Annotated in this window: 48 protein-coding genes and 1 pseudogene (1 of these 49 cut by a window edge); 23 read left to right on the forward strand and 26 right to left on the reverse strand. The window is 67.9% G+C overall.

What is annotated here, in order from left to right; all coding sequences use genetic code 11:
- Positions 1-251, reverse strand: a pseudogene (locus tag QRO93_RS03935) (AraC family transcriptional regulator); the annotation flags it as partial.
- A 188-nt stretch (positions 252-439) separates the two neighbouring features.
- Between QRO93_RS03935 and QRO93_RS03940 the strand changes: the two are divergent.
- Complete coding sequence (locus QRO93_RS03940) at positions 440-2572, forward strand: TonB-dependent receptor (RefSeq protein WP_180878628.1); 2133 nt, start codon at positions 440-442, stop codon at positions 2570-2572.
- A 110-nt stretch (positions 2573-2682) separates the two neighbouring features.
- On the opposite strand, the gene QRO93_RS03945 is transcribed toward QRO93_RS03940, so the two are convergent.
- Positions 2683-3159 carry a MerC domain-containing protein gene (locus QRO93_RS03945; protein ID WP_180878627.1) on the reverse strand — a complete coding sequence of 159 codons (477 nt, stop codon included), beginning with the start codon at positions 3157-3159 and terminating at the stop codon, positions 2683-2685.
- A gap of 32 nt (positions 3160-3191) precedes the next feature.
- On the opposite strand from QRO93_RS03945, the gene QRO93_RS03950 reads away from it, so the two are divergent.
- The 8 genes from QRO93_RS03950 to QRO93_RS03985 all read left to right on the forward strand — a co-directional run bounded on the left by QRO93_RS03950 (position 3192) and on the right by QRO93_RS03985 (position 9837).
- Complete coding sequence (locus tag QRO93_RS03950; RefSeq protein WP_053449876.1) at positions 3192-3725, forward strand: DUF2796 domain-containing protein; 534 nt, start codon at positions 3192-3194, stop codon at positions 3723-3725.
- Complete coding sequence (locus QRO93_RS03955; RefSeq protein WP_053449875.1) at positions 3722-4417, forward strand: ATP-binding cassette domain-containing protein; 696 nt, start codon at positions 3722-3724, stop codon at positions 4415-4417. Before QRO93_RS03950 ends, QRO93_RS03955 begins: the two co-directional genes overlap by 4 nt.
- A complete protein-coding gene (locus QRO93_RS03960) occupies positions 4410-5663 on the forward strand; it encodes an ABC transporter permease (RefSeq protein ID WP_180878626.1) in 1254 nt (417 codons plus the stop codon). The genes QRO93_RS03955 and QRO93_RS03960 overlap by 8 nt, the downstream gene beginning before the upstream one ends.
- Positions 5664-5665: 2 nt before the next feature.
- Positions 5666-6226 (forward strand): DUF3299 domain-containing protein, encoded by a 561-nt coding sequence (locus tag QRO93_RS03965; RefSeq protein ID WP_180878625.1) that lies wholly within the window; start codon positions 5666-5668, stop codon positions 6224-6226.
- Positions 6216-6842, forward strand: a complete 627-nt coding sequence (locus tag QRO93_RS03970) for a DUF3299 domain-containing protein (RefSeq protein ID WP_180878624.1) — start codon at positions 6216-6218, stop codon at positions 6840-6842. The genes QRO93_RS03965 and QRO93_RS03970 overlap by 11 nt, the downstream gene beginning before the upstream one ends.
- Positions 6842-7588, forward strand: coding sequence for a hypothetical protein (locus tag QRO93_RS03975; protein ID WP_285303957.1), 747 nt, complete (start codon positions 6842-6844; stop codon positions 7586-7588). The genes QRO93_RS03970 and QRO93_RS03975 overlap by 1 nt, the downstream gene beginning before the upstream one ends.
- A 154-nt stretch (positions 7589-7742) precedes the next feature.
- Positions 7743-9275, forward strand: coding sequence for an MFS transporter (locus QRO93_RS03980; protein WP_053509218.1), 1533 nt, complete (start codon positions 7743-7745; stop codon positions 9273-9275).
- A gap of 4 nt (positions 9276-9279) precedes the next feature.
- Entirely contained in the window at positions 9280-9837 is a 558-nt protein-coding gene (locus QRO93_RS03985) for a TetR/AcrR family transcriptional regulator (RefSeq protein WP_180878622.1), read from the forward strand.
- Positions 9838-9924: 87 nt separating this feature from the next.
- Here QRO93_RS03985 and QRO93_RS03990 read toward each other — a convergent pair whose 3' ends face one another.
- Positions 9925-10803, reverse strand: a complete 879-nt coding sequence (locus tag QRO93_RS03990) for an AraC family transcriptional regulator (RefSeq protein ID WP_180878621.1) — start codon at positions 10801-10803, stop codon at positions 9925-9927.
- 106 nt (positions 10804-10909) lie between these two features.
- On the opposite strand from QRO93_RS03990, the gene QRO93_RS03995 reads away from it, so the two are divergent.
- Positions 10910-11446, forward strand: coding sequence for a carboxymuconolactone decarboxylase family protein (locus tag QRO93_RS03995; protein WP_008264612.1), 537 nt, complete (start codon positions 10910-10912; stop codon positions 11444-11446).
- A gap of 39 nt (positions 11447-11485) precedes the next feature.
- Here the strand turns inward: QRO93_RS03995 and fdhD are convergent, their stop codons facing one another.
- A complete protein-coding gene (fdhD, locus tag QRO93_RS04000; protein WP_164086385.1) occupies positions 11486-12334 on the reverse strand; it encodes a formate dehydrogenase accessory sulfurtransferase FdhD in 849 nt (282 codons plus the stop codon).
- Positions 12335-12579: 245 nt separating this feature from the next.
- Here fdhD and QRO93_RS04005 point away from each other — a divergent pair, with 245 nt between their 5' ends.
- Both QRO93_RS04005 and QRO93_RS04010 read left to right on the forward strand, forming a co-directional pair.
- Positions 12580-14865 carry an FdhF/YdeP family oxidoreductase gene (locus tag QRO93_RS04005; protein ID WP_180878620.1) on the forward strand — a complete coding sequence of 762 codons (2286 nt, stop codon included), beginning with the start codon at positions 12580-12582 and terminating at the stop codon, positions 14863-14865.
- Positions 14866-15341: 476 nt separating this feature from the next.
- The gene (locus QRO93_RS04010; RefSeq protein WP_180878619.1) at positions 15342-15881 is read left to right on the forward strand and encodes a DUF411 domain-containing protein; all 540 of its coding nucleotides are present in this window, start codon (positions 15342-15344) and stop codon (positions 15879-15881) included.
- Between the two features lie 97 nt (positions 15882-15978).
- On the opposite strand, the gene blaL1 is transcribed toward QRO93_RS04010, so the two are convergent.
- The 4 genes from blaL1 to QRO93_RS04030 all read right to left on the reverse strand — a co-directional run bounded on the left by blaL1 (position 15979) and on the right by QRO93_RS04030 (position 20823).
- Positions 15979-16851 carry a L1 family subclass B3 metallo-beta-lactamase gene (gene blaL1, locus QRO93_RS04015; RefSeq protein ID WP_180878618.1) on the reverse strand — a complete coding sequence of 291 codons (873 nt, stop codon included), beginning with the start codon at positions 16849-16851 and terminating at the stop codon, positions 15979-15981.
- A gap of 95 nt (positions 16852-16946) precedes the next feature.
- Entirely contained in the window at positions 16947-19370 is a 2424-nt protein-coding gene (locus tag QRO93_RS04020) for a TonB-dependent receptor (protein WP_180878617.1), read from the reverse strand.
- 80 nt (positions 19371-19450) lie between these two features.
- Positions 19451-20302, reverse strand: coding sequence for a FecR family protein (locus QRO93_RS04025; protein ID WP_180878616.1), 852 nt, complete (start codon positions 20300-20302; stop codon positions 19451-19453).
- Positions 20299-20823 carry an RNA polymerase sigma factor gene (locus QRO93_RS04030; RefSeq protein ID WP_053449863.1) on the reverse strand — a complete coding sequence of 175 codons (525 nt, stop codon included), beginning with the start codon at positions 20821-20823 and terminating at the stop codon, positions 20299-20301. Before QRO93_RS04030 ends, QRO93_RS04025 begins: the two co-directional genes overlap by 4 nt.
- A gap of 202 nt (positions 20824-21025) precedes the next feature.
- Here QRO93_RS04030 and QRO93_RS04035 point away from each other — a divergent pair, with 202 nt between their 5' ends.
- Positions 21026-21292, forward strand: a complete 267-nt coding sequence (locus QRO93_RS04035) for a hypothetical protein (protein WP_180878615.1) — start codon at positions 21026-21028, stop codon at positions 21290-21292.
- A 9-nt stretch (positions 21293-21301) separates the two neighbouring features.
- Positions 21302-22480 carry a low temperature requirement protein A gene (locus QRO93_RS04040; protein WP_164086393.1) on the forward strand — a complete coding sequence of 393 codons (1179 nt, stop codon included), beginning with the start codon at positions 21302-21304 and terminating at the stop codon, positions 22478-22480.
- Here QRO93_RS04040 and QRO93_RS04045 read toward each other — a convergent pair.
- Genes QRO93_RS04045 through QRO93_RS04055 form a run of 3 tightly spaced genes read right to left on the reverse strand, consistent with a single transcriptional unit; the run spans position 22477 to position 26624 of the window.
- A complete protein-coding gene (locus tag QRO93_RS04045; RefSeq protein WP_285303958.1) occupies positions 22477-23910 on the reverse strand; it encodes a hypothetical protein in 1434 nt (477 codons plus the stop codon). The two genes, QRO93_RS04040 and QRO93_RS04045, sit on opposite strands and share 4 nt — an antisense overlap.
- Before the next feature lie 16 nt (positions 23911-23926).
- On the reverse strand, positions 23927-25426 hold the full coding sequence (locus QRO93_RS04050; RefSeq protein ID WP_285303959.1) for a DUF6384 family protein: 1500 nt from the start codon (positions 25424-25426) through the stop codon (positions 23927-23929).
- A gap of 1 nt (position 25427) precedes the next feature.
- Complete coding sequence (locus QRO93_RS04055; RefSeq protein ID WP_180878613.1) at positions 25428-26624, reverse strand: cell surface protein; 1197 nt, start codon at positions 26622-26624, stop codon at positions 25428-25430.
- Between the two features lie 304 nt (positions 26625-26928).
- On the opposite strand from QRO93_RS04055, the gene QRO93_RS04060 reads away from it, so the two are divergent.
- Positions 26929-27363, forward strand: a complete 435-nt coding sequence (locus QRO93_RS04060; protein ID WP_180878612.1) for an EamA family transporter — start codon at positions 26929-26931, stop codon at positions 27361-27363.
- A 52-nt stretch (positions 27364-27415) separates the two neighbouring features.
- On the opposite strand, the gene QRO93_RS04065 is transcribed toward QRO93_RS04060, so the two are convergent.
- From QRO93_RS04065 to QRO93_RS04090, 6 genes are all read right to left on the reverse strand, one after another.
- On the reverse strand, positions 27416-28057 hold the full coding sequence (locus tag QRO93_RS04065; protein ID WP_180878611.1) for a response regulator transcription factor: 642 nt from the start codon (positions 28055-28057) through the stop codon (positions 27416-27418).
- Positions 28050-29105, reverse strand: coding sequence for a sensor histidine kinase (locus tag QRO93_RS04070; RefSeq protein ID WP_180878610.1), 1056 nt, complete (start codon positions 29103-29105; stop codon positions 28050-28052). The genes QRO93_RS04065 and QRO93_RS04070 overlap by 8 nt, the downstream gene beginning before the upstream one ends.
- 231 nt (positions 29106-29336) lie before the next feature.
- Positions 29337-30077: an MgtC/SapB family protein gene (locus QRO93_RS04075; protein ID WP_180878609.1), complete on the reverse strand. Its 741-nt coding sequence runs from the start codon at positions 30075-30077 to the stop codon at positions 29337-29339.
- Between the two features lie 30 nt (positions 30078-30107).
- Positions 30108-32867 (reverse strand): magnesium-translocating P-type ATPase, encoded by a 2760-nt coding sequence (mgtA, locus tag QRO93_RS04080; RefSeq protein WP_180878608.1) that lies wholly within the window; start codon positions 32865-32867, stop codon positions 30108-30110.
- Positions 32868-32930: 63 nt separating this feature from the next.
- Complete coding sequence (locus QRO93_RS04085) at positions 32931-33230, reverse strand: hypothetical protein (RefSeq protein ID WP_006447714.1); 300 nt, start codon at positions 33228-33230, stop codon at positions 32931-32933.
- A gap of 321 nt (positions 33231-33551) precedes the next feature.
- A complete protein-coding gene (locus tag QRO93_RS04090) occupies positions 33552-33857 on the reverse strand; it encodes a hypothetical protein (RefSeq protein ID WP_164086400.1) in 306 nt (101 codons plus the stop codon).
- Positions 33858-34105: 248 nt separating this feature from the next.
- On the opposite strand from QRO93_RS04090, the gene QRO93_RS04095 reads away from it, so the two are divergent.
- The 4 genes from QRO93_RS04095 to QRO93_RS04110 are packed head-to-tail and all read left to right on the forward strand — an operon-like array spanning position 34106 to position 40438.
- Positions 34106-35284 (forward strand): efflux RND transporter periplasmic adaptor subunit, encoded by a 1179-nt coding sequence (locus QRO93_RS04095; RefSeq protein ID WP_258010883.1) that lies wholly within the window; start codon positions 34106-34108, stop codon positions 35282-35284.
- Positions 35281-38394 carry a multidrug efflux RND transporter permease subunit gene (locus QRO93_RS04100; protein WP_285303960.1) on the forward strand — a complete coding sequence of 1038 codons (3114 nt, stop codon included), beginning with the start codon at positions 35281-35283 and terminating at the stop codon, positions 38392-38394. Before QRO93_RS04095 ends, QRO93_RS04100 begins: the two co-directional genes overlap by 4 nt.
- Positions 38391-39080, forward strand: a complete 690-nt coding sequence (locus QRO93_RS04105; protein WP_014037326.1) for a heavy metal response regulator transcription factor — start codon at positions 38391-38393, stop codon at positions 39078-39080. Before QRO93_RS04100 ends, QRO93_RS04105 begins: the two co-directional genes overlap by 4 nt.
- Positions 39077-40438 (forward strand): heavy metal sensor histidine kinase, encoded by a 1362-nt coding sequence (locus tag QRO93_RS04110; protein WP_180878606.1) that lies wholly within the window; start codon positions 39077-39079, stop codon positions 40436-40438. The genes QRO93_RS04105 and QRO93_RS04110 overlap by 4 nt, the downstream gene beginning before the upstream one ends.
- 9 nt (positions 40439-40447) lie before the next feature.
- On the opposite strand, the gene pip is transcribed toward QRO93_RS04110, so the two are convergent.
- On the reverse strand, positions 40448-41407 hold the full coding sequence (gene pip, locus QRO93_RS04115; protein WP_180878605.1) for a prolyl aminopeptidase: 960 nt from the start codon (positions 41405-41407) through the stop codon (positions 40448-40450).
- A gap of 133 nt (positions 41408-41540) precedes the next feature.
- On the opposite strand from pip, the gene QRO93_RS04120 reads away from it, so the two are divergent.
- Complete coding sequence (locus tag QRO93_RS04120; protein ID WP_180878604.1) at positions 41541-44951, forward strand: ATP-binding protein; 3411 nt, start codon at positions 41541-41543, stop codon at positions 44949-44951.
- A gap of 105 nt (positions 44952-45056) precedes the next feature.
- Here QRO93_RS04120 and QRO93_RS04125 read toward each other — a convergent pair whose 3' ends face one another.
- Entirely contained in the window at positions 45057-47192 is a 2136-nt protein-coding gene (locus QRO93_RS04125; RefSeq protein ID WP_404830594.1) for a TonB-dependent receptor, read from the reverse strand.
- A 303-nt stretch (positions 47193-47495) separates the two neighbouring features.
- Here QRO93_RS04125 and QRO93_RS04130 point away from each other — a divergent pair, with 303 nt between their 5' ends.
- Both QRO93_RS04130 and QRO93_RS04135 read left to right on the forward strand, forming a co-directional pair.
- On the forward strand, positions 47496-48080 hold the full coding sequence (locus QRO93_RS04130; protein ID WP_180878602.1) for a TetR/AcrR family transcriptional regulator: 585 nt from the start codon (positions 47496-47498) through the stop codon (positions 48078-48080).
- Between the two features lie 53 nt (positions 48081-48133).
- A complete protein-coding gene (locus QRO93_RS04135) occupies positions 48134-49246 on the forward strand; it encodes a DNA glycosylase AlkZ-like family protein (protein WP_238581795.1) in 1113 nt (370 codons plus the stop codon).
- Positions 49247-49314: 68 nt separating this feature from the next.
- On the opposite strand, the gene QRO93_RS04140 is transcribed toward QRO93_RS04135, so the two are convergent.
- The 5 genes from QRO93_RS04140 to QRO93_RS04160 all read right to left on the reverse strand — a co-directional run bounded on the left by QRO93_RS04140 (position 49315) and on the right by QRO93_RS04160 (position 54758).
- Positions 49315-49593, reverse strand: a complete 279-nt coding sequence (locus tag QRO93_RS04140) for a DUF3325 domain-containing protein (RefSeq protein WP_053449847.1) — start codon at positions 49591-49593, stop codon at positions 49315-49317.
- The gene (locus tag QRO93_RS04145; RefSeq protein ID WP_164086406.1) at positions 49590-51200 is read right to left on the reverse strand and encodes a PepSY domain-containing protein; all 1611 of its coding nucleotides are present in this window, start codon (positions 51198-51200) and stop codon (positions 49590-49592) included. The genes QRO93_RS04140 and QRO93_RS04145 overlap by 4 nt, the downstream gene beginning before the upstream one ends.
- Entirely contained in the window at positions 51197-51496 is a 300-nt protein-coding gene (locus QRO93_RS04150; protein WP_053449845.1) for a DUF3649 domain-containing protein, read from the reverse strand. The genes QRO93_RS04145 and QRO93_RS04150 overlap by 4 nt, the downstream gene beginning before the upstream one ends.
- Before the next feature lie 52 nt (positions 51497-51548).
- Positions 51549-53726 (reverse strand): TonB-dependent siderophore receptor, encoded by a 2178-nt coding sequence (locus QRO93_RS04155; protein WP_180878601.1) that lies wholly within the window; start codon positions 53724-53726, stop codon positions 51549-51551.
- Positions 53727-53921: 195 nt separating this feature from the next.
- Positions 53922-54758, reverse strand: a complete 837-nt coding sequence (locus QRO93_RS04160; protein ID WP_180878600.1) for a siderophore-interacting protein — start codon at positions 54756-54758, stop codon at positions 53922-53924.
- Positions 54759-54927: 169 nt separating this feature from the next.
- Here QRO93_RS04160 and QRO93_RS04165 point away from each other — a divergent pair, with 169 nt between their 5' ends.
- Positions 54928-55542 carry a TetR/AcrR family transcriptional regulator gene (locus QRO93_RS04165; protein ID WP_180878599.1) on the forward strand — a complete coding sequence of 205 codons (615 nt, stop codon included), beginning with the start codon at positions 54928-54930 and terminating at the stop codon, positions 55540-55542.
- Between the two features lie 20 nt (positions 55543-55562).
- Here the strand turns inward: QRO93_RS04165 and QRO93_RS04170 are convergent, their stop codons facing one another.
- Positions 55563-56483, reverse strand: a complete 921-nt coding sequence (locus QRO93_RS04170) for an ABC transporter six-transmembrane domain-containing protein (protein ID WP_053449842.1) — start codon at positions 56481-56483, stop codon at positions 55563-55565.
- Between the two features lie 179 nt (positions 56484-56662).
- Positions 56663-56863: the final stretch of an ATP-binding protein gene (locus tag QRO93_RS04175; RefSeq protein ID WP_180878597.1), read on the reverse strand. It continues 876 nt past the right edge of the window; the window shows 201 of its 1077 coding nt (coding positions 877-1077); its start codon lies off the right edge, out of view — the gene reads right to left on this strand; the stop codon is at positions 56663-56665.

Consider the following 56863-nt stretch of genomic DNA (forward strand, 5'->3'; position numbering starts at 1 on the left):
TCGCCAGGCAGGACCACGGTGAACTGGCCCGGTCGCCACGGGGCCTGCAGCACGCCGATGAGCGTGCGCTGCTGCAGCCAACCCCCGCCGGCCATGGCCATGCCCAGTCGCAGTTGCTGCGGATGCCCCATCTCGCCTTCGCTGGCCTCGAAGCGGTGGCGCAGCAGGACCACCGCCCCGTCCGGGCTGACGTGGGCGGCCGCAGGCTGGGGGCCGGTTTCGCGCAGCAGCTGGTCGGCGAGGGCGGGCATCACAGATCCGGAAATGGAGCGGCGCTGCCGCGAATGGAGTGGCGGGATGGCGCGAATGTTACAGGATAACACTCTTGACCCGCGCTGCCGCCGCCCGCGCGTCCGCCTTTCCATCCGTTGAGGTCCGTCCGTTGAAGTCGTCCACGCCTGCTGCCGCCCTTGTTGCGGCATCCCTGCTCATTCCTGCCATGCCCGCGCTTGCCCAGCAGGCCGACCCGGCCACGCTTGACGGTGTCCGTGTCACCGGCTCCAAGCGCGATACCCCGTACCTGAAGAGCGACCTGTCGGTCACCGTGCTTGATCGGCAAGCGCTGAAGGAGGCCGGTGTCACCGAGTTCCGTGACCTCGACAAGCTCGCCCCGAACGTGAAGTTCAATGCGATGGGCCAGCTGAGCAACATGTTCATCTCGATCCGCGGCATCGAGTCCAATCCGTTCCTGGTCAACCGTGCGTCGGTCTATATCGATGGCATTCCGTTCCGTGAACTGAGCAATGCCGTGCTCAACCAGGTCGAGTCGGTGGAGGTGCTGCGCGGCCCGCAGGGCACGCTGTATGGCGCCAACAGCGAGTCCGGCCTGGTGCTGGTGCGCACGCGCGGTCCGGCCGATGCGCGCGAAGGCGAACTCAATGTGCGCAGTACCTGGTTCGGCAATGGCAATGGCACGGCACTGGATGGATTCCTGGCCGGCCCGTTGAGCCGCGATGGCCGCCTGTCCGGCTCGGTGGCGTTCATGGGCTCGGACGAGGATGCCTACCTGAAGAACCTCACGCCCTCCGGGGCGCGCGGCAGGGTGGGCGAGGGCTACCTGCAGGGCAAGCTGCGCTGGCGGCCGAGCGACTACGTTTCGGTGAATGCACTGGCCTACCATCTGCGCACCCGTGCGCCGGGCATGTTCGAGTACGAGTACCTGCCGCTGGATACCGGCCTGTACAACCGCACCTACGGCACCTCGCTCAACGGTGGCCGTCGCGCCGGTGATTTCACCTACATCAATGACGCACCCAAGCGCACCGGGAAGGATGAGTCGGTGGCGGGCCTGAGCGCGCAATGGCAGCTGCAGGCCGGCACGCTGGACGTGGCCGCCTCCTGGCGGAACGAGGAAGTGACCTCGGCCGGCTACGACTTCGACATGACCCAGAGCGCGGCACTGGCAGGCCGCATCTACGACCGGAAGAACGAATGGACGGCCGAGGCGCGCTTCAGTTCGCCCAGTGACCAGGCGCTGACCTGGATGGCCGGTGTGTCGACCTACCGCAACAGCAAGGATTCGATCCTGGGTACGTTCGTCGGCCCTGCGCTGCGCGGGCTGGACAGCTACAACCTGGCGCCGCGGCAGACCTCGAAGGGGGAGGACTACAGTGTGTTCGCCACCGCCAGCTACACCTTCCCGTCGCTTCCGCAACTGACCGCAAGTGCGGGCCTGCGCCATGAGCAGGCGCGGCGTTCCACCGAGCAGCGTGCCGGTGCGCTGGATCTGGGTGCCGGCGGCCGCGTGCTGTACCGCGATGCCGCGCTGGCGCATACCTTCTCGGCGACGCTGCCGCGGGTGTCGCTGCGTTACGACGCCACCGACGACCTGTCGTTCTATGCGGCCTCGGCCAAGGGCTACATTCCGGGCGGCTTCAATCTGGCCGCGGCGCAGAGCGATGTGGTCAACGACAAGGTGCTGCGCTATGAGTCCGAGCGCATGTGGAGCCATGAGCTGGGCTTCAAGATGAACCTGGCCAGTGGCCGTGGCCACATCGGCGGTGCGCTGTTCCATATCACCTCGGACAACTGGCAGGAGATCCAGGTGGCCACCGATGCCAACGGCCGCCCGATCTCGTCGGACTACGTGGGCTCGGATGCGTCGATCCGTTCGCGCGGCGCGGAACTTGAAGGCGTGTTCGAGGTGATGCCCGGCTTCACCCTGATGGCCAACGTGGGCTATGTCGATGCGAAGTACACCAGGCTGTGGGTCAGCGTCGACCAGAACCTGGCCGGCAAACGGGTCAAGCTGACCCCGCATTACACCGGCTATCTGGCGGCGCGCTACCAGTTCCAGTCCGGTCTCTACGCGCGGCTGGAATCGCAGTTCACCGGTTCCAGTGCGCTGGACGAACGCAACCGCGCGTTCCAGCCGGCCGTCGCGGTGCTGGGCGCGCAGCTGGGCTATGAGCGCGGGCCGTGGAGCACACGCGTGTTCGTACAGAACCTTACCAACAAGCGCCGCATCAACGGCCTGATATTCGACAACCTGGCGTTCGGCCGCGACGGCAACTACTACGGCCCGGTCGACAGCCCGCGCATCTTTGGTGCGGAAGTCGGCTATCGCTTCTGACGAGGCGGGGACGCCGGCCAGCGGCCGGCGCTACCGGTGGTGGTGCGGCGCGGACGGCCCGCGCTTCCAACGACAGGTAGTGCCGGCCGCTGGCCGGCATCTTCGAGCCGCTACCGATGGCTGTGCAGTGCCCGCCGGTTGCCAATATGCGCACAGGCCAGCAGCACGCCACCACAGGCCGTTGCCACCCCATGCCACAGCAGCGATTCCTTCAGCGGCAGGTACAGCGACGCCGACAGCAGCAGGCCGGCGCCCACGCAGGCCAGCCGCAGCGGCCACCTGCGACCATGCCGGCGCAGCCCCGCCGTGGTGCTGGCCAGCGCCAGCGCCGAGGCCACCAGCGCGAACAGCCACTCCCAGCGCGACATCATCAGCAGCAGCGTCATCGCGCCATGGCCGGGGTGCTGGAACGAGCGCAGCGCCATCATCGCGGCCGGCACGAACGCCAGCAGCAATGGCAGGGCGACGCAATGGGCGGCGCAGGCCAGCGACAGCCAGGCACCGGCCAGATCGAGGCGGGGATGCCAGCGTGCCGAAGCTGGCGGCTGGGCCAGGGCCCTTGCGGGCATCGAGGGGATATGGTCCATAATGTTACAGAGTAACAATTGGAGTCTCCCCCATGAAGCTTCCCGCTGCTTTTTTCCTGCTGCTGGCTGCCAGCGCCGCGCAGGCCCATGACGTCCGCCAGCTCGGTGCGCACGTGCACGGCCAGGCCACTGTTGATCTCGCGCTCGATCAGGGCGTGCTGGAACTGGCCCTGCAGGCGCCGGGTATCGGCATCCTCGATTTCGAGCGACCGCCGGCCAACGCCGCTGAGCGGGCATCGCTGGCACGCGCCACCGCGGTGCTGAAGAGTGGCAGCTGGGTAACGCTGCCGACGGCGGCGCATTGCCGGCTGGCCCGCAGCGATGCCAGCGCCGAGGGCTTCGATGCGACCGCCGCGGCACCGGCTGCCGGGCAGCACCGTCACGCCGGCTTCAGCGCCAACCTGCAGTACCGCTGTGCCAATCCCGCGGCGTTGCGCGCCCTGGTGATGCGCCTGCCAGCCGTGTTCCCAGGCCTGCACGAGGTCATCGTCAACACCGCAACCGATCGTGGCCAGGGCCGCAGCGTGCTGACCGCCACCCAGCTGCGCGTGGTACTGGCGCCGTGAGCAGCGCTGCGCTGATCAGGCTGGATGAGGTGCAGTTCGGCTATGGCCTGCGCCTGGTGCTGGACATTCCGCAGCTGTGGATCGAGCAGGGCAGCAGCGTGCTGCTGCGTGGGATCAGTGGTGGCGGCAAGAGTACGCTGCTGGGTCTGTTGGCCGGGGTGCTGCTGCCTGGCAAGGGCCGCGTCGAGGTGGCCGGGCAGGCGTTGCAGGCGATGCGAGGCGCCCGCCGCGACCGCTTCCGCGCCGACCACCTGGGCGTGATCTTCCAGCAGTTCAACCTGCTGCCGTTCCTCAGTGTGCGCGACAACGTTGCGTTGGGCCTGCGCTTCTCGCGCCTGCGCAGCGAGCGCATCAGCGGGCCGCTGGACGCCGAGATCGCGCGCCTGCTGGGCGCCCTGCAACTGGACCCGGCGCTGATGCAACGGCGCGCGGGCACTCTGAGTGTCGGCCAGCAGCAGCGCGTGGCGGCCGCACGTGCGCTGATCGGCCGGCCGGCGGTGCTGCTGGCCGATGAACCGACCTCGGCGCTGGACCGGGAGGCCGCCACGGCCTTCCTGCAGTTGATGTCCGCACAATGCCAGGCGGCCGGCACCACCGTGGTGGTGGTCAGCCATGATGATGGCCTGCAGCCGCTGTTCGACCGCACGATTGCCCTGGCGGAGATCAACCATGCAGGTGGCGCCCATGCTTGAGCTTGCCTGGGCCAGCCTGCGCAGCCGCGCGTTGAGCGTTGGCCTCACCGTACTGGTGATCACCCTCAGCGTGGTGCTGTTGCTGGGCGTTGAACGCGTGCGCGCACAGGCGCACGAGGGCTTCGCCAGCACGGTGTCGGGTACCGACCTGATCGTCGGTGCGCGTTCGGGGCCGGTGAACCTGCTGCTGTATTCGGTGTTCCATATCGGTGACCCGACCAACAATGTGTCCTGGCAGTCCTACCAGGAGCTGTCGGCGCTGCCGCAGGTGAAGTGGGCGGTGCCGTTGTCACTGGGTGACTCCTGGCGTGGCTACCGCGTGGTCGGCACCAGTGGCGGCTACTTCGATCACTACCGTTACGGCGCCGGTCACGCGCTGGCCTTCGCGCAGGGCCGGCCGTTCGACGATCTGTACGATGCGGTGATCGGGGCCGAAGTGGCCGCTGCGCAGCGGGTCGGCCTCGGCGATGAGATCGTGCTGGCCCACGGCACCGGCGCGGTTACGCTGGCCACCCATGCCGACAAGCCGTTCCGCGTGGCCGGCATCCTGCAGCGCACCGGCACGCCGGTGGATTCATCTGTCCTCGTCTCGCTGCCGGCCATCGAGGCGATCCATGTGGATTGGCGATCGGGTGTGCAGCTGCGCAGCCAAAGCGTCAGCGCCGAGCAGGCGCGTCACCTGGATCTGACCCCGACCAGCATCACGGCGTTCATGCTCGGCCTGAACTCGCGCATCGCCACCTTCTCGGTGCAGCGCAGGATCAACGAGTACCCGGAAGAGGCGATGCTGGCGATCCTGCCGGGCGTGACCCTGCAGCAGTTGTGGCAGTCGCTGGGCACGGCCGAACGTGCCCTGCAGCTGATCAGCGCGATGGTGGTGCTGCTGGGCATGGTGTCGCTGGTGGCGCTGCTGGTTTCGACCCTGCAGGAACGGCGGCGTGAGATGGCCGTGCTGCGTGCGATCGGTGCGCGGCCGGGTTACATCGCCGCCCTGCTGGTGGTTGAAGCGGTGGCGACCAGCGCGTTGGCCTGCGTGCTCGCGCTGGCGGCGCTGGCCGTGGCCAGCCTGGCGGGCCGCGCGTGGGCGCTGACCAGCTTCGGGCTGTCGATCACCCATGTCTGGCCGGACGGCCGCGAGCTGGCCTGGGCCGCAGGCGTGCTGGTGATCAGCGCGGCGGCCGGGCTGGTGCCGGCGCTGCTGGCCTATCGGCGCACGCTGGCCGATGGCCTGTCGCCGGGAGGCTGAGCATGCGCTGCTTGTGGATGTTGCCGATGCTGCTGTTCCTGGCTGCCTGCGAGCGGCCGGTGGATAGCGGCGTGCAGGCGCTGCCGCCGTCGCCGGTGATCGACCGCAGTGGCGCCGTGGCTGCGGGCACGGCTGAAGAACAGGAGCTGGACTGGCTGCAGATGATGCCGGGCGATGAGCTGGCCGCGCTGGAGCGGGGCGAGGGCCCCGAGGTCGAGCACAACGGCAACCGGCGCATGCCGCAGTTCGGCACCTTCCGCACCGTGGACGCGGTGCTGGAACGGCCGGTGCGCCTGCCGGGCTACGTGGTGCCGCTGGCCAACGCGCAGGACGGGCGCCTGACCGAGTTCCTGTTCGTGCCGTATTACGGCGCCTGCATCCACGTGCCGCCGCCACCGCCCAACCAGATCGTGCACGTGCTGCTGCCGCGCCCGATCGACATGCCGGACATGTATTCGCCGTTCTTCCTGGCCGGCACCCTGCGCGCGGAGCGGCTGGACGACGACCTGGCCGGTTCTGCCTACACCATGCGCGATGCGCACCTGAGGCCCTATGAACCGTGAGCACGTCGCCATGCTGGTGGGCTGCCTGTGCCTGGCTGGCTGTACGCAGCCGGTGCCGAACGCCGCACCTGTCAGCACCGCGCAGACCGCGCATTCCGCGCAGCCAACGGTGGCCGATGCTCCCATCAACCGCTGGGATGCGCTGCGGCCCGATGAAGTGACCTATCAGCGGCCGCCGCCGCAGATCGGCCTGTCACGCAATGGCATGGACGGCGTGGGCGGTTTGATCGACGACACCGGTTCCGGCACGCCGCCGGGGCAGGAGATCGACCATTCCAGCCCCGACCGCGCCAGGCAGTTCGGCTCGTCGCAGGTGGTCGATGCCGCCGATGGCCGCGCTGTGGATCTGGACGGCTACGTGGTGCCGCTGGGCACCAACGACGCCGGTCTGGTCGACGAACTGCTGTTCGTGCCGTTCTACGGCGCCTGCATCCATGTGCCGCCACCACCGCCGAACCAGATCATCCATGTGACCCTGGCCACGCCGATCGCGCTGGGCGACCTGTGGGACCCGTACCGGCTTGCCGGCCGCCTGCAGGTGAAGCGCTTCGATGCGGATATCGCCAGCGCATCCTACGACGCCGCAGCGGCAACGCTGACGGCGATCCACAACTGATGCGTGCGCGCTGGGTCATCGTTGCGGGCGTGCTGGTGAGCGGCGTGGTGTTGGCCATGTGGTGGCAGCGGCGTGCCGCGGTCTCCGAGCCGCCGACGATCGCGTTCCCGGCGCCCGCGGCGGATGCGCGCCAGCGCATCGAACAGCGCCTGATCGAAGAACCGGCCTTTCGCAACGACGTGCTGTTCCTGTTGGCGGCCACGCTGCGTGATCGCTGCCAGCCAGCACAGGCGGGGCTGCTGGCGCGCATGGCCAATCGTGCGTCGCTGCCGGTGCTGGCGGCGGTCAGCGCGGTGACCCTGCAGGATCCCACGCTCGACCGGCCGATCTACCAGTACATCCAGCATCGCGCCGATGCCCTGCGCTGTGGCCAGCCGTTGCAGATGCCGCTGGCGGCGGGCCGCAGCATGGACGTGGACATCGAGCAGTACGCGCGCACCTTCCCCGACAGTTACTTCGATCCGCAGCGCAGCAGTGAACCACGTGACTTCGCTGGCCTGTCGTTGCAGCAGCGCGCCGGCAATGCCTGCAACAGCGTGGTGTATTCGGTGCTGCCGCTGGGCGGCACCGACTGGCGTTGCAGCAGCCTGCGCGCCAATGCACGCGGGCGGGTGCGCGGCCTGTGCGAGGACGAACTGCGCCGCCAGCACGGCGGCATCGGTGGCGAGCTGGACATGGCCGTGGGGCAGGGCATGCAGGCGGCCGTGGTGTCCGCGATTGCCGCATTGCCGGAAGACTGCCGGTGAGTGTTTACCCGTAGAGCCAGGCCATGCCTGGCTGGGGCGCGCGGTCGCGCAGGCGTGCCTCTACAGAAGCTGAACCGGTCAATTGCGAAGATCATAACTATACAGGATATCCGGTATAGTTATGGTGGTACTTCACCCCCATCAGGTTTCCCCCATGGCTCTGTCCCAGCCCTTGGCCGGTGCTCCGGCCCTGTCGCGCGCCCGCCGCTGGGCGCTGTTGTTTACCGTGGCCGCCGGCTTGCTGCTGGTCACGTTGGACAACTCCGTGCTCTACACCGCGCTGCCCACCCTGACCGAAGAACTGTCGGCCAGTGCCGGCCAGGCACTGTGGATCATCAATGCCTATCCGCTGGTGATGGCCGGCCTGCTGCTCGGCGCCGGCACGCTCGGCGATCGCATCGGCCACCGCCGCATGTTCCTGATTGGCCTGGTGGTGTTCGGCGTTGCTTCGCTGGCTGCGGCATTCGCCGATAGTGCGGCGCAGCTGATCGCTGCGCGCGCGTTCCTGGCGGTCGGTGCGGCGGCGATGATGCCGGCCACGCTGGCGCTGATCGGCCTGAGCTTCCACGAAGAGCGCGAGCGCAACATCGCCATCGCGATCTGGGGCTCGGTGGCGATCGTCGGCGCCGCGCTCGGCCCGATCATCGGTGGCTGGCTGCTGCAGCATTTCTGGTGGGGCTCGGTGTTCCTGATCAACGTGCCGGTGGTGGTGGTCGCCTTCGTGGCCACGCTGCTGCTGGCGCCGGAAGGCCAGCGCGATACCTCGCGCCCATGGGATCTGGTGTCGTCGGTGCTGGCGCTGGCTGCGCTGTCCGGGTTGGTGTTGGCGATCAAGTCGCTGATCGCCACGCCGCCGTCGTACGCGCTGGGCGCCGGCGCGCTGCTGCTGGCGGTCATCAGCGGTGCGGCGTTCGCGCGGCGCCAGCAGCAGCTGCCGTACCCGCTGCTGGACTTCGCGATCTTCCGCAATCCCGCGTTCCTGGCCGGCACGCTGTCGGCGGTGTTCACCCTGTTCGCGATGGCCGGCCTGCAGCTGGTCACCACCCAGCGCTTCCAGCTGGTGGCGGGCTTCACCCCGTTGCAGGCGGGCCTGCTGGTCTCGGTGGCGGCGCTGGGCAGCCTGCCCAGCGCGTTGCTGGGCGGCAGCATCCTGCACCGGGTCGGCCTGCGTCCGCTGATCTGCGGTGGCCTGGCCGCAGGCGCGGTGGGTGTCGGCGTGGTTGCGTTCGGCTTCCCGCACGGCCTGGGCTGGGTGGTGGCCGGCATGGCCATCACCGGCTTCGGCATGGGCTCGGCCATCTCGGTGGCGTCCACCGCCATCCTCAATAATGTGCCGGCGCACCGTGCGGGCATGGCCTCGTCGGTGGAGGAAGTCTCCTACGAATTCGGTGGCCTGCTGGCGGTGGCGATGCTGGGCAGCCTGAGCGCGGCGATGTACAGCGCCTTCCTGCCGGCCTCGGCCGATATGCCGGCGCTGGCACGCGAGGGCTTCACCCAGGCCCTGCATGTGGCACGCGAGAGCGGGCAGGGCGAGTGGTTCACGCTGGCCACGGCTGCGTACGACCGCGGCTACCAGATCGTGCTGCTGGTGATCACGGTGATGCTGGCGGTCGGTGCGACGATCATCGCGCGCCTGCTGCGCGGCCGAGTCGGCAGCCGCGAGGGCGCGGCCGATCGCGTAAAATGATGCGATGAGAACCAGCAAGCGCGACCGCATCCTCGACGCCGCCGTCAACGTGATCAATCGTGACGGCGTGCGTGCGGTGACCTTCGAGTCGGTGGCGGCCGAGGCCCAGCTGACCCGCGGCGGCCTGCTGTACCACTTCCCCTCGCGCGAGGCGCTGCTGCGCGGCATCGACGAGCACCTGGTGCAGGCCTGGGAAGCATCGATGGAAGCGCTGCTGGGCAAGAGCGCCGGAGAAGCGACGGCGCTGGAGCGCTATCAGACCTTCGTGCGGGTGTCGGCGCAGAGTGCCACCCGTGCCGAGCTGATGTTCATGCTCGAATCGGCCGACCCGGATGCCGATGAGCGCCCGTGGGGCCCGGCGGTACGCCGCTGGGCGCCGTTGCCGCCTCCACCCGGGCAGGACGACCCGGCCGCGCTGGACAATTTCGTGGCGCGGCTGGCGGCCGATGGCCTGTGGATCTACGAAGCGATGTACGAAGGGCAGCTGGATGAAGGCGTGCGTGCCCAGGTCGCCGAACGCATCGCCGGGTTGCTGGCCAAGTCCGGTGGGGCGGCCGGCTAGACCATCGGCCATCGCGCGGGCATCGCTCTTGGTAGAGCCGACCGCTGGTCGGCTGCCATGTAGCGTCGAGCCATGCTCGACGGCCTTTCAGGCAAGGCCGGCCAGCCACGCCCGTGGCGATGCCCCCAGCCGCTTGCGGAAGGCCTTCGACAGCGACGCGGTATCGGCAAACCCCACCTCGATGGCGACCTGCTTGACCGCCACGCCCGCCCGCAGCTGCGCGCAGGCCAGGCTCAGCCGCCAGTCCAGCAGGTAGCTCGCAGGCGTCGCCTGCATCACCTCCTTGAACACCGCCGCGAAGGCGCTGCGCGACATGCCGGCGGTGGCGGCCATGCGCGGCAGCGTCCATTCGTGCTGTGGCGCCTGATGCATGGCGACCAGCGTACGCGCCAGCCGTGCATCGGACAGGCCGCGCATCAGCCCATGGCTGACACCCGCTGCATCCGGGTGGTCGACCACCCAGCGCAGGATCTGGATCAACGCCACTTCGAACAGGCGGTTGGTCAGCAGCCGTGAACCACAGCGTTGGCGATCAGCCTCGGCAAACAGCAGGTGCAGGGTGTCGTCCAGTTCGCTGATCGCAGCCAGCGGCACCACCATCACCGGCGGCAGTGACTGCACGATCGGATTGCGCGCACCACCATCGAAATCCAGCGTGGCGCAGGTGAAACCCGGTCCCTCCAGCGGCGCGTTGTGGAACACGTGGTGCAGCGGCTGCGGGTACAGCAGCAGGCTGGGGCTGTCGATCTTCAGTCGTGGCAGTGCGGTATCGCCATCGGGATGGCGGACCTCCATCTCGCCCTGGCGAAGGATGTGCAGGAACGCGCGCCCGGGCTGCGGCGCGAACACGTGCCGCCCACACAGCGGGCCGCTGTGGAACAGCGCGGCCTGTACGCGGAAACGTTCAAGCAGCGAGGACAGGCGGTCAGGCGCGGAGGTATCCGTCTGGGTTGTAGAAGCGTTCATGGACGAATGGACAATACAAGCGGCCGATATGGCCTGATATGTCCATGGAGTCTACCTAGGATGGCCGGGTCGTCCAATCCCGGGCGCTTTCCCAAGGAGATCCACCATGTCCCGTGTCCCCCTGATCGATGCATCCGCCACCACCGCCGACCGCCAGGCCCTGCTGGGCCAGGTGCATGCCGCCTTCGGTGCCACTCCGGCGATGTTCCGTGCCGTGGCCAATTCTCCGGCCGCGCTGCAGAGCATGTGGGGGGCGTTCGGCGCGCTGGGCGCTGGCCGGCTGTCCCCGTTGCTGGGCGAGCAGATCGCCGTGGCCATCGCCAACCGCAATGCCTGCGAGTACTGCCTGGCCGCACACACCGCGCTGGGCCGCAAGGCCGGCGCCAGTGGCGAACAGATGGCCGCCGCGCAGATCGGCCAGTCCAGCGATCCGGCCACGGCCGCCGCACTGGACTTCGCGCTGAAGGTGGTCGAGCAGCGCGCGCAGATCACCGATGCCGATGTGCAGGCGCTGCGCGCGGCGGGCTTCGACGATGAGCTGATCGTCGAAATTCTCGCCCACGTGGCGCTCAACCTGTTCACCAACTACGTCAACGTAGCGTTCGACGTGCCGGTGGATTTCCCGAAGGTGGCACTGCGCTGAGGCATGCCTCGGCCGGGGGCGAGGTGCTCCCGGCCGGTTTCAGACCGCCGTGTCGTCGTGCGCCTGCAGCCGCTCCGGATGGGTATACACGTTGAATCCGTTCTCGCGTGCGAACCCAACCAGGCACAGCCCGGCACTGCGGGCCAGGTCGATCGCCAGCGCGGTCGGCGCCGACACCGCGGCCAGTACGCTGGCGCCGGCACGCACGGCTTTGCTGACCATCTCGTAGCTGGCGCGGCTGGAGATCACCAGCAGGCCGCCGTCGATGACGTGTTCGTTGTGGTGCAGCGCGCCGATCAGCTTGTCCAGCGCATTGTGCCGGCCGACGTCTTCGCGCACCCAACCGATCCGGCCGCTGGCGTCGGCCCAGGCCGCAGCATGGGTGGAACCACTGACTTCGTTCATCGGCTGGTGCCGCGACAGGGTGGCCAATGCCCGTTGCAGCGCGGCATGCGGATAGGTGCGGCGTCCGTGGATCTGCGGCAGCGGACGCAGCACGTCCTCCAGTTGCCGCGTGCCACACAGACCGCAGCCGCCACGGCCCGGCAGCAGGCGTCCGTTGGCCGGGTCCAGATCGGCGCCGGGTGCGTCGTCGGTCACGGTCATCTGCAGCTCGATGCCCTCCAGCTGTGGCCGCACATCGATGGTCACCAGCTGCGACGGCGCGGTGATCAATCCCTCGCTGAGCGAGAAGCCCAGCGCGAAATCTTCCAGGTCGCAGGGGGTAGCCATCATCACCGCGAAGGCGGCGCCGTTGTAGCGCATCGCGACCGGCACTTCCTCGGCCACCACGTCGACCTGCTGCTGTTGCCCCTCGCTGCGCCAGCGCTGCATCGGGCGCTGGGCCGTGCCGGCAGGCGGGGTGTGCGGCGGGGTGGAGTCAGGCATTCAGCGTGTCCGGGCAAGAGGGAAACGCAGGTGGTGGACCACCCACGGCATCGAGAATAGCGCAGTGGCCGCGCGCTGACGCGGTGGTAACCGTTGTCATGACACGCTGTGCTGCAATCGGTTCCAGCCTCTGGCGCCGTCGCGTGGACCATGCTTGACTGTAGGGCTTGGCGAGCGGCCGAATGGCAGCACGCCCGCATTCCGCGCCGTTCTGTTGTTGCGTTCCTCCCGCCAGGTTCCCGAACATGTCCGAGCAGAAGCCACCGCGCTACAAGCCCTACAACCAGCCGGCCGGTGGCTGGGGCGCCGCCGGCGCCACCGCCAAGGTGCTGCTGCAGCAGAGCGTGATCGGCAAGGGCTCCAAGGCGCTGCTGGCGATGAACCAGCCGGGCGGCTTCAAGTGCCCGAGCTGTGCGTTTCCCGATGCCGACGAGCGCAGGAAGCTGGAATTCTGCGAGAACGGCGCCAAGGCGCTGGCCTGGGAAGCCACCCAGTTCCGTGCCGGGCGTGAGCTGTTCGCCCAGTACACCGTCACCGAACTGATGGCGCAGACCGACTACTGGCTGGAGATGCAGGGCCGGCTGACCGAGCCGATGCGCTACGACGCGGCCACCGATCACTACGTGCCGTGCAGCTGGGACGAGGCTTTCGCGTTGATCGGCCGCCATCTGCAGGCGCTGGACAGCCCGCACCAGGCCGAGTTCTATACCTCCGGCCGCACGCCCAACGAAGCGGCGTTCCTGTACTCGATCTTCGTGCGCGAGTTCGGCACCAACAATTTCCCGGACTGCTCGAACATGTGCCACGAGCCGACCAGCCGTGGGCTGCCACCGGCCATCGGCGTGGGCAAGGGCACCATCGTGCTGCAGGACTTCGAGCACGCCGAGGCGATCTTCGTGATCGGCCAGAACACCGGCACCAATTCGCCGCGGATGATGAGCAACCTGGTCGAAGCGCGGAAACGTGGCATCCCGATCGTGGCGGTCAATCCGATGCCCGAGCGCGCGCTGATCCGCTTCGCCGAGCCGCAGGACGTGGTGCAGATGGCCACGCTGGGTTCCACCGAAATCAGCAGCGAGTTCGTGCACATCCGCATCGGCGGCGACCTGGCGCTGATCAAGGGCATGATGAGGGTGATGTTTGAACGCGAGGCGCAGGGCGAGCGTGTGCTCGACCACGACTTCCTGGCCGAACACAGCGTGGGCCTGGATGCGCTGCGCGACGATGTGATGGCGCAGGACTGGGGCGATCTCGTTCGCGTCTCCGGCATCTCCGAAGCGCAGATCCGCCGCTGTGCGGAGATCTACATCCGCTCCAACGCCACCGTGATCTGCTACGGCATGGGCCTGACCCAGCACCAGTACGGCTCGCGCCTGCTGCAGCAGGTGGCCAACCTGCTGATGCTGCGCGGCAACTTCGGCAAGCCCGGTGCCGGCATCGGGCCGATCCGCGGCCACTCCAACGTGCAGGGTGACCGCACCGTCGGCATCGACGAGAAGCCCAAGCCGGCCTACCTGGACCGCGTGCAGCAGGTGTTCGGCTTCGATCCGCCACGTGAGCACGGCCACCATGTGGTCGAGTCGATCGAAGCGATGCTGGATGGCAGCGCCAAGGTGTTCATCGGCCTGGGCGGCAATTTCATCCATGCCGTGCCCGATACGCCGCGTGCCTATGAGGCGATGCGCGGCCTGGAGCTGACCGTCGGCATCGCCACCAAACTCAATCGTGGGCATCTGGTGCATGGCCGCGATGCGCTGATCCTGCCGGTGGTGGCGCGCTCGGAACGTATCGTGACACCGGCCGGCGAGCAGTTCGTCACCATCGAGGATGCGATGTCGAACGTGACCGCTTCGCGCGGTGTGCTGGAACCGGTCAGTGCCGAGGTGCTGCCCGAGGTCGAGATTGTCTGCCGCATGGCGATGGCAACGCTGCCTGGCAGCAAGGTCGACTGGGCCGCGTGCATGCACGACTACACCCCCATCCGCGACCTGATCGCGGCGGTGTACCCGGAGATCTACACCGGCTTCAACCAGCACATCCAGCAGCCGCATGGCTTCCACCTGGATATTCCGCCGCGCCGCCGGGTGTGGCCCACGCCCAATGGCAAGGCCAACATCCTGGTGATGCCCGGCCTGGACGTGGACGAGCCGGTGGATGACCCCGAGATGCTGCGGCTGGCGACGGTGCGCTCGCATGACCAGTACAACACCACCATCTACAGCTACAACGACCGCTACCGTGGTGTGTACAACGACCGCATGGTGCTGTTCATGAACGTCGAGGACCGGCTGGCACGCGGGCTGCAGAAGGAGGCGCAGGTCAGCCTGGAGACGATCAGCCGCGATGGTGTGAGCCGGCGCATCGATGGCCTGACCGTGCTGGACTACCCGATGCCGCGCGGCGCGCTGGCCGGCTATTACCCCGAACTGAACCCACTGCTGCCGCTGGACTACTACGACCGGATCAGTGGCACCCCGGCGGCCAAGTCGATTCCGGTGCGGGTACGTGCGATGGCGGCGGCGACGGCCTGATGCGCGCATCGGCTATCATCGACGCGTGAACCTGCCTGGCCTGCTGTTGCGATGGATGCTGCTTGTTGCCCTGGTGCTGAATGCACCGGCGCTGGCGCTTGCGTCGTTGCCGGATGCATCGGTGCCTACAGCAGGGCATTGCGTCGCCCCGCATTCCACTGCCATGGACGGATGCTGCGACGAAGCGACATCAACGCTCTGCGCAAGCGGTGAGTGCGAATGCCCACCGGCCTGCCTGGGCATGCTGGCCACGTTGAACGGAACGCCCGCGTCGCCCTGGCGCGAGGTGCCTCCCCCCGCCAGCGCACAGCAACGTGCGCCGCCGCCTTTGCTGGACCCGTTGCGGCCACCCATCGGTTGATTCCTGCAGGCGCGCAAGCGCCTGCCATGACTGCTCATTCTACTTACGACCCTGCCTGCGCCATTGATGCGCGGGTAGCGGGCTGTACTGCCCGCATCTGCAAAGGAATCAACCCATGAACCGTTCTCTCTCCCTCGGCCTGCTGCTGGGTACTGTGCTTGTCACTGCCGCCTGTGCACGCGCTGCTGAAGATGCCAGCGCTGCGTCGCCTGCAGGGCGGGCCCCGGCGGCGCCCATCAAGGCCGGCCCGGCCACGATCGATCCCGCACTGCCGATCGCCGTGGTGCACAAGACCGCCAGTTGCGGCTGCTGCGGCATCTGGGTCGACCATCTGAAGGCCGAAGGCTTCCAGGTGGAGGTGCGCGATACCGATGACATGAACCCGATCAAGGTCCGGCTGGGTGTGCCAGTGGGCAAGGGCTCCTGCCATACCGCCGAAATCGGCGGCTACGTGGTCGAGGGCCACGTGCCCGCCGAGGACATCAAGCGCCTGCTGGCCGAGCGCCCGGCGGCGCGCGGTCTGGTGCTGCCGGGCATGCCGGCCGGCTCGCCAGGCATGGAAATGCCGGATGGCTACGTGCAGCCGTATACCGTCGAGCTGGTGCGCACCGATGGCAGCATCGAGGCGTTCGCCGAGCATGGGCAGGATGGCTGACCTTGTAGAGCCGAGCCCACGCTCGGCTTGCTCTTTGTAGAGTCGAGCTGTGCTCGACTGTTCTTCGCTTCAGTCGAGCAAGCTCGACTCTACGGAATCAACGGGCCCGGACCGTTCCCTTGGCCAGCTGTGCGTCGAATTTCTTTTCGGCGTCATCCGCGTAGGCCTTGCAGGTCAGTGCCTTGGCACCTGCCTTGCTGCCGGCCGCATAGTCCCAGTGGCTGGCGCCCGGGTGTGGCGTCAGCAGCAGGTCGCAGGGCAGCCCGCGCACGGTGGCGAAGCTGCGCGTGTAGTCCTCGATCAAACGCGGATAGCGGACGTTGCCACGCAGCTGGTAGCCCGGCGCGCTCAGGCTGTCGGCATAGGCGATGCGCACCGGCTTGCCCTCGCGCGTGTCGGTCCAGGTCCAGGCCGTGCTGCCCGGGGTGTGCCCAGGCATGAAGTGTGCGGTGAAGGCGATACCGCCGACGGTGACCACCTCGCCATCCATGACGATGCGGTCGGTGCTGGCCGGCGGATAGGTGATGTCATCACCGAAGTGCAGGTCATCACTGCCGCCGCGTGCCAGCAGGACCGCTGATTCTGCGTTGGCGACCACGCGCGCTCCGGTACGGCGCTTCAGTTCCGCCACCGGGCCGGCGTGGTCGGCATGCGCATGGCTGAGCAGGATCAGCCGCAGGTCCTGCGCTGCCACGCCGCGTGCCTTCAGGTTGTCCAGCAGGTGGCCGGCCATCTGTGGCATGCCGCCGTCCAGCAGCACCGCGCCTTCGCTGGTCTGTACCAGCAGCGCGGTCAGGCTCTCGGTGCCGATCTGCCAGGTGTGGTCGGCAATCTGCAGCGGCGCCATCGGCTGCAGCCAGGACGCATCCACGGTGTATGCCCGCAGCTGTGGCAGCGGTGTTTCGGCGGCCACCGCGTGGGCGACCGGCAGTGCAGCAGCCAGGGTGAGGGCGAGCAGGGAAGAGCGCATGGTCCAGGTCCGTTTGAAGGAGGCCCAGAAACTAGCACGGGCCTCCTTCATCACGTTCCGCATAGATTTCATGGCTCCCATAAGGGCGCCATGGATCAGTACCGGTACTGCCACCCCAGCGTCAGCACCCGCCCACGGCCGGAGAAGTAGCTCGGGTTCGACGGCGTGGTCTGCGAGTAGTAGCTGATGTACTGCCTGTTGGCCAGGTTCTGCACGCCCAGGGTGAAGCTGTGCTTGTCCAGCGCATAGCGCGCGACCAGGTCCATGGTGGTGTAGCCCTTGAACTCGGCTACCCGCGCGCCCTGCAGGTCGAAGTCGCGGTCGAATGCGCGGCTGGCCTGCAGGCGCGTGCTCAGCTGCGGCGTCCAGTTCTGCTCCCAGAACGCGGTCAGCCGGTTCGGCGCGATGTTGACGCCGGCCAGATCGCTGTCGAGGCGGCCATCGAGGTTGGCGTCGTAGCGACCGTTGGCGCGTGCGTAGCCCAGGCCGAGGCGGCTGTCGCCCAGGCGCAGGCGCAGGTTGGTCTCGAAGCCTTCCACGCGGGTGGCCTGGCGCTGCACGGCGTAGGCATCGATGCCCGGGTCGTAGACCAGCACCGAGCCGAGCTTGGATTCGGAGGTGTAGTAGGCGATGTCACCGCTGAAGCGGCCATCGTCGTACTCCAGCCCGATTTCGCGGTTGTCCGACACGACCGGGGACAGGTCGATCAGGCTGTCCACGCGCTGGCCGTCACGGTTGATCGCGCGCAGCACGCGGCCGACGTCGGCCACCGTGTAACCCTCCGAGTAGGAGGCGTACGCATTGAGGCGATCATTGATGTACCAGACCGCGCCGAAGTTGGGCAGGGTCTCGCTCATGGTCGGCTTGCCGCCGGTCACCTTGCGCGCGCCATAGCGGGGCAGGGTGGTGTAGTCGCCTACTTCCAGCTCGCCCTTTTCGTAGCGCAGGCCGCCGGACAGCATCAGGTGGTCGGTCGGCCACCAATGCAGCTGCAGCAGTGGCGACAGGCTCTGGTAGGTGGTCTGCGGCACCCAGTTCATGCCGCTGGCCAGCAGCACCTGGTGGGTGCGGTCGCGCAGGCCGTCCAGGCCCAGGGTCACGTCCAGGGTGGTGTCGGCGATGCGGGTCCAGCTCTGGGTCAGCTTGAAGCCGCGCTTGTCCGATTCGTTCTGGGTCTGGTCCCACGCAGCATTGGCGCCGGTGTTGCCCCACGGGTCCCACTGGCTGGCGCCATAGCGGCCCTCGAAATCGACCGCGAAGGCCTGCGCCTGGAAACGGCCACCGAGCAGGTCGGCGGCGCTGTAGTCCAGGGTCAGCGAGCGCGAGCGGTTCATCGGCGGCTCCAGCGGCGTGTCACCGCGCACCGAAATCGTCGGCCGACCGGTGCGGTAATCACCGTTGACCGCCAGGTAATTGTCCAGCCCACGCAGTTCGTAGCGGTTGGCCATCAGCTGCAGGCGATGGCCCTCGGCCAGGTTCCAGCCCAGCTTGGCGAACACGTTCGACGAGGTCGAATCCATCAGTTCGCCCTGCGCATTGGTGCCGATCGAACGGCCCTCGCCATCATGGAACAGGCCCTGCTTCTCATAGGCCAGGCCGGCGACCAGGTCGAACTGCTCACCGCGCACACCGACCAGCGCAGAACCGCGCTGGCCACTGTCATCGCGGCGGCTGGGCAGGGCGCTGCTGTAGCTGATGTGGGTGTCGAGCAGGAACGCACCGGGCTCGCTGGGCGCACTGCGGGTGATGATGTTGACGATGCCGCCGGTGCCACCGATGCCCTGCAGCGCGTTGGCACCATGGATGACCTCGATGCGTTCGATCATCGCCGGGTCGATGGTGTGCGAGTCACGCGAGCCATCGCGCAGCGGCGTCGACTGCGGTACGCCATCGACCATGTACAGGATGCCGCGGCCACGCATCGTTTCGCCGTAGTTGGACATCTTCTCGCGCGCCGGCGCGAAGGCCGGAATCTGCGAAGACAGCACGCGAGACACGTCCGAACCCAGCGCCAGCTGCTGCGCGATGTCTTCGCGGGTCAGCACGGTGATGGTGTTGGGCATGGCGGTCTCGCCCTGCGGCATGCGCGCGGTCGAGGCCGATACCATGACGCGGGCCAGTGAGGTCGGTGTCGCAGCCGCAGGCGCGCGCGCCGGGGCATTGGCCTTTGCCGGCGTTGGCGCTGCCGCGGCGCTGACCACGAAGACGCCCGGCGAACGTTCCTGCAGGGCCAGGCCCTGTCCCGCCAACAGCCGCTGCAGGGCGTCGCGCGGGGTGTAGCGGCCATCCAGCGCCGGGGCCGTGCGGCCGCTCACGCTGTCGGCGGCGAACAGCAGCTGGATGCCACTCTGCCGCGCCAGTGTGTTGAGCGAGGTCTGCAGCGGGCCGGCGGGCAGATGCAGCTCCATCGGTGCAGGCGCGGCGGCCTGCGCGGCAGCGGGCAGGGCAGCGCAGAGGCAGGCGGCGAGCAGGGAGGGCGCCAGCCGGCGCAGTGCGGCGGGCGAAACAGGGCGGGTCATGCGGGGTCCTTCGGAGGGGTTCAAGCACCTGCCGGATGGGATGCCGCGCAACCCACCCTTGCAGAGTCGATCAAAGACGATCAATCGCGCCTTCGCAGGTGCAGGCTGCCATCGGCGGCGGCGTGTACCTGTACCGGCAGGATCTCCGGCAGCAGTGCCACGGCGGTGTCGGCGCGGTCGGCGTCGAACACGCCGGACACCTGCAGCGCGCCCAGGGTGGGGTCATCCAGCACGATCGGACGGTCGTGATAGCGTTGCAGGATCCGCAACACCTCCACCAGGGGCAGCCGATCGAACTGCAGCCGCCCGGTGGTCCAGTCGGCCGGGTCGGTGTCGATCGCCTCGGGCGGAGAGATCGACCCCGGCTGCGCCAGCAGGCGCTGGCCGGGCTTCAGGCGCTGCTCGGCATCGCTGCCCTCGGCGCGTACCCCCACCTCGCCGCGCCACAGGGTCACTTCGCTCAGATCGCCCTGGCGATCCACATCGAACACCGTGCCGTAGTTGCGCACGCGCACCGGTCCGGCATCGACCTCGAAGCGTCGCCATGCCGAATGCTGTACCTGGAAGCGGGCGCGCCCCTGGATCAACACCACCTGCCGTGAACGCAGGTGGCGACGCACCTGCAAGTGGGTGCCGGCATCGAGCAGCAGGTGGCTGCCGTCGGCCAGATCGAGTGCGCGGCGTTCGCCTGCCGCCGTGCGATGGTCCTGCACCTGCCAGGCCGGATCGACCAGCAACAGCGCGCCGGCCATCAGCGCCAGTGCGGGCAGCACGACCTTGGCGGCACGGCCGCCGCGACGACGCTGCAGCGTTTTCGGATCCGGCAGCGGAAACCGTTCCTTCAGCGCATCGCGATGCTGGTCGAGCAGTTCATCGGTGGTGGCAGCCTGCGACGGCTGCGGCCGCGTGGGAGGCCCGGGTGTACGCCTCATTGCTGCATGGCCTGCCGGCGGCAGTCGGCCATGGCCAGGCGCAGGTGGCGTTCCACCGCCTTCAGGCCGATACCCATCCGCAGCGCGACCTCGGCCTGGGGCAGTGCGTGGATCTTGTGCAGGATGAACACCTGCTGGCGCCGGCACGGCATGCGCTCGATGGTCGCGCTCAATTGCTGCAGCGCCTGCAGGCCCTGGGCCTGCTGCTCGGGCCCGGGCCGGGGGCAGGCATCGTCCGGCAGCTCGGCTCGCGCTTCCACCCAGTGCCGGCGAAGATCTTCGGCGCGGCAGCGATCAACCGCCGCGTCATGCGCGATCCGGCGCAGCAGCGCGATCGGCTGCCGTGCATCGTGCAGCGGCGGGCGCTCCAGCAGGCGCACGCAGACGTCGTGCACCACCTCGCGGGCCAGTCCGGGCGAGCGGAAGCGGCGGCGCAGGTAGTCCACCAGTTCCTCGTAGTGGCGCGCCAGCGAAGACACCAGCGGCAGCGCAGGTGGGTGAGGCGAGGGCAGCTGGGACATCCGGACCGGCAACAGGGGCGAGGGGCGGCTGCAGGGAGGGCATCCCTGCACGATGACGCAATACTAATGGGAACCGTTCGCGTTTGCCATGTCCCGGCAGCCATTGATTGTTCGCAGCGGCTGGAAGGTGAAACCACGATCATCGGCTGGAGCGCAGAATCGGCCCGGGCTAGCCTGCCAGCAGGCTCAAGGAGATCGTTACATGCATGTGCTTCTGGTGATCACCGCTGGCGTCCTGCTGCTGGGCGTGTTCCTGCTGTTCGGCCGGCTCTGGAGCGTGGGCAGCTCGCAGCTGCCTGCCGCGCTGATCGCGTTCATCGCCACCTGGCTGCTGGTATCGGTGGCCAACATGTGGATAGGGGTCAGCAAGGCCGGCTACAGCGTGCGCGAGGAACTGCCGATCCTGCTGCTGGTGTTCGCCCTGCCGGCACTGCTGGCGGGCCTGCTGTACTGGCGCCTGGCGCGCTGAAGGCCCGCCATGAGCACCCGACTGCGCCTGCCAGCGCTGCGCCATCGCGATGGCCACCATGCCCGCGTGACCTACGAAGAACTGTTCTTCGACCTGGTCTACGTGTTTGCGGTCACCCAGCTCAGCCACCACCTGCTGCACCACCTTGATCTGGCCGGCGTGCTGCAGACCCTGGTGCTGTGGTTCGCGGTCTGGCTGGGCTGGCAGTACGCCTGCTGGGTCAGCAACTGGTTCGACCCGCAGGCGCCGCGCATCCGTGGACTGCTGTTTGCCACCATGCTGCTGGCGCTGCTGATGTCTTCGTCCATTCCCGAGGCGTTTGCAGACCGGGCCTGGATGTTCGCAGGGGCCTACGCCACGATGCAGGTGGGGCGCACGGCTTTCGTCCTGTTCGAGGTCGGCCGTAACCATCCGCTGGCCCCCAACTTCCGCCGCATGCTGGCCTGGGTCAGCGTTTCGGCGTGCTTCTGGCTGGCCGGTGCCGCGGCCGATGGCTCTCTGCGCCTGGCGTTGTGGGCGGTGGCCGTGGCCTGCGAGTACATCTCGCCGATGTTCGGTTTCGCGTTCCCGGGCATGGGCCGTTCGCACACCCGTGACTGGACCATCGAGGGCGGGCATCTGGCCGAGCGCTGCCAGCTGTTCGTCATCGTGGCGTTGGGCGAAACCCTGCTGGCCACTGGCGGCGTGCTCAGTGAAGTCGAGCACTGGAGCGGGGAAGTGGTCTCGGCCGTGCTGGCCACGTTCGCCGGCACGATTGCCATGTGGTGGCTGTACTTCGGCATCTCCAGCCGCGATGCCACCGAGGCCATCACCCATGCCGAAGACCCCGGGCGGATGGGCGCCAACTTCCATTACGTGCATGCCTTGCTGATCGCCGGCATCATCGCCACGGCGGTGGGCAACGATCTGGTGATGGACCATCCGGGTGCAGCCGTCAGCACGGTGTACGCCACCGTGATGGTGGCCGGGCCGTTGATCTATCTGCTGGGCAGCGCCCTGTATAAGCGCGTGGTCTATGGACACACGCCGCGCTCGCACCTGCTGGGCGCCGCGGCGCTGCTGGTGCTGGGCCTGCTGTTGCCGTGGCTGCACCTGCTGGCCGCCGGATGGCTGACCAGCCTGGTGCTGCTGGGCGTCGGCCTGCTGGATACGCGGATGAAGCGGCGCACCCGGCAGGTGGAGGGCTAGAACCCGCCGCCGGTCTTGAAGCCACCGCCACCACTGATGCCACCACCGCTCTGGAAGCTGCTGCCGCTGGAACTGGAGCTTGAACTCGAACTCGAACTCGAACTCGAGCTGGAGCTTGAACGAGAGCTTGAACTACTGGATCCGCCCGCAAGCAGGTCGAACAGGCTGCCAGAGGAGCGGGTGGTGCTTCGGCTGCTGGTGGTGCTGAAGAAGGATGCGGCGACGGTGGCCGGGGCGGCGGCCCGGTAGCTCGGTGCCTCGTACGCCTGACGCTCGATATCCGCAGCGGCCTGGTAGCTCCTGCGCGCAGCCTGCAGGCTGTCCAGGCGCTTCTTCAGCACGGCCATTTCGCGGGTGTGCTCGCCCACCATGCCATCGATCTCGCCCAGGCGCAGGCGACTGCGATGGATGCGTTCGAGCACGGCATCGTCCTCGCCGGAGGCGGTGGCGGCGACGCGTCGGTACAGGTCGTCCATGCTCTTGGCCGACAGCGTGCGCGCCAGCGCGGTGAGCAGGGCGCCGCCTTCGGCATCGGTCCAACTGCGGAAACCATCGATCTGTGCCTGCTTGGCATCCACGGTCTGCCGATGCAGCTGCTCGGCCAACAGCGCCTGCGCCACTACGTTCTGTGCCGTCTGCAACTGCTGGCGCAGCGGGTCGCCGCCGGCGTCGGCGAGGGCGGCGTCGCGGGCCTGCTGCACCGGCTGGCGGGCCGCCTCGACGTCGGCACGGGCCCGTCCGGCATGCTCCTGCAGATAGGGCGGAAGCTCGACCAGCGTGGCGTACTCGCGACGGGCACGGTCGAAGCCGCACAGCTCGGCCAGCCAGCCATCGACCGTGCGCACCAGCGGCCAACCGCGATAGGCCGCGCTGCCGAAGCTGCGACGGTGCAGGTACATGAAGATCGGGTCGGCCTGATAGGCGCCGGCCTTGGCATCATGCTCCGACTGCGCGGAGGCGGCCATGCGCTCCACTGTGTCGGCGCGCGCCTCGGCCAGCTGCAGGTCGACCTGCAGCACCCTGTAGGTGGGTTCCGCTTCCAGCGTGGTGTCCACCTGGTTCTGCAGGGCTTGCCACTGGCCGCCAGCGGCGTCGCGTGCGGCAACGGCCTCCTGCGAGCGCTGCTGCAGCGACTGTTCGATGTCCAGCAGCGCCTGCAGCTCGTCAGCCAGCACCGCCGCTTTGCGATCGCGGCGCTGCAGGTCGGCGCTGGACTGCTGCAGCAGGTCCCTGGCCACCATCGGCGGCGAATCAATGGCGGCCTCGGCCTGCAGGCGGGCCAGTGCATTGAAGTCTTCGCGGACCCGGCCGTGAAGCGCTTCCTGCTCCTTGATCAGGTCCAGGCACTGGTCGCCGCGCGTGGCCAGTTGTGCCTGCACCTGGCCGATATCGGTTTCGACATCGGCAATCGCGTCGTTCAGATCTCTCATGTCAGTTCCTTACCCATCACCATTCGGTGATGTAGCCGCCGGTGGTGGGCATGCGGAAACGCGGCGACAGGCTGCCGCGCGGCTTGCTGCCGATCTGGTCGTCCTCGATGATGCCGTTGTCCTGCTTGTCAGCTGCGACCCGGTTGTAGGTGGCCTCCGGCACGCGTACGGCGAACAGCGAGGCCCACTCGTCCTTGCCGGTTTCCTCATTGCGGATCAGCAGTTCGGTGGCGTTGCCGGCCTCGTCCAGCGCTTCGGTCACCAGGTAGTAGTTGCGGCTGCCATTGGCCTTTTCGCTGTAGCGCCAGACGCCGGTACGCTCACCGTCACGGTTGACGATGCGGTAGACCAGGGACTTGGACAGCAACGCCACCAGCTGGCCGACCTCGTCGATCGCCGGCCCGGCTTCGGCCAGTGTCTCGACGCGGACCCGCTGGGCGGCCTGGTCCAGCGCACGTTCCAGCCGTTTGCGGTCTTCGCCCGCAACGCCCGTGGCCAGGCCGTCGGCCTTGAGCTGGGCCAGCCGCTCGTTGAGCGCGGCCAGCTTGTCGGCGCTGCCGATCAGCTCCTTCAGCGTGGTGACCGCCAGGGTGGCCGCGGCCATGTCGCCGGCGCGAAGTGCGACATCGCCGGCGGTGTAGGCGCGTGCGCGTACCTTCTCGGCGTCCGGCGTGAGGCGCGCCGCCCTTGCGGCGGTGTCGGTGGTGTCCAGCAGTTCGCTGGCATCGATGGCCTGGCCGAGCGTGGTCACCCGCTCGGTCAGTGCGGGCAGGGTTTCCCTGGCGCGCGCCAGCAGCGCTGCGGCGGCCTGCCGCTGCTGCTCCACCTGGGCGGCGGCCTGTTCGCCGGTGGCGCTGCCACCACTGCTGATACGCGTGAGTTTGTCCTGGCGGATCAGGGTGGGCAGGCCCGCCATGGCGGCGGGCACGCCGGCGAAGCGCCGCTGCGCTTCCGCCAGCGCTGACTGGGCGCGCTCGGTCAGGGGCTGCAGGCGCTCCGCACTGGCGTTGGCGCGCGGCAGCAGCCCCTGCAGGGACTGTTCCTGCCGGGCCAGCAGGGCGCGCGCTGCTGCGGCCTCCTGCTGCTGCGCGGCCACCTTGTCGTTCAACACCTGGACGTTCTTCTGCACGTTGCTTTCGTGCACGAACGCGCCGAAGCTGCGCGCCATCATCAGCAGCGCGCCGAGCACCAGCAGCACCAACGCCGCCATCAGCGCCCACTTCAGCAGCCGACGGCGATCGATCCAGCGCCGGGCCAACCAGGCCTTCCAGCCACGCGGCGCTGCATAGAGGTAACGCTGCTCACGCTGGGCCTGGATGCCGGCCTCGAGGATCTCGTCGGAGACCTCGATACCCTGCGAGCGGTACAGTTCAAGCAGGCGCTGCTTGAGCCTCGCCTGGTCATGGCCGCTGTCGGCCAGTGCCTTCATTTCGGCATTGCGGTAGCGCAGCTGGTCGACCACGTCCATGGTCAGCAACGCATCCTGCAGCTCGGCAGGGGCCATCGTCGCACTCACGTCAGCGCGGCTCCGGGCTCGGCGGTGCCTGTAGCAGTGCGGCGAAACGCTGCTTGCCCTGTTCGACATACTCGGCAATCTCCGCCGAGTCGCGGGTGGCCTGGCTGCGCAGCTGCTCGATTTCCTGCAGCGACGTCTCCTGGAAGCGCACCACCGCATCGACCAGCTTGCGCACCGAATCGACGCCGATGGTGGCGCCGTAGCCGGCCTTCAGGCCCTCGTGCAGCACTTCATCGCCAATGTTGGCCACCGCTTCCAGCCCCTTGGAGGTACCCTCGGTCATCGCATTGAGCGCCTGCGTGGACTCATGCAGCCCCATCTGCGTGGTGAAGGCCAGGTTCAAGGCGGTGAAGCTGGTTTCGTTGGTAGAGAAGAACACCACCGAGCGCTCGTTGACGCGGCGCTTGACCTCGTGCGACTGGTGCACGCGCAGCATGATGGCCTCGGAGGTGGCGTAGTTCACCTGCAGGTTCTCGGCCAGATCCTTGGCCAGCTGGTAGCGCGACTCCTCGGCCTGGCTGCTGCGCAGCGCTTCATCGCGGGCCATCACCAGGCGGCCGGTATCGGCGGCATCGGCGGCCGGGTCGGCCGATTCCACGCGCTGCTGCGCCTGCTTCAGCGTTTCGCGCGCTTCGGCCAGCCGCTGCTGCTGCAGCTTCAACAACTCATGCGCCTGGATCTCGGCATCCTTGATCGACAGGCGGAAGTCGCCGTACATCTCCAGCACGCGCGATTCACGCTGCAGCTGCTCGGCCGAATCGCGGCTGACCTCCAGGAACGTACGGCGGATCTTCTCGAACCGGCTCGGGATATCGCCGCGGGTGACCTTCATCCACAGGTTCTGCAGGCGCTCGCCCATGTCGATCTTGCCGTCGCGGACCTGTTCGACCATGGTGCTGGCATCGTCACGGATGCTGTCGAAGGCGCGGACGATCTCGGTATAGCGGTCGGACACCTTGGCCGAGCTGATTTCATCACGCATCACGGCATTGAAATGGCCGGACTGCTGCAGCACCCGGGCGATGGCCACCACGCGGCCCTGGTCAAGCGTGGACAGCTGCGAAACCAGCGCGATGGCCGGTGCGTTGTTGTCCTGCGGGGCGGCCAGGCCCAGGCTGCGCAGCGTAGCCATGGCGCGGTCGAGGTAGGTGGTCGGCGCGGTAGCGGCCGGCGTGGCAAGGAGAGTGTTCTCGGGCATTTCGACGGCTCCGGTCAGGGCGTGCTGGAAAGATCCTGCCGCGCAGAGCGGGCAGATCGCTGCGGATGGGTGGGGCGGCCGGGCAGGCGTCTCGCGCTGCATGGCAGGGCCGCCCTGGCGAGGGCAACGGACCCGTTGCGAATGAGAGTGGCGTCCTGTTCGAGCATCGATGAAGCGTTCCCTGCTGATCGCCCCCTGGCGATTCCAGATCCATTGTAACGGGGGTGATGGTCAGGTGAAGCCCCACCGATGGCAGGGTGGAGTAGCGTTGGCGCACGTGCCGGGGCAGGCAAGCGAGGCCTTTGTGCAGAACCTACCGCAGTGGTTGATCTGGGCTGGACTGTCTGCCGTGTTCGCAGCGCTGACCGCGCTGTTCGCCAAGGTCGGCGTCAAGGGCGTCGACCCGGACCTGGCCATGGCCATCCGCACCCTGATCGTGGCGGCGGTGATCCTGCCGCTGGTGGTGGTCACCGGCAAGTGGTCCAACCCGCTGCTGCTGCCGGGGCGCACCCAGCTGTTCCTGGTGCTCTCCGCCCTGGCGACCGGCGCCTCATGGCTGTTCTACTTCCGCGCGTTGCAGAGTGGCGAGCTGGCCAAGGTCGCGGTGGTCGACAAGTTCAGCGTCGTGCTGGTGATCGTGCTGGCCTGTCTGCTGCTGGGCGAACGGCCCAGCCTGCGCGAGTGGAGTGGCATCGGCCTGGTCGTGGCCGGGGTGATCGTGCTGGCCACCCGGAAATAGCGCGGGCGGAATGCGGGGCGACGCTGCCGCCTCGCTCTGCCTTGCTGCTGGGTCAGGGCGTGCCCGCCTGCAAGCGGTCGTACATCCGCACCAGGTCGACCAGGGTGCGCGCGCCCATCTTGCGCATCACCTGCGCGCGGCGCACCTTCACCGTGATCTCGCTGACCCCGAGGTCGCCGGCGATCTGCTTGTTGAGGCGCCCACGAACCACGCCATCGACCACCTCGCGCTCGCCGGCATTGAGCGTGTTCCAACGCTGCTGCAGGGCATCGAGTGCCTCGCCGTCGCGGCGGCGCTGGCGGTCCAGCTCGATGCCCTTGTGGATTGCATCCAGCAGCTCCTGGTCACGAAACGGCTTGGTCAGGAACTCGATGGCGCCGTCCTTGATCGCATTGACGCCCATGGCGATATCGCCGTGGCCGGTGATGAACACCACCGGCAGCTGCAGGCCGTGGCTGCTCATCGTGCGATGGAATTCGAGGCCACTCTGGCCGGGCATGCGTACGTCCAGCACCAGGCAGGCCGGTGCATCGTCCAGTTCGTGGTCCAGGAACGCCTGGGTGGAGGCGTAGGCCCTTACCTGCAGTCCCATTGACGCCAACAGATCCTCAAGCGCCGCGCGCACCGAGGGGTCGTCGTCGATCACGTAGACGATCGGTGCCGGATCGGCGACAGGGACGGTGGGCTTACGCATGAGGGACATCCGTGGCGATGGGCAGGTCGAAGACGAAGCAGGCCCCGCCGCCGCTCGGGCGCTCGGCGCGGATCTGGCCGTCGTTGGCTTCGATCATCGAACGGCTGAGGCTGAGGCCGAGGCCAAGACCGTGTGACTTGGTGGTCCAGAACGCATCGAACACACGCTCGGGATGGTCGGCGGGGAGGCCGACACCGCGATCGCGCACACTGAGGCTGATCCGCGCGCCATCGCGCTGGGTCAGCAGCGACAGGCGCCTGTCAGCGGCAGGCACCGCTTCCATCGCGTCCACCGCATTGAGAATCAGGTTGCCGATCACCTGCTGTACCTGTACGCGGTCGGCCTGCACCGGTGGCAGGTCGGCATCCAGCAGCAACGCCACCGCCACGCCATGCCGATCCAGCTCGCTGCGCGACAGTGCCAGCATTTCTTCCACCGCCTGGTTCAGATCGAAGGCGCGTCGCTGCGGCGCGGCACCCTGGGTCAGGCCGCGGATGCGCGCGATCACGTCGCCGGCGCGGTGCGCATCGGCCAGGATGCGGGCCACGGTCTGCCGTGCCTTGTCCACGTTCGGCGGGTCCTGCGCCAGCCAGCGCTGGCAGGCCTCGGCACTGCTGGCGATGGCCGCCAGCGGCTGGTTCACCTCGTGCGCGATGGAGGTGGTCAGCTCGCCTACGGTTGACGCGCGCGCGACCCGCAGCAATCGTCCCTGGGCCTCCTGTACCGCCGCCTTGGCCGCTTCCATGTTCAGGGCCAGATAGGTGGTGATGCCGATCACCAGCATGCCGATCACCGAATTGACCAGGCCGATACGGTAGGTGCCGAAGCGGGTCAGGAAGAAGCTCAGAGCGGTCAGCGCGATGCAGGCAAGGGCCAGCGTGATCAGCCCACGGGCGGCCAGCACGCGCGAGGCGGCCAGGATGACCGCCGCGTAGAAACACGCCGCCGCAACGGCGTAGTCGGTGACGGTGTCGATCAGGAAGATCGCCGCCATCACGACGATCAGGGCCAGCAGCACCAGCGGGCGACGGGGCGACAGCGATGGCATCGGGACAGCTCCCTGGCGTGGGCGGAAAGGATAGCAAAGCGATGCTGGGTAGTGCCGGCCGCTGGCCGGCAGACCGCGGCGTTCAGGCTTCTGGTAGTTGCCGACCTTGGTCGGCAGGCCCGGGCAGGAATCATGATGCCTGAGGGATTCTGCCGACCAAGGTCGGCATCTACCAAAGCAACACGTGGAAGCGCTGAGCCACGCCCGGCGGAACGCATCCGGCGGCCGGCGCTACTCCTCCAGGCTGGCGTTCCAGAATCCCTGCAGTACGCCAGGCGTGGTCGCCAGCGTTGCCAGCACGGCATCCAGTTCGCCGGCATCGACCGTGGTGGCGTACAGCACTGCTTCAATCTCCACATCGCGTTCGCCGAACGGCCGCTGGTCCACCGCGCGTACCGGGTACTGCGCCTGCTCCAGCAGCAGCAACAGCTGGTCAAGCACGTCGGCCTGCTGCTCGCGCTGGCAGACCACGTTGATCGCATAGGTTGCTTCACTGAAGGCTTCCGGCAGCGGCTGCCGCTGGATGCGATTGACCACCGGCCGCAGCAGCGTATTGGCGGCCAGCACGAACAGCGCCGCCAGCAGCGCTTCCGGCAGCAGCTTGATGCCGGCGCACGCGCCCACCGCCGCCGAGCCCCACAGGGTGGCGGCGGTGTTCAGGCCGGACACCTGCGCGCCGTCCTTCATGATCGCGCCGGCACCGAGAAAGCCGACGCCGGATATCACATAGGCCACCACATGCAGCGGCGACGGCGGCCCTCCGTACAGGTCATGGAAGCGCACGGCCAGGTCGACGAACACCGCCGCGCCCACCGCCACCAGCGTGTTGGTACGCAGCCCGGCGGTGCGCTGGCGCAGTTGCCGTTCCAGGCCGATCGCGGTGCCCAGCACGAAGGCCACCGTCAGGCTGATCAGCGAGCTCAGGGTGGCGCCGGCGTTGAACGCCGGCAGGTTCGGATTGATGTCGAGCATCCATTTCTCCCTGGACAAGGCGGCCAGTGCTTACTGCCAGCCGTAGCGACGGATGTAGAACTTCTTCAGCGCGGTGGTCAGCACCGCATAGCCGAACAGGATCGCCACCAGGAACGGCCAGTAGCCGGCCGGCAGGGCCTGCAGCTTGAAGTAGCCGGCCAGCGGACTCATCGGCAGGGCCACGCCGATGGCCATGATCAGGCCGGTCATCAGCAGCAGCGGCGGTGCAGCGATGCTCTGCAGGAACGGCACCTTTGGCGTGCGGATCATGTGCACGATCAGGGTCTGGGTCAGCAGGCCGACCACGAACCAGCCGGACTGGAACAGGCCCTGGTCGGCAGGCGTGCGTGCATCGAACACGTACCACATCAGGGCGAAGCAGGTCAGGTCGAAGATCGAGCTGATCGGCCCGAAGAACACCATGAAGCGGCCGATGTCCGCCGGGTTCCACTTCAGCGGCTTGCGTACCAGTTCCTCGTCCACGTTGTCGAACGGAATGGCAATCTGCGAGATGTCGTACAGCAGGTTCTGCACCAGCAGCTGCAATGGCAGCATCGGCAGGAACGGCAGGAAGGCCGACGCCACCAGCACCGAAAACACGTTGCCGAAGTTGGAACTGGCGGTCATGCGGATGTACTTGAGCATGTTGTTGAAGGTGCGCCGGCCCTGGATGACGCCTTCCTCCAGCACCATCAGGTTCTTTTCCAGCAGGATGATGTCGGCGGCCTCCTTTGCGATGTCCACCGCGCTGTCCACGCTGATGCCGATGTCGGCGGCACGCAGCGCGGGCGCATCGTTGATGCCGTCGCCGAGGAAGCCGACCACCTTGCCCTGTGCGCGCAGCTCGCGCACCAGGCGCTCCTTGTGCAGCGGGGTCAGCCGGGCGAACACGCGATGGTGGTGCAGCGCCCGTGACAGCGCGCCGTCATCCATGCGCTCGATCTGCGGGCCGGTCAGGATGGTATCGGCGTCCAGCCCGACCTGGGCACAGACGCGGGCGGTGACCAGTTCGTTGTCGCCGGTGAATACCTTCACCTCCACGCCATGCGCGGCCAGCGCCTGCAGTGCCTGTGCGGCGGACTCCTTCGGCGGGTCGAGGAAGGCCACGTAGCCGACCAGGGTCAGGTCGCACTCGTCGGCCTGCGAGTAGGCGGTCCGGCTGGCCGCGGTTTCCTTCATCGCCACCGCCACCACGCGCAGGCCCTGTTCGTTCAGTTCCTCGGTGGTCTGCCGCACGCGCGCCAGGCGCGCGTCATCCAGCGGCATATCCTGGCCGTTCTCGCGCACGGTGCTGCATACCGCCAGCATCTCCTCCACTGCGCCCTTGCAGATCAGCTCGTGATGATCCTCGCGCTCGGACACCACCACCGACATGCGGCGGCGCTCGAAGTCGAACGGGATTTCGTCCACCTTGTGGTAGTCCTGCGACAGCCGCAGCGAGCTCTGCAGCTCCACGTGCTCCAGTACCGCGCGGTCGAGCAGGTTGATCAGCCCGGTCTGGAAATGGCTGTTGAGGTAGGCAAACGCCAGCACGTCCTCCGAATCGTGACCGAACACGTCGGTGTGGCGTTCCAGCGCGATCTTGTCCTGGGTGAGGGTGCCGGTCTTGTCGGTGCACAGCACTTCCATCGCGCCGAAGTTCTGGATCGCATCCAGGCGCTTGACGATCACCTTGCGCCGCGACAGCAGCACCGCGCCCTTGGCCAGGGTGGAGGTGACGATCATCGGCAGCATTTCCGGGGTCAGCCCCACCGCCACCGACAGTGCGAACAGGAACGCCTCGGTCCAGTCGCCCTTGGTCCAGCCGTTGATCAACAGCACGAACGGCACCATCACCAGCGCGAAGCGGATCAGCAGCCAGCTGACACTGTTGACGCCGGCCTGGAATGCGGTGGGCGCACGGTCGGTGGCGGTGCTGCGCTGGGCCAGGGTGCCGAAGTAGGTGCGGTTGCCGGTCGCCAGAACGATGGCGGTGGCGGTGCCGGACACCACGTTGGTGCCCATGAACAGCAGGTTGTGCTGCTCCAGCAGGCCGGCCAGGCCATCGCCCGGGTGCGCGAACTTCTCCACCGGCAGCGATTCACCGGTCATCGCCGCCTGCGCCACGAACAGGTCCTTGGCGGTCAGCACGCGGCAGTCGGCCGGAATCATGTCGCCGGCCGACAGCACGATGTGGTCGCCGGGCACCAGCTCACGGATCGGCAGGTCCAGCAGGCGCGCCGGGCGACGGCTGTGCAGATGCGCACCGAAGTACTGGTCGGCCACGTCGGCGGCCTCGGTACCCGGATTGCGGCGCAGCACCCGCGCCGTGTTGCCGACCAGGGCCTTCAGGCGTTCGGCCGCACGGTTGGAACGGCCCTCCTGCACGAAGCGGATCAGCGTGGACAGCAGCACCATCGCGCCGATCACGATGGTCGCCTTGAGGTCCTCGGTCAGCCAGGACACCGCCGCCAGCACGGTGAGCAGCAGGTTGAACGGGTTGCGGTAGCACTGCCACAGGTGGCGCCACCACGGCAGCGGCTTTTCGTGATCAACCTCGTTGGGGCCGAGCGTGGCCAGTCGCTCCCCGGCTTCGTGCGGGCTGAGGCCATCGGCATGCGAATCCAGCGTGGCCAGCAGCTCGGCTTCCGGCTGCTGGGCCAGGGTGACCAGGCCGGTGGTAAGCGCGAACGGCGCCGCTTCGGCGCTGCCCGGACCGAAGCCGGCCTCGGGCATCGCACGGCGGCGGAACAGGTTGCCTGCGCGACGGCTGCGCAGGAAGGCGTTGAACCAGGCGTTGAGCAGGCTCATGGGACTCTCCTCGAATGTCAGAGCCGGCCGGGGCCGGAACACGAACGGAACGGATGGAACAGGTCAGGCGTGGCGCATCGCCAGCACCGCCGGCGACCACGGCTGCATGTGCAGGCGCTGGCTGCCGCCGATGCACAGCGGCTTCATCGCATCGCGCAGGGGGTAGGGCAGGTGGCGCAGCACGTTGATGCGCTCGCTGATCGGCAGCAGCGACAGCGCGTCGGCCACCACGCGTGGCGAGCCGAGCGAGAGCGAACGGGCGAACATGACCGGGCCGTGCTGCAGCAGCTGGCTGCGCAGGGCGGCAACATCGCGCTCACCGATCAGGCGGCGCAGGGTGATGTAGAGGATCTTGTAGGACATGGGGGCGATCTCCAGGCAGGCGGCACCTGGCGATCCCCCGTCACTCAGGCAGGCAGGGAGCGGCGGGCAGGCGCCAGGAACAGGCAACAGGCAGGCATCCAGGGCGCGTCGCGCCCGGCAGGGTCGGGGTCCATCTGCGTCTCCATGATGGGAGGGTGCCGGCCGGGGTTGCCCTGGCCAGTGGTGCTATTGTCCGCCCCTGAATGGGGCAGTCCTAGAGGCTCGTGGGTTAGCCCGGCTATACCTTGGTATAGCCGTAGGCGGGAGAGCGTGCGCGGCCAACACGGCCAGGCGCGCGCACAGGCGCGCCGGCGCCGGGAATCAATGCGCGGCCGCAGGCGCGGTCTGCTTGCAGACGTCGTACTCGCCGCGGCTCAGTTTCTGGTCGCGGTCGGTATCGCAGGTGTGCAGGCGCTCGGCCCAGTCCGGTGCGACTGCATCCACTTCGGCCAGGGTGACGATGCCGTCCTTGTCCTTGTCGAGGGATTCATAGGCAGGGAGCAGCTTCACTTCGGTGACGTCTTCGGCCGCAGTGGCCTTGCTGGCCTCCTGCGGCTTGGAGCAGGCGCCCAGCAGCAGGGCGGTGGCAATCACGAGGGCAGCAGGGACGAAGCGGAAACCGGTCATGGCGTACTCCTGAGGGTGTGGGATCGCCAGCGTGGCGCCCTTGGCCGGATCATCGGCACCGCTCCGTAAGGGAGGCGCGAAGAAGGCCGGTGGTCGCGCACGTGGGTGGGCCATCGTTCACGGGACGCCCGAGGGACGACCAGCTGACGGAATTGTCAGGCAGGCGACAGCCAGGCGCCGGAGGCTACCGGTAAGGATGGCATCAGGCCCGCGCAGCCCCCGCGCCGGCACCGGTATGGACTCCCCGCATGCGAATTCCTTTCCTGTCCGCACGAATGCGTCGCCGCCACCTTGCACTGGGTGCGTTGTTGCTGGTGGTGCTGTCGCTGGTGATGCTGTTCCATGGTGTGTCGCGGGGTGACGCGCAGCCCGCCAGCACCCCGCCACCGGTGCCGGTGGTCACCGGTCGCGTCGAGCAGCGCGATGTGGCGCACTGGCGCAGCGGCGTAGGCACGGTGCAGTCATTGCAGAGCGCGGTGCTGCGGCCGCAGGTCGATGGCGTGCTCACCGAGGTGCTGTTCGAGGAAGGCCAGAAGGTGCGCAAGGGACAGCTGCTGGCCCGCATCGATGATCGCGCGATCCGCGCCGATCTGGGCGGCGCGCAGGCCGCAGTGGTGCGTGACCGCGCCACGCTGGATGCCGCACGCTCGGACCTGGCTCGCCTGCAGCACCTGTCCGGCGATCAGCTGGTGTCCCGGCAGATGCTTGAACAACAGGCCGCGACGGTACAGCAGCTGCAGGCGACCGGGCACGGCAACCAGGCGGCGGTGGACGCCGCGCAGGTGCAGCTGTCGTACACCCGCATCCTGGCGCCGATGGACGGCCGCATCGGCCTGCGCCAGGTCGATCCAGGCAATCTGGTGCGGGCCACCGATACCCAGGGGCTGGTCACCGTGCAGCAGACCGACCCGATCTCGGTGGTGTTCGCACTGCCGCAGGACGCATTGCCGCAGCTGCGGCAGGCATTGGCGTCCGGTGAAGTGGCGGTGCAGGCGCTCGACCGCGACGGTGGCCTGCTGTTGGCCGAAGGCCGCCTGCAGGTGATCGACAACCAGGTGGAGGAAACCTCCGGCACCGTGCGCCTGCGTGCGCGCTTTGCCAATGCCGATGATCGGTTGTGGCCCGGCCAGCTGGTCAGCGTGCGCGTGCGCACCGGTCAGAGCACCGGCGCCCTGGTGGTGCCGGCGGCGGCCATCCAGCGCGGCGTGGACGGCAGCTTCGTCTATCGCGTGCTCGGCGACGGCAGCGTGGAAGTACTGCCGGTCAGCGTCGGCGAGGCCGAGAACGGGCAGGTGGCGGTGCAGGGCGAACTGCGCGTGGGCGATGTGATCGTGCGCGACGGCCAGTCGCGCCTGCGCCCGGGTGTGGTCGTCGCTGAAGCCGCGGCAGCGGCCGTACCGGCTGCCAACGGCGGGGCCGCCCCATGAGTGCGCGTGTCTCGCTGTCCAGCTGGTTCGTCAGGCACCCGGTGGCGACCACGCTGCTCACCCTGGCGGTGGTGCTGCTCGGCGTGGCTGCACTGCCACGGCTGCCGGTGGCGCCGCTGCCGGAGGCCGAATTCCCCACCATCCGGGTCAATGCCAGCCTGCCCGGGGCCAGTGCCGACACCATGGCGTCGGCGGTTGCCACGCCGCTGGAAACGCAGCTGACCGGCGTGCCAGGCATCATCGAGATGACCTCCACCAGCGCGCTGGGCAGCACCTCGATCACGCTGCAGTTCGATCTGGAAAAGAACATCGATACCGCCGCACAGGAAGTGCAGGCGGCGATCAATGCCGCCGCCGGGCGCCTGCCCAGCGACCTGCCGAACCTGCCGACCTGGCGCAAGGTCAATCCGGCCGACAGCCCGATCCTGGTGCTCAGCGTGGTGTCGGCGCAGATGTCGATGACCGAGCTGAGCGATCTGGCCGAAAGCCGGCTGGCGCGTTCAATCAGCCAGATCAGTGGCGTGTCCGAGGTCAACATCGTCGGCCAGCAGCGCCCGGCCATCCGCATCCAGGCCCAGCCGGAGCGGCTGGCGGCGATGGGCATGACCCTGTCCGACCTGCGCGGGGTAGCCCAGAACGCCAGCCTCAACCAGGCCAAGGGCGCGCTGATGGGCGAGCAGCGTACGTCCACCTTTGAAGCCAACGACCAGTTGTTCGATGCGCAGGACTACCGGCAGCTGGTGGTGGCCTACCGCGCGGGCTCGCCGGTGACGCTGGGCGACGTCGCGCAGGTGGTCGACGGTGCCGAGAACGCCTACGTGCAGGCGTGGCCGAACGGGCAGCCGGGCGTGGGCCTGATCATCAGCCGGCAGCCGGGCGCCAACATCGTGCGCACCACTGACGCAGTGCTGGCAGCACTGCCGGAGCTGCGTGCCAACCTGCCGGCCAGCGTCGATGTGGACGTGCTCAACGACCGCACGCGCACCATCCGCGCCTCGCTGCACGAAGTGGAAGTGACCCTGGTGTTGACCATCGTGCTGGTGGTGCTGGTGATGGGCCTGTTCCTGCGCCAGCTGTCGGCCACGCTCATCGTCGGCGCGTTGCTGGTGGTGGCGCTGGTGGCCACCTTCGCGGCGATGTATGTAGCCGGTTTCAGTCTCAACAACCTCACCCTGGTGGCACTGGTGGTGGCGGTCGGCTTCGTGGTGGACGATGCCATCGTGGTGGTGGAGAACATCCATCGCCATCGGGAGGCCGGATTGGGGCCGATCGAGGCCGCGCTGAAGGGGGCCGAGGAGATTGGTTTCACCGTGGTATCGATCAGCCTGTCATTGATCGCAGCGTTCATCCCGCTGCTGTTCATGGGCGGCGTGGTCGGGCGCTTGTTCGCCGAGTTCGCGCTGACCATCACCGTGGCCATCCTGATCTCCATCGTCGCCTCGCTGACCCTGGCGCCGATGATGGCCGCGCACCTGATGAAGCGCATGCCGGCGCATCAGGACAGCCAGGACACGCTGGCCGGGCGCCTGCTGGCCGGCTACGACCGCAGCCTGCAATGGGCGCTGGGCCATCCACGGCTGATACTGCTCGGCTTCGGCGCCACCGTGGCGGTGGCCGTGGCGTCGTACGTGATGATTCCCAAGGGCTTCTTCCCGTTGCAGGACACCGCGTTCGTCGTTGCCACCACCGAAGCGGCACAGGACATCGGCTTCGAGGAGATGGCGGCCAAGCACCAGCAGCTGGCGAAGATCGCCGCCGAAGATCCGGCGCTGCTGGCCTACAACCATGCGGTGGGCGCGACCGGTGGCAGCCAGACGCTGTCCAACGGGCGTTTCTGGTTCATCCTCAAGGACCGTGGCGACCGCGACGTGGACGTGCACGCCTTCATCGACCGCCTGCGCGCGAAGATGGCCAGCGTGCCCGGCATCACCGTGTACATGCGTGCCGCGCAGGACATCAACCTCGGTGCCGGGCCGTCACGCACCCAGTATCAGTACGCCCTGCGCGGGCAGGACAGCCGCGAACTGTCGCGCTGGGCCGAACAGCTGACCACGCGCCTGCGCGGCCTGCCACAGCTGCGCGACGTGTCCAACGACCAGCAGGTCGGCGCCAGTGTCACCCGGCTGCAGATCGACCGCACCGCCGCAGCGCGCTTCGGCCTGACCGCCAACGATATCGATCAGGTGCTCTACGACGCCTTCGGCCAACGCCAGATCAACGAGTTCCAGACCGACACCAACCAGTATCGGGTGATCCTGGAGATCGCACCGGGCCTGCTCGGCCAGGTCGATGCGCTGTCCTACTTCCACCTGCGCTCGCCGCTGACCGGGCAGATGGTGCCGTTGTCAGCGGTGGCGCAGGTGCAGCCGCCGGGCAACGGCCCGCTGTCGATCAGCCACAATGGCATGCTGCCGGCGGTGAACCTGTCGTTCAACCTGGCGCCGGGTGTCTCGCTGGGCGAGGCGGTCACCCTGGTCGGGCAGGCACAGGCGCAGATCGGCATGCCCGCCAGCATCAGTGGCCGTTTCCAGGGCACCGCACAGGCGTTCCAGGAGTCGCTGGCCAGCCAGCCGATGCTGATCCTGGCCGCATTGCTGGCGGTCTACATCATCCTCGGTGTGCTCTACGAGAGTTTCGTGCACCCGCTTACCATCCTGTCCACGCTGCCTTCGGCCGGTATCGGTGCGGTGCTGATGCTGTGGCTGTGGGGCCTGGACTTCTCGATCATGGCGCTGATCGGCATCGTGCTGCTGATCGGCATCGTCAAGAAGAACGGCATCCTGATGGTCGACTTCGCCCTCGATGCGCAACGCAATCGTGGATTGACACCCATGCAGGCGCTCCACGAGGCCTGCCTGACCCGTTTCCGCCCGATCATGATGACCACGCTGGCGGCATTGCTCGGCGCCATTCCGCTGATGATCGGCTTCGGTACCGGCTCGGAGCTGCGCCAGCCGCTGGGCGTGGCGGTGGTGGGTGGCCTGCTGATCAGCCAGGTGCTGACCCTGTACAGTACCCCGGTGATTTACCTGGCCCTGGACCGGCTGTTCCTGCAGCGCCGACGTGAGCGCAGGGCAGCGGCAGGCGCCGCGCTGACGGAGCCCGGATGAAACTGCTGATCGTCGAGGATGAGAGCAAGACCGCCCATTACCTGCGCACCGGGTTGGGCGAGCAGGGCTGGGCAGTGGATCTGGCCGCGGACGGCGTGACCGGCCTGCACCTTGCGCGCGAGTTCGACTACGACGTAATCGTGCTGGACGTGATGCTGCCGGGCATGGATGGCTTCAACGTGCTGCGCGAACTGCGTCGCAGCAAGCAGACCCCGGTGATCATGCTGACCGCACGTGACCGCGTGGATGATCGCGTGCATGGGCTGGGGCAGGGCGCCGACGACTATCTGGTCAAGCCGTTCTCGTTCATCGAACTGCTGGCGCGCCTGCAGGCGCTGGTGCGGCGTGGGCGCCAGCAGGAGCCGACCGAACTGCAGGTGGGCGACCTGCAGGTCAACCTGCTGGCACGGCGTGCCTATCGTGACGGCGCGCGACTGGACCTGACCGGCAAGGAATTCGCACTTCTGGCGTTGCTGGCGCAGCGACGCGGACAGATCCTGTCCAAGACGGTGATTGCCGCCCAGGTCTGGGACATCAACTTCGACAGCAATACCAACGTGGTGGAAGTGGCGATCAAGCGGCTGCGCAGCAAGCTCGATGGTCCATACCCCAGCAAGCTGCTGCACACCGTGCGCGGCATGGGCTACGTGCTGGAAGTGCGTGACGACGAGGACGACGGTCGATGAGGATGTCGATTGCGCAGCGCCTGTCGGCGATGTTCGCGCTGGCCGCGCTGCTGGTGTTCACCCTGCTGGGCATCGGCGTGTACGGCGTGCTGGAGCGGCAGGTGGTGCGCTACCAGCATGCCGAGCTGCAGACCAAGCTGCATGCGGTCAGCGGCAGCGTGGCGATGTGCGATACCCGCGAACGCTGGAGCAAGGTGCGCGACAAGGTCGGCAACCTGATCTCCGGCGACCGCGACACCCTGGTCTGGGCGTGGAGTGATGACCCGACCTTCCGCATCGGGGCGGAGCGTCCTTCGGTGCGGCCACCGGCCAAGGGCGATGCGGGGATGGGGACGCTGCAGCGGGCAGGCGGGCATCCATTGCGCACCCTTTACGAGCACGTGCCTGGCAAGGGGGTGCGGCCGGCCGTGGATCTTTGGATCGGCATCGATTCGGAGCCCTACACCCACGCATTGCAGCGCTTTGCGTGGGCGCTGTGGATCGCCGGCGCGCTGGGCGTGCTGCTGGTGGCCGGGCTAGGCTACTGGATCGCGCGCCTGGGGCTGGCACCGCTGCGCGCGCTTTCGAACGAGGCACGCTCGCTCAGTCCACAACGGCTGTCGCAGCGCCTGGCGGCCGATGGCCTGCCGGCGGAACTGGGCCACCTGACCAGCGCGTTCAATGGCGCGCTGGACCGGCTGGAAGCGGCCTATACCCGCCTGGACGGCTTCAACGCCGACGTCGCCCACGAACTGCGCACGCCGCTGGCCAATCTGATGGGCCAGACCCAGGTGGCGCTGTCGCGGCCGCGCGACAATGCCGAACTTCAGGAGGTGATGCAGTCCAATCTGGAAGAGCTGGAGCGGCTGCGTGCCATCGTCAACGACATGCTGTTCCTGTCGCGTGCCGGGCAGGGTGACATCGCCATGGAGACCCGTCAGGTTGCGCTGGCCGAGGAAGTGGCGGCTGCAGGCGACTTCCTCGAGCTGTTGTTCGAGGATGCCGGGCTGACCCTGCACATCGAGGGCGACGCCACCGCCCGCATCGACCCGTCGCTGTTCCGGCGGGCATTGACCAACCTGCTGCACAACGCCGTGCAGCATGCGCGGCCCGGAAGCGAGGTGCGCGTGCAGCTGCAGGCCGAAGGCGAGGGCGCGCGCATCGCGGTAATGAACGAGGGCGCCGGCATCGCTGCCGCGCACCTGCCCCTGCTGTTCGAGCGCTTCTACCGCGTGGACCAGGCCCGTGAGTACCGGGGCGAACGCCACCACGGCCTTGGGCTGTCGATCGTCAAGGCCATCGCCATGCTGCATGGCGGCGACGTGTTCGTGGCCAGCCACGAGGGGCTGACCACGGTGGGGTTCACGGTCGCCTGCTGAGGCGGCAGCTCAGCTGCGCTGGCCGAGCTGGTCGGCAAATGCATCCGTGGCCCGTACCAGCGCGTCGACCGTGGCCGGCTCGTTGGCACTGTGGCCCGAGGTCACCATCTCCAGCCGCGCTTCCGGCCATGCCTTGGCCAGATCCCAGGCACTGCGCGGAGGGCAGATGATGTCGTAGCGGCCCTGTACGATCACGCCAGGCAGGTGGCGGATGCGGTCGATATCGCGCAGCAGCTGGTTGGCTTCAAGGAAGATGCCGTTACGGAAGTAGTGCGCCTCGATGCGCGCCTTCGCCAGCGTGTCCAGCGGATCATCGGTGGATACGGCATCCACATCGTGCTGCAGGGTGGCGGCGTTGTCTTCCCAGCCCAGCCATGCCTGTGCCGCTTCGATGCGGGTGGTTTCATCGGCGCTGTCCAGGCGCACCCAGTAGGCCGCGATCATGTCGGCGCGCTCGCCCTCTGGAATATAGGCCTCGTAGCGGTCCCAGCGTTCGGGGAAGATCCAGCGCGCACCCCCGCTGGCCTCTGCGAACCAGCGGTTTTCGATCTCGCGGCCGAGGAACACGCCGCGTACGATCAGGCCGGTCGCACGCGCGGGATGCGCCTGCGCATAGGCCAGCGACAGCGTCGAGCCCCAGGAGCCACCGTAGACCAGCCAGCGTTCGATGCCCAGATGCTCACGCACCTTCTCGATGTCGGCCACCAGCGCCTGCGTGGTGTTGTCGCGCAGCTCGCCGAACGGCGTGGAGCGCCCGCTGCCACGCTGGTCGATCAGCACGATGCGGTAGCGCGCCGGGTCGAAGAAGCGGCGATGGGTCGGCGAAATGCCGGCGCCCGGCCCGCCGTGCAGGTACACCACCGGTATTCCGTCCGGCGTGCCGCACTCCTCGATGTGCAGGGTGTGCAGATCGCTCACCGCCAGGGTGAACTCGCGGTAGGGCTCGATGGCCGGGTACAGGGTACGCATGACGGGTGTCTCACAATCAGGGCCTGCCAGCATACCTCCCACCGTGGCAGCCAGCGTTGGCCCCAGCCTGCCTTGCAGGCGCCGGTTGGGCCAATAGGATAAATTGTAGGCCACTCACCTGGGGATCACGGTCATGGCGGGCTCAGACGTAGTGCAAGGCCCCGCCAGGCAGGCGGTGGCTGCGCGCCTGGACGACCTGCGCCAGCTGCGCCGCCGATTGCTGTACGGAGGCGGCGCGCTGATCTCCGCACTGGTAGTGCTGACCGCCCTGGTCAGTGCCATCGCCGATGTCGAGGAGTTCCACGCGCGGGAGCGGCATTCCTTCAACGAGGCGCGTGCCGCCGCCGAATACTACCTGCTGCAGCGTGATCGCGCCTATGCCACCTCCATCAACGGTAATGATGTGCTGTGGCGTGACCAGCGGGCCGGACTGGCCGCTTCCGGTGCCGGACTGGCCGCCCGCTTCCACGCGCAGGGCGAAGAAGTGCTGGTTCGCGCCGAAGGGCGTACTGCGGTGCCCTGGCTGGTGCTGGGGCTGAAGGACAAGCCGCTGCCGGAACAGGAACTGGCCGCGTACCTGGGCATGGTGGACATCTATTCGGCCTACACCGCCGATTCGATCACTTCACAGAATGCTTCCGGGCCATTGCTGGTCTATGCCTACGAGCCGCGGGGACGGCTGCTGGCGGTGTCCAACATCAGCGATGAATCCCAGTTGCTGCGCGCACTGGGTGTAACGACCCGCCAGCAGGCCTTTGCGCGGCTGCTGGGTGAGGAAGCGCGGTTCCGCCAGGCAACCGTGCGTCCCGGGCCCATCCGTGAAGCCGCGCGCGAGGGGCGCCTGATGTCGCGCTATGGCATCAATCCGTTCACTGGTCAGCCGTCGCTGATCGGCATGGTCACCCTGGCCGAAGGCACCACTCCGTACTTCCGGCGCGTGGTGTTTGAATCTGTCGGCAACATCAAGGCTCAGCTGGAAGCGCGCGAGCAGGGTCGCTACCTGGTCAGCACGGCAGAGCGGCAGGTGGTGCTCAGTACCGGTGGCCTGTCCAAACGGGAGCAGGATCTGTTGATGAGGCCCGCGCCAAGCGACACGGCGCGCGCAGGGGGACAGCCGCCGCGACGGTACAGCCAGGGGTCGTTCGTACTGGCCAGCGGGCTGCCAGGCGTCGAGTGGACCCTGAGCCATGTGTACGGCTGGTCCGATATCTGGCGCAGCCAGGGTGCCTACCTGCTGGCCCGCGCGCTCAGTGCGCTGCTGATCATCAGTCTGCTGTGGTGGCTGCTGCGGCGCATCGACCAGCGTGTGTTCACGCCGGCGCTGAACGATGCGTCACGGGTGTACGAAAATGAGGCGCTGAGCCGGGTCATCATCGGGACTGCACCGGTCGGACTGGTCCTGCTGGCCAGGGACAGCGGTGAGCCGCTGTTGCAGAACGACGCTGCGCGTCAATTGGTTGAGACCGTACGCACGGCCAGCGAAGTCGCGTCGCCGCCACTGTACTTGCGCCTCGCCGAAGTGGGTCGCAATGCGCGCATCGATGAAGTACTGGAACTGCAGTGGTCTCCCGCCGAATCGGGCACCGCCACCCAGTTGCAGATCAGCATGGCGCAGGCCACCTATTACGAACAGCCGGTGTGGGTCTGCGCACTGCGCGACGTCACCGCCCAGGTGGAGCTGGAAGAAAACCTGCGCCGCGCTCGCGAGGATTCCGAGGCGGCACGCCAATCCGCCGAAGCGGCCAACCGGGCCAAGTCCGCCTTCGTAGCCACCATGAGCCACGAGATCCGCACGCCGCTCAACGGCGTGCTGGGCCATCTGGAGCTGCTGGCCCGCTCGCCGTTGCAGCCGGGCCAGCGCGAGCGGCTGGACCGCATCCGGTTCTCGGCCGACGCCCTGATGCGCATCATCAGTGACGTGCTGGATTTCTCCAAGATCGAGGCCGGCCAGCTGGATGTGGAGCCGGTGCCCTTCGCGTTGCGCCCGCTGATCGAAGGCGTGGCGCTGCTGTTCGCACCCGATGCGCTGCGCAAGGGCGTGCGCCTGTACTTCACCGTGGACGCGGCGGCCGGCCAGCTGTGCGTGGGCGATGCACACCGCATCCGCCAGATCCTCACCAACCTGGTGGGCAACGCGGTCAAGTTCACCGAATCCGGGCGCATCCTGCTGCGGGCAGAACTGCACCACTCGGCGGGGCAGGGTGCTCAGCTGCGCGTGCAGGTCATCGACTCCGGCATCGGCATGAACCCGGAACAGACCGCGCAGCTGTTCCAGCCGTTCCAGCAGGCGGACGCCAGCGTTTCGCGTCGCTACGGTGGCAGTGGGCTTGGCCTGGCGCTGTGCCAGCAGATCGCCCAGGCGATGGGCGGGCAGGTGTCGGTGGAAAGCACCGAAGGGGTTGGCAGCAGCTTCACCCTGCTGCTGCCGATGCAGGTACAGGCGTTGCAGCCGCCGCCCACGCAACCGCTGCTCGGCCGGCGGGTGACCGTGTTGTCGAGCACGCCGGAATGGCGGGCCGAGATGGAGCGCCTGCTGGTGGCGTGGGGGGCGACCGCCGCCGTGCTCGACCGCCCGCAGAACGACGACGAGGGCGGCGATGCGCTGCTGATCGTGGGCGACCACCGCGCATGGAGCATCGACGAAGAGCAGCAGCTGATGCAGGGCTACGCGCGCACCGTGCATGCCCATGCACAGGGCCCGCTCAGCGCGGAAACCCGCGGCGACCGCATCGAAGTCAGCAGCTACGTCAGCGAGGCCGTGCTTGAGGCACTGGCACCCGGCGAAAGCGCGGGGGGCCACGTGGCGGTGGTGAAGCCTGTACGAGCAACGGCCGCCCGCGGGCGCGTACTGCTGGTGGAGGACAACGCGGTGAACCGCGAGCTGATCCAGCAGCAGCTGGAGGAGATCGGCTTCGCCGTGGACGCTGCCGGCAATGGTGCGGAGGCGTTGGAACTGTGGAAGGACGGTCACTACCGTGCGGTGCTGACCGACATCAACATGCCGGTGATGGATGGCTATGCCCTGGCCCGTGACCTGCGTCAGCGCGGCCAGTCGCTGCCGATCCTGGCGATCACCGCCACGGCGCTGGCCAGTGAACGCGAGCGCTGCCTTGCTGCCGGCATCGATGATCTGTTGCTGAAGCCTTTCAACCTGGACCGGCTTGAGGTTGCCCTGGCCCGCACCAACGCTCCAGCGGACCACGTACGCGGCCAGCAGCGGGGGGCGGGGCCCGCTGCGGTGCCGGTGCCTCGCGACATTCCCGCAGGCATCCGCCGGATTTTTGTTGACACCGGCGACCAGGATCTTCAGGCCATCCTCGATGCACGCGCCAACGCGGACACTGCAGCGCTTCTGGAGCGTGTGCACGGATTCAAGGGGGCATTGCAGATGATGGGCGAGCAGGCGCTGGCCGAGCAGTGCGGCGAGATCGAGAGTGCGTTGCGCCAAGGTGCGGGCGCCAGCGATGGGGCGTTGGATGCACTGCAGCTGGCTCTCAGCTCCCGCCTGGAGGACTATCGCCGCGATCTGGACGCATCCTTGTAAGATGCAGCGGTGAGGGCGTGGCGTATCGATGCCGGTGGCCAGTCGCGAATCGGAGCCGAGCATGGCTCGGCTCCACGGTAGATCCACGCCATGCGTGGATGCCGTTCAGAAATCCATCGTCGCCGACACCAACACCGTTCTCGGCGCGCCCAACGCCAGGCTCGACAACAACGGCATGCCCCAGTACGCCTTGTTGGTCACGTTGTTCACGCTGGCCCGCAACGCCAGCGGCCGGCCCGCCATCGTGGTGCTGTAGCGCGCACCCACGTCGAACAACGTACGCCCCGGCACCGACAGGCGGTTGTCGGCACTGATGTACTGCTTCGACATCGCGGTGGCATTGCCGGTCAGGGTCAAGCCCTCCAGCGCCGGCACATCCCATTCCACGCCCAGCTTGGCCTGGCGCTGTGCCACAGCAGTCGCAATGCGGCCTTCATTCACGCCGCCTGCGGTGCGGGTCAGCTTGGGTTGCACGTAGGCCACGCCGCCCATCAGGCGCAGACCATCCAGCGGTGCGCCGAAGAAGCCCCATTCCACGCCGCGGTTCCGCTGCTCGCCACCGAACGAGAAGATATTCGTGACCGGGTCGGTGTAGCTGCTCGGCCGCTTGATCTCATACACGGCAAACGTGTGCGCGAAGCGGCCGAGGTCCAGCTTCAGGCCCAGCTCTTTCTGCTTGGTACGGAATGGGGCGAACACATCACCGGCATTGGCGGCGGTCATCGGCGCGGTGGCACCCTGGCTCAGGCCCTCGATGTAGTTGGTGTAGAGCGAGACCTTGTCCGTGGCCTTCAGCAGCAGGGCGAAGGCCGGGGTGGTGGCACTCTCGTCATAGCGCGAGGTGCGCGCACCGGTGGCCACGCTGAAGGTTTCGCTCAGCACCTGCTGGCGGCGCACGCCCACGGTCAGCTGCACGCGGTCATCGGCGAAGGACAGCGTATCGGCGAAGCCGATGCTGTCCAGCTTCAGCTCGGTGTGCGAAATGTGCGGCGCCACGAACGGCGCCGCCGGGCCCCACACCGGGTGGTACAGGTTGGTGGTCCAGTCCCAGCCGGGCACGCTGCGGCGGCCGTAGTCGTTCTGGGTGTGCTGGTAGTGGGTCACGTTGGCGGCCCACTGGTGGCCGACGCTGCCGGTGTGGAAGCGGCCGCGCAGGCCGGCATCACCGGACTGTTTCTTGATATCGAACGCGAGCTGGCCGATCACCGTGGTGAAGTCGCCGGCCGGGTTCAGCACCTGCGCGCTGATCGAACCGTTGTAGCGGTAGTCGGTCTTGCTGGTGCCATAGGCCAGGTAGGCCATCAGGTTGTCATTGATGTCCAGCTCGCCGCGCAGCATTGCGCCCTTGTCGCGGCTGTCGACGTAGGCCCAGTCCGGGTTGATCAGGGTATCGCCGCGCGGCGGCCGCGGAATAGCCACGCCTGGTGCCAGGCCAACACCACGGGCCGGGCCGTCGACGCGGTCGTCGGCGCTGTACAGATCGGCGGAGATGCGCGCGCGCGCGCCGCGCCAGTCCAGTGCCAGCGCGCCCAGCTGCACCTTCTTGCTCTGCTTGCCCACGGCACCGTCGCCATCACGGTAGGCACCGTTGAAACGGATGCCGAACTGCTTGTCGGCGCCCAGCCGGCGGCCGAGGTCCACGTGCGTGCCGAACTGCGCATCGGAAGCGAAGTTGGCGCTGACCCGCAACAGTGGTTGCTCGCCCGCGCGCTTGGGCACCAGGTTGACGCTGCCGCCAACCGAGCCGCCCGGCGGCATGCCGTTGAGCAGTGCGGACGGGCCCTTCAGCACCTCGATGCGCTCGAACATCTCCGGCGAGGTTCGGTAGTACGGCGCCATGCCGCTGAGGCCGTTGAAGGTGGTGTCACTGGTGCTGGAGGCGAAACCGCGGATTGAATAGTTCTCGCTCCACGAACCGGTCACGCCGTTGCTGAACACCGTGGGGTCAGTCGCCGCGATGACGTCGGTCAGGTCCCTGGCCTGGCGGTCGCGGATGAAGGCCTCGGTATAGCTGACGGTGCTGAACGGCGTGTCCATGAAGTCCTTGTCGCCAAGCAGGCCGACGCGGTTGCCGGAGGCGACCTGGCCGCCGGCATAGTCGCCGGTTACCCGGCGCTGTTCCTGCACCTGCACCGAGGGCAGGGTGGACGGCGCCGAGTCCGCCAGCGCAGCGAACGAGGCCAGCAGGCCCAGCGCCAGGGCCGACACGCGGTAGCGCCGGGCAGCGCCCGGCAGATGCATCGACACGCGGGAACCACCCCCGGCCGGACGAAGGATCGAAGAACGAACGAACTGCACGGTCATGCCAGATTCCTGTGAATCGCAGGTGCGAACGCGCCTGGCGCGCTGCCATCGGCAAGCACGGGGAGAGGGCGCAGCGCAGGGTTGTCGGCTGGGTGGGGACCTGGCGGGAAGTGAGCCACGGGCTCGATTCCGGCGTGCGTCGTGATTGCGAACCAGACGCATTCCGAATTAGTTGAGTAAATTAAACTAAATTGCGGGGTGCGGACAAGAGGGTCCATTTGCTGGCACGCTCACTACGGTATGAACATGCGCACCGAGATCCCGGCGCCGGCCCGTGGCCGCCCGCCCACCATCACCCCCGATCGCCTGGCCGACATCGGCATCAAGCTGGGCCTGCCGAACCTGACCATGGCCAACGTGGCCGCCGAACTGGCGGTCACCCAGGCCGCGCTCTACAAGCGTGTGGCCAATCTGGAGGCGCTGAAGCGGCTGGTAGCCGATACCGTGTTCCAGCGCTGGCAGATTCCGCGCGCCTCGGCCGACGCACCGGGTGGGCTGGAGGCCTATCTGATGGGTTTCGTGGCATCGCTGTGCGAAGTGGTGAAGGCCCACCCCGGGCTGCCGCCGTACCTGCTGCGCCGCGCGGTGGCGACCGCGCCGATGCTGGACAAGATCGCCTCGCACCAGGCGCATGTGGCCGAAGTGTTCGGCCTGCCGCTGGACAAGGCGCGCTGGCTGCTGGCCACGATTGCGTTCTACTGCATTGCAGGTGCCGACACGATCTACGCGATTGCCGATGACGAAGAGGGGCAGGTGATCACCGAGTTCAGGCAGGGGATGCGTGCGCTGGTGATCGGTTCGCTGGAGGTGCTGCAGCTTCGCTAGATCCACGCCATGCGTGGACGTCATTACACGGTTCGCCACGGCCCCATCCAAGCATGGCGTGGATCTACAATGCGACCATGCCTGCCACGCCCACCCTCGATGATCTGCGCCGCTACGCGGTGGCGCGCACGTTGTTCAAACCCACCACGCTGCTGAGCGCGATCCGCCGCCTCGGCTTCGTGCAGGCCGACCCGATCCGTGCGCCGGCACGCGCGCAGGATCTGACCCTGCGCCATCGGGTGAAGGACTATCGCGCAGGGGATCTGGAGCGGCGCTATGCGCGCCTGCCGGTGGAGGAGGATTGCCTGGTGAACTACGGCTTCCTGCCGCGCGAGCATCTGGCGCTGATGCATCCACGGGTGTCCAAACGCGCGTGGGACGCCGAAACCCAGCGACGCGCGGCGGACGTGCTGGCCTTCGTGCGCGAGCGTGGCAGCGTGCATCCACGTGAGGTGGACCAGGCCTTCGCGCACGGCCGGGTGACCAACTACTGGGGTGGCACCAGCAATGCCAGCACCCATCTGCTGGATGGCATGCACTACCGCGGCCTGCTGCGTGTGCAGCGTCGTGACAGCGGCACGCGTATCTATGCGGTGGCCGACCACAGCGAAGCCGATGCCAGCGAACAGGCGCAGATTGAACGCGCCGCCGCCCTGATCGACCTGGTGGTGCGCAAGTACGCGCCGTTGCCCTCGGCCAGCCTGACCTACCTGGTGCGCCTGCTGGGCTACGGCGCACCGCATCTGGCCGAGCAGACCCGCAAGGCGTTGGCGCTGGCCAAGCAGCAGCTGGCCAGCTGCACGCTGGAAGGCACCACCTGGTATTGGCCGGCGGATGAGAATCCGCGCTCGCGCCGCCATGCACCGGACGAACAGGTGCGCCTGCTGGCCCCGTTCGACCCGGTGGTGTGGGACCGCCGCCGCTTCGAGCTGCTGTGGGCGTGGGTCTACAAGTTCGAAGCCTACACGCCTGCGCCGAAGCGCCAGTACGGCTATTACGCACTGCCGGTGCTGTGGCACGACCAGGTGGTGGGCTGGGCCAATCTCAGCGTACGCGACGGTGAACTGGCATCGAGCGTGGGCTATGCCGGCAGGTCGTTGGCACGCGACAAGGTGTTTCGAGGCGCGCTGGACGACGAGCTGCAGCGTATGGCCGCGTTCCTGTAGCGTCCGGGCATTCGTGCCCACCAAGGTGGGCACCTACCGAAGCAATTCCAAACTAGTCTGGTGGGCATCTACCGATACCGTCGTGCATGCGCCACCATCGCCAACACCACTACGCCGGCGGCCACGCTGGTGTGGCCGGATAGTGCGGCCAGACCAGATCCCACCCCCAGCCCGCGCATTGCGAATACGGTGCTGAACACCAGCAGCGCCCAACCCATGGCCCGCAGCTGCTGGGTCGCCTGCGCGCTCAGCACGCGACGCACCACGTCCCGCTGATGGCGTTCCATCGAAAGCGCAAGGCAGGCGAACGCCGCTACTGACAACACGAAGAGAATGAGGTGGATCATGCGCCGGCCTCCGGTACCGCATTGCGTGACGCTGCAGACGGCCTTGCGCGCTTCGCCTTTGGCGCATGCCGCCAGGTGCGCCAAGCCAGTAACGAGTGCAGGGCGGCCAATGCCAGCAGGGTCAGGTCGGTCCCGGCAAACGCCCAATCGCCCATCGCCAGCGCGTGCCACAGTGGGTGCGAGGTGGTCATCGCAGTCAGTACTGGCAACAGCGCCAGCAGCAGTGCCGCCAGCAGAAACTGTTCGATCCACGCGCGCTTCGCTGTACGCAGCGCGGCGTGCACGAACATGGCCGCCCAGGCCAGGAAGAACAGATGCATCTCCCAGGCCGCGCGGCTGTCCATGGCGACCGGCAGCAGGCGGTTGGCCCACAGGTAGGCGGCCATCGCCACCGACAGCCCGGCGACGGTGGCGATGTTGAGCCGCTCGACCAGGCGGAAACCGAAGTAGGGCCGTTGCGGATCGGGCAGCTGCGCGCGTCGCTTGACCGTCCACAGCACAAGCCCAGTGCCGACCATGGCGGTGCCGGCCAGGCTGACGATGAAGTACAACCAGCGCAGGGTGGCATCGGCGAAGCGGCCCAGGTGCAGGCCATACAGCACGCCCTGGGTATCGGCGGCGACGCCTGAGTGTTCCTTGATCTGCAGCAGCTGCCCATCGCTGCCGTCGAACAGCAGGTAGTTCGGGGTGGTGGAAACACGGCTGGACTGCGCGCGCACCACGGCCACGCGTGCGTTCTCGTCGCCGGGATTCTGTACCTGCACGCTGCCTGCAGCGCCAGTGCCCCAGCGCTGCTCGGCCTGTTGCACCAGCGCACCGACGTCGGTGAGCGGGGCAGGGTGGCCTGCTGGCTTCTGCGGCGGCAGGAACAGGCGCATCTCGCTGATCACTTCGGCCTGCTGGCGTTTGTCCGGCAGTTTGGCCAGGCCCCACGGCATGTACAGCACCGCCAGCATCACCAGCCCGCTCCAGGTGATCATGAAATGGAAGGGCAGGCCGAGCACCGAGACCGCGGCGTGACCGTCCAGCCACGAGCGCTGGCCCTTGCCCCAGCGGAAGGTGAAGAAGTCGGCGAAGATCTTCTTGTGGGTGATCACGCCGCTGACGATGGCCACCAGCATGAACATCGCACACAGGCCGACGATCCAGCGGCCCCACATGGCCGGCATGTAGTGCAGGTTGAAGTGGAAGGCGTAGAAGAAGTCGCCACCACCCGTATCGCGGGCCTGCAGCGGTGCACCGGTGCTGGCATCGAACAGGCCCGAGTCGAAACCGTGGCGGCCACGTCCGCCAGGGCTGGCCCACATCGCCGACACCCATGGCATGCGCTGGCTGGGCAGGCTGAGGTTGATCTGGCTGGCTGCAGGTGTGTCGGCCATGATCGCCGTGACGGTACGCTGCGCGACCGCAGCCGCGTCCGGCAACGTAGACGGTGTGGCGATTTCCGGCCGGGTGTAGCGCGAGAGCTCGTCGCGGAAGTAGCTGGCGGTGCCGGTGAGGAACATCGCGTACAGGATCCAGCCGGCCAGCAGCCCCACCCAGATATGCAGGTCGGACATGGTCTGGCGGATACCGCGTGGCTTCGGGGAGCGATCGACCTGGCTCATGCCCCGCCTCCGTCGCCAACCGTTTGTGCGATCAACCACAGCGGCAACGCGGCGATGACCAGGCCCAGCCACGCACGCCATGCCGAGCGCACTGCGAATACCCAGACCACGGCGCCGGCATACAGCAGGAAGCTGGCAAGCATGCCGGTGAACACGGCTTGGCGGCCATCGATGGGCAGCGCCAGCGCGGCGATGCTGCACAGGGCAGCCAAGGCATAGCCACCGAACAGCGCGGCGAGGATGCGTGAGACCAGCGGCAGCCAGGCCAGCACGGAAGCGGTACGGGAAACGCTCACATCAGTTCTCCGGGGCGCCCTGCGCGATGGCGGGGCGCCCGTGTATCAGGCATCAGAAATCGACGGTGGCCGACAGCAGCGCGGTGCGCGGCGTGCCCAGCCCGGAGCCGAGGCTGCCGGCCCAGTACGCCTTGTTGGTGAGGTTCTGCACGCTGGCACGCAGCACCAGCGGGTGACCGGCGGCCTGCAGTGCATAGCGGGCGCCGAGGTCGAACACGGTGCGGCCCGCCACCCACTGGCTGTTGTCTGCGTTGATGTAGCCCTTGGACAGGCTGACTGCATTGCCGGTGAGGGTGAGGCCGGCCACGGCGGGCACATCCCATTCCACGCCCAGTTTGCCCTGCCACTGCGGGGTGGCGGTGGCCAGGCGGCCCTGGTTGATGCCGCCCTGGGTGCGGGTCAGCTTCGGCTGCAGCCAGCCGATGCCGCCGAGCACGCGCAGCTGTTCGGTGGCCTGGCCGAACACGGTCCATTCCACGCCACGGTTGCGTTGCTGGCCGCCGGACGAGAACACGTTGGTGGCCGGGTCGGTGTAGGCGCCGGGCTTCTCGATCTCGTACACGCTCAGCACACTGGCCAGGCGACCGAAGTCAACCTTGGCACCGACCTCGCGCTGGCGCGTCTTGTACGGCGGGAACACGTCGCCAGCGTTGGCGGCGGTGGCCGGGGCGGTGCTGCCCTGGCTCAGGCCTTCGATGTAGTTGGCATACAGCGACAGGCGATCGTTGGCCTTGAACAGCAGTGCACCGGCCGGAGTATTGGCGCTGGCGTCGTAGCGTGCAGTGCGCTTGCCGGTGCTGCCATCGAAGGTATCGCTGAGTACGGTCTGGTGACGGATGCCCAGGGTCAGCTGTACGCGATCATCGATGAAGGACAGCGTATCGGCGATGCCCACGCTGGTGGTGCGCACTTCCGCGGTCTTCGGCAGCGACGCATCACTGAAGCTTCGATCAATGGCCGGGCCCCACTGCGGGTTGTAGATGTTGGTCACCCAATCCCTGGCCAGCAGGTTGCGCTTGAAGCCGAATTTCTGGTCGTGCTGGTACCACGCTGCACTGATCGCCAGTGCATGATCGACCGCACCGGTGCGGAACCGTGCCGAGAGGCCGGCTTCGGCGGTGTCCTTGCTGTAGATGAAGCGCTGGTGGGCGAAGTTGTTGCGGAAGTCGCCGGCTGCGTTGGTGATCAGCGTGGTGGCGCTGGCGATGGAGTCGAAATCGGTGTGGCCGTGCCCGTAACTGGCATGCGCCTGCAGGTGGTGGTTGATGTCGAACGACCAGCGCAGCGCGGCGGCCTGGTCCTTGACGGTGCTGAAGGTCCAGTCCGGTGCGAACAGGGTGCTGGCCTTCGGCGGTCGGGGCACCGCCAGGCCGGGCGACAGCGACACGCCACGGTTGAGGCCATCCACATGGTCGCGGCTGCTGAGCAGGTCCAGCGACACCTGCGAGCGCTCACCACGCCAGTCCAGGCCGAGCGAGGCCAGCTGCGTCTTGTGCTGCTGGTGGTCGGTGGCGGTGTCGCCGTCGCGGTGCACGGCATTGAGGCGCACGCCGAACTGCTTGCCCGCGCCAAAGCGGCGGCCGACATCCAGATGACCGCCCCACTGCGTGTCGCTGCCATAACTGGCAGTGAAGCGGGTCAACGGCGTGTCGCCAGCACGCTTGGGCACCAGGTTCACCGCACCGCCCACCGAGCCGCCCGGCGGCATGCCGTTGAGCAGCGCGGACGGGCCCTTCAGCACCTCGATGCTCTCGGCCAGCTCCGGGGTGACGCGGTAGTAGGGAATCAGCCCGTAGAGGCCACCGAATCCGATATCCGACGAGGCGACACCGAAACCGCGGATGTTGAAGTAGTCGGTGATGCCACCACTGGAGCCACTGCTGTAGACGCTGGGGTCGGTCAGCGCGATGACCCGTACCAGGTCCGGCGCCTGGATGTTGTCGATGAATTCGGCGGTGTAGCGGGTGGTGTTGAACGGCGTGTCCATGAAGTCGAGCTCGCCGAGCAGGCCGACGCGGCTGCCGCGCGTGACCTGTCCACCCGCATAGGCATCGGTGGGTGCGGTCTTGTCGGCGCGCACGTTCACGGTGGGCAACTGGCGGGCGCCATCGGGTGCATCGTTGGCGTGGGCGGCGATGGCGATCAACAGGGTGGGCAGCAACGCTGCACGCGCGGCCACGGGCAGCGCGGAGCGGCGTGGGAGAGGCAGGGTTCGCAGGGGGAGGGACATGGCGGTTCTCGTGTGGTGGGTCGTGCGATCGGCCAGCACGGCGCCGTCGGTGACCTGCCGGGGCAGGACGACGCGGGCTGTGGAATGGCTGGCAGAGGGCACGGCGCTGCCGCTGGGGCAGTGCTGCACGCGAGGTGCGTGGGCGATCTGTGGCTGGGTGGAACGAAGCGCGTGGCGCGGATGCTGCCGTGTGGATCAGATATCGTCGGCGAGGTCGTCGAGGTCCTGCAGGCCACCGCCGCGCGCCAGCACGCGCTCGTAGTTGCGGCGGCGACGCCGGTCGGTTTCGGTGGTGGTCTCGCCACGCTTCCAGTAGCCGGCAACGGCAACATCGGTGCGTGGCAGGCCGACCGTTTCGATGAAGTGGCGGCGCAGGGCGCGCATTTCCTCGCGCTCCCCGGCCGCCCAGACCGTGCTGCCAGGCGGCGGCTGCTGTTGGCGCGCCTGCTGCAGCAAGGGCGCGTCACCGGTGGTAAGGCGATGCACGCAGACACCGTCGAGGTGCGGCAGCTCGTCTACCGGGAAAGCATCCTCCGAGCTGACCCAGGCCCGCGCACGCTGACCGACAGGCCACTGCTGCAGCAGGGCAAACAGGGCTGGGATGGCGCTCTGGTCTGCGAACAGCAGCGCGCAGGTGCCTTCGCGCTGCGGCACCTGGAGATGGGGGCGCGGCCCGGTCAGATCGAAGGCATCACCGGGGCGCAGCGCACGTACCCACGCCAGCATCGGCCCCGGCGCCTCGTGCAGCACTACGTCCAGGGTGAACTGGCGAGTGGCGGCATCGACGCTGCGCACGGTGTAGATCCGTGATACATCGCCGAACCCGGCGCCCAGCTGGATGCGCACCGCGGTGTTGGCACGCTGCCAAGGTGCAAGTTCTGCGTGTTCCGGCAGCTGGACCAGGAGGCGCAGCAGGCTGGCGCACGGCAGCACAACCGCGACCACCTGGACCTGCAGCGCCTGCAGGCCGCGATCATGGTCGGCGCTGCGCAGCGGCCCGGCCGGGGTGATTGAAGTGGGGGGCGCGGACATCGACAACGATCCTGGACACTGCAGATGCGAATTAGTTACATCATAGTAAACTAAATTGATCGCACCGCAACCCGGGCCTGTCCGAACGACACGCGACGCGTTGACCACTGCGTGGCGGCGGACCACCATGACAGCCCTTGCCCGCGCATCACGCAGGAACCGTTACCGCATGGCTGCACCAAAAAAGACCGCTGCCCGTGGGCGACCGCCCAGCATCACCCGCGAGCGCATCGCCGACGCCGGCATTGCCATGACGCTGCCGGGGCTGAGCTTCGTCGGCGTGGCGGCGGCACTGGGTGTCAGCCATATCGCGCTGTACAAGCATGTGGCGAATCTGGCGGCACTGCGCGAGCTGGTGGCCGAGGCGATCTTCGAGCGTTGGCAGGCACCGGCGCTGGATGCCGCTGGGCAGCGCAGCATCGTGGAGGATCTGCGTGCGTTCCAGCGCTCATTGCGGGCGCTGGTGGATGACAATCCGGGCCTGGCCCCGTTCCTGGTCAGCCACGGCGCGAAGACGCCGGAGATGCTGGCGCGCATCCAGCGCCACCATGCCGAATTCAGTCGCGTGCATGGCCTGCCGCTGGAACAGGCGGCATGGCTGCTGTCGACCGTGGGCTATCACGCCGTGGCGCTGGCCGACACCGTGTATTCCCGGCATGCGCTGGTGGATACCACGCGCCGGACCTTGGATCGGAAGGCACAGCAGGCCGAGTTCGACCGCAGCATGGAAGCATTGATCATCGGAGCATTGGCGATGTGCGGGCGCATGGCAGCCCCTGGGTAACGCTCATTCCAGGTGGGCAGCTACCGGTCATGCTCCGCATCCTCCATGCCCGGGCTGACCCGACGACCGATGTCCTTCAAGCGCGCCAGTTGGTCCACCATCGACGGCGCATCATCCAGGCTGCCGACGAACGTCCACAGGTAGGTCATCACTGCGTACACATGGCCCGGGGTCACCCCGTCGGTGGTGGCGAGGCGGCCGATGGTCAGCGCGAACAGCACCGCGGCGGCTGCGCCGACCACCACGAAGGCGCCCGCTTCGCGGTCGGACAACAGGATGCGCAGTCGCGACAGCGTGGTGTAGTGACGGCGCAGCACCGAGGGGCTGACCCGGTCGACCAGGCGGATTTCATGTTCCAGCCGGTTGTTCAGGCGCCCATGCAGCTGCTCGTTGCGGCGCGCGAATGACGGCAGCAGCAACAGTGCGCCCAGCAGGGCGACCAGGCTTGCAGCGCCCACTACGGGTTCGATCGCCAGCAGCATCGCGGCCGCGCCGAACATCGACACCAGCGCGGTGGCGATGATTGGCACGTGCTTCTCGAAGAAGTCGACGAACTCGCGCGCCAGCACCACGCGTGCGGCGGAGGTGGAGGTAGCGTGGCCGAGACGCCGCTGTGCCTGCACCACATTCACTGCCAGGTCGGCATAGATGCGGGTGAAGGTGCGCGTATCCACCGCACGGCGGGCGGCACCGACCAGCCAGAACAACAGCACCACGCCGGCATAGGAGATGGCGTGGCCGATGTCGCCGCGGATGATCGCGTCCACCGCGAAGCCGGCAAACAGGGGGTAGGCCAGCAGCAGCGCGTTCTCCAGCGCGACCAGCGAGAACGTACCGGTGAGCTGCCAGGGGTAGGTGCGCAGGATCGCTTTGAGGGTGGCGGCCGCATTCTGCTGGCCGATGCTGCCGGCGGCCGCCGCCGGATCGTGGGGGTGTTTCATCGGGATGCCTGGAGGGGACGGAGACAGGGCAGGGGATGGATGCCTGCCATCTGCCCGGTCATGCCCAGTATCGGCAGCCGTTTGGAGCGGGCATGGAGGGACGATGGAGATCGCGTGGAGACAACCGCGGTGTTCAGCGGAGGGCGTGGTGCCCACCAGGGTGGGCCGCTACGAGGGCTTCACCGCCGCGCGTGCACCGGCCAGCGCAGTTCGAATGCACTACCGCCACGCTCGGTCGCGCGGCATCGCGCCGTTCCGTGATGGGCCACGGCAATCGCCCGCACCACGGCCAGGCCCAACCCGGAGCCACCGCTCTGCCGTGAACGTGAGACGTCGGTGCGCTGGAACGCTTCGAAGATGCTGTCGCGCAGTTCATCCGG

Origin of the sequence: Stenotrophomonas maltophilia group sp. Smal17 (assembly GCF_030237045.1) — a bacterium.
GTDB lineage: Bacteria > Pseudomonadota > Gammaproteobacteria > Xanthomonadales > Xanthomonadaceae > Stenotrophomonas > Stenotrophomonas forensis.

Bases quoted from the DNA above. Each gene is read 5' to 3' on its own strand.
- blaL1 (WP_180878618.1), bottom strand. From the start codon at position 16,851: ATGCGCTCTTCCCTGCTCGCCCTCACCCTGGCTGCTGCACTGCCGGTC.
- QRO93_RS04035 (WP_180878615.1), top strand. From the start codon at position 21,026: ATGCATGTGCTTCTGGTGATCACCGCTGGCGTCCTGCTGCTGGGCGTG.
- QRO93_RS04010 (WP_180878619.1), top strand. From the start codon at position 15,342: ATGAACCGTTCTCTCTCCCTCGGCCTGCTGCTGGGTACTGTGCTTGTC.
- QRO93_RS04125 (WP_404830594.1), bottom strand. From the start codon at position 47,192: ATGCATCTGCCGGGCGCTGCCCGGCGCTACCGCGTGTCGGCCCTGGCG.
- QRO93_RS04090 (WP_164086400.1), bottom strand. From the start codon at position 33,857: ATGACCGGTTTCCGCTTCGTCCCTGCTGCCCTCGTGATTGCCACCGCC.
- QRO93_RS04170 (WP_053449842.1), bottom strand. From the start codon at position 56,483: ATGAAACACCCCCACGATCCGGCGGCGGCCGCCGGCAGCATCGGCCAG.
- QRO93_RS03945 (WP_180878627.1), bottom strand. From the start codon at position 3,159: ATGGACCATATCCCCTCGATGCCCGCAAGGGCCCTGGCCCAGCCGCCA.
- QRO93_RS04140 (WP_053449847.1), bottom strand. From the start codon at position 49,593: ATGATCCACCTCATTCTCTTCGTGTTGTCAGTAGCGGCGTTCGCCTGC.
- QRO93_RS03990 (WP_180878621.1), bottom strand. From the start codon at position 10,803: ATGAACGCTTCTACAACCCAGACGGATACCTCCGCGCCTGACCGCCTG.
- QRO93_RS04155 (WP_180878601.1), bottom strand. From the start codon at position 53,726: ATGTCCCTCCCCCTGCGAACCCTGCCTCTCCCACGCCGCTCCGCGCTG.
- QRO93_RS03970 (WP_180878624.1), top strand. From the start codon at position 6,216: ATGAACCGTGAGCACGTCGCCATGCTGGTGGGCTGCCTGTGCCTGGCT.
- QRO93_RS04135 (WP_238581795.1), top strand. From the start codon at position 48,134: ATGGCGTGGATCTACAATGCGACCATGCCTGCCACGCCCACCCTCGAT.
- QRO93_RS04165 (WP_180878599.1), top strand. From the start codon at position 54,928: ATGGCTGCACCAAAAAAGACCGCTGCCCGTGGGCGACCGCCCAGCATC.
- QRO93_RS04085 (WP_006447714.1), bottom strand. From the start codon at position 33,230: ATGTCCTACAAGATCCTCTACATCACCCTGCGCCGCCTGATCGGTGAG.
- QRO93_RS04095 (WP_258010883.1), top strand. From the start codon at position 34,106: ATGCGAATTCCTTTCCTGTCCGCACGAATGCGTCGCCGCCACCTTGCA.
- QRO93_RS04130 (WP_180878602.1), top strand. From the start codon at position 47,496: ATGAACATGCGCACCGAGATCCCGGCGCCGGCCCGTGGCCGCCCGCCC.
- pip (WP_180878605.1), bottom strand. From the start codon at position 41,407: ATGCGTACCCTGTACCCGGCCATCGAGCCCTACCGCGAGTTCACCCTG.
- QRO93_RS04160 (WP_180878600.1), bottom strand. From the start codon at position 54,758: ATGTCCGCGCCCCCCACTTCAATCACCCCGGCCGGGCCGCTGCGCAGC.
- mgtA (WP_180878608.1), bottom strand. From the start codon at position 32,867: ATGAGCCTGCTCAACGCCTGGTTCAACGCCTTCCTGCGCAGCCGTCGC.
- QRO93_RS03995 (WP_008264612.1), top strand. From the start codon at position 10,910: ATGTCCCGTGTCCCCCTGATCGATGCATCCGCCACCACCGCCGACCGC.
- QRO93_RS03985 (WP_180878622.1), top strand. From the start codon at position 9,280: ATGAGAACCAGCAAGCGCGACCGCATCCTCGACGCCGCCGTCAACGTG.
- QRO93_RS03975 (WP_285303957.1), top strand. From the start codon at position 6,842: ATGCGTGCGCGCTGGGTCATCGTTGCGGGCGTGCTGGTGAGCGGCGTG.
- QRO93_RS04025 (WP_180878616.1), bottom strand. From the start codon at position 20,302: ATGAGGCGTACACCCGGGCCTCCCACGCGGCCGCAGCCGTCGCAGGCT.
- QRO93_RS04040 (WP_164086393.1), top strand. From the start codon at position 21,302: ATGAGCACCCGACTGCGCCTGCCAGCGCTGCGCCATCGCGATGGCCAC.
- QRO93_RS03980 (WP_053509218.1), top strand. From the start codon at position 7,743: ATGGCTCTGTCCCAGCCCTTGGCCGGTGCTCCGGCCCTGTCGCGCGCC.
- QRO93_RS03940 (WP_180878628.1), top strand. From the start codon at position 440: ATGCCCGCGCTTGCCCAGCAGGCCGACCCGGCCACGCTTGACGGTGTC.
- QRO93_RS03960 (WP_180878626.1), top strand. From the start codon at position 4,410: ATGCTTGAGCTTGCCTGGGCCAGCCTGCGCAGCCGCGCGTTGAGCGTT.
- QRO93_RS04045 (WP_285303958.1), bottom strand. From the start codon at position 23,910: ATGAGAGATCTGAACGACGCGATTGCCGATGTCGAAACCGATATCGGC.
- QRO93_RS04110 (WP_180878606.1), top strand. From the start codon at position 39,077: ATGAGGATGTCGATTGCGCAGCGCCTGTCGGCGATGTTCGCGCTGGCC.
- QRO93_RS04030 (WP_053449863.1), bottom strand. From the start codon at position 20,823: ATGTCCCAGCTGCCCTCGCCTCACCCACCTGCGCTGCCGCTGGTGTCT.
- QRO93_RS04005 (WP_180878620.1), top strand. From the start codon at position 12,580: ATGTCCGAGCAGAAGCCACCGCGCTACAAGCCCTACAACCAGCCGGCC.
- QRO93_RS04145 (WP_164086406.1), bottom strand. From the start codon at position 51,200: ATGAGCCAGGTCGATCGCTCCCCGAAGCCACGCGGTATCCGCCAGACC.
- QRO93_RS04065 (WP_180878611.1), bottom strand. From the start codon at position 28,057: ATGCGTAAGCCCACCGTCCCTGTCGCCGATCCGGCACCGATCGTCTAC.
- QRO93_RS04105 (WP_014037326.1), top strand. From the start codon at position 38,391: ATGAAACTGCTGATCGTCGAGGATGAGAGCAAGACCGCCCATTACCTG.
- QRO93_RS03950 (WP_053449876.1), top strand. From the start codon at position 3,192: ATGAAGCTTCCCGCTGCTTTTTTCCTGCTGCTGGCTGCCAGCGCCGCG.
- QRO93_RS04100 (WP_285303960.1), top strand. From the start codon at position 35,281: ATGAGTGCGCGTGTCTCGCTGTCCAGCTGGTTCGTCAGGCACCCGGTG.
- QRO93_RS04120 (WP_180878604.1), top strand. From the start codon at position 41,541: ATGGCGGGCTCAGACGTAGTGCAAGGCCCCGCCAGGCAGGCGGTGGCT.
- QRO93_RS04020 (WP_180878617.1), bottom strand. From the start codon at position 19,370: ATGACCCGCCCTGTTTCGCCCGCCGCACTGCGCCGGCTGGCGCCCTCC.
- fdhD (WP_164086385.1), bottom strand. From the start codon at position 12,334: ATGCCTGACTCCACCCCGCCGCACACCCCGCCTGCCGGCACGGCCCAG.
- QRO93_RS04070 (WP_180878610.1), bottom strand. From the start codon at position 29,105: ATGCCATCGCTGTCGCCCCGTCGCCCGCTGGTGCTGCTGGCCCTGATC.
- QRO93_RS04075 (WP_180878609.1), bottom strand. From the start codon at position 30,077: ATGCTCGACATCAATCCGAACCTGCCGGCGTTCAACGCCGGCGCCACC.
- QRO93_RS03965 (WP_180878625.1), top strand. From the start codon at position 5,666: ATGCGCTGCTTGTGGATGTTGCCGATGCTGCTGTTCCTGGCTGCCTGC.
- QRO93_RS04055 (WP_180878613.1), bottom strand. From the start codon at position 26,624: ATGCCCGAGAACACTCTCCTTGCCACGCCGGCCGCTACCGCGCCGACC.